The 57,311-nt window shown below is 60.0% G+C and carries 50 protein-coding genes (2 of these 50 running past the window's edge); 27 read left to right on the top strand and 23 right to left on the bottom strand.

Going from position 1 to position 57,311, the window contains the following annotated elements:
• From arfA to GDN47_RS11580, 6 genes are all read left to right on the top strand, one after another.
• Window positions 1-1,122, top strand: partial view of an arabinosylfuranosidase ArfA gene (gene arfA, locus GDN47_RS11555; protein WP_113333285.1) — the 3' portion only. 387 nt of this gene lie to the left of the window's left edge; 1,122 of the gene's 1,509 nt are visible here — the last part of the coding sequence; the start codon falls outside the window, past its left edge; the stop codon is at window positions 1,120-1,122.
• A 194-nt stretch (window positions 1,123-1,316) separates the two neighbouring features.
• On the top strand, window positions 1,317-3,218 hold the full coding sequence (locus GDN47_RS11560) for an ABC transporter substrate-binding protein (RefSeq protein WP_113333286.1): 1,902 nt from the start codon (window positions 1,317-1,319) through the stop codon (window positions 3,216-3,218).
• Window positions 3,219-3,335: 117 nt separating this feature from the next.
• Window positions 3,336-4,340, top strand: a complete 1,005-nt coding sequence (locus GDN47_RS11565; protein ID WP_113390417.1) for an ABC transporter permease — start codon at window positions 3,336-3,338, stop codon at window positions 4,338-4,340.
• Between the two features lie 3 nt (window positions 4,341-4,343).
• The gene (locus GDN47_RS11570) at window positions 4,344-5,201 is read left to right on the top strand and encodes an ABC transporter permease (RefSeq protein WP_113353691.1); all 858 of its coding nucleotides are present in this window, start codon (window positions 4,344-4,346) and stop codon (window positions 5,199-5,201) included.
• Between the two features lie 3 nt (window positions 5,202-5,204).
• Window positions 5,205-6,194: an ABC transporter ATP-binding protein gene (locus GDN47_RS11575; RefSeq protein ID WP_152093384.1), complete on the top strand. Its 990-nt coding sequence runs from the start codon at window positions 5,205-5,207 to the stop codon at window positions 6,192-6,194.
• Complete coding sequence (locus tag GDN47_RS11580; RefSeq protein ID WP_152093385.1) at window positions 6,191-7,012, top strand: ABC transporter ATP-binding protein; 822 nt, start codon at window positions 6,191-6,193, stop codon at window positions 7,010-7,012. Before GDN47_RS11575 ends, GDN47_RS11580 begins: the two co-directional genes overlap by 4 nt.
• A 9-nt stretch (window positions 7,013-7,021) precedes the next feature.
• Here GDN47_RS11580 and GDN47_RS11585 read toward each other — a convergent pair whose 3' ends face one another.
• Window positions 7,022-7,453 carry an Lrp/AsnC family transcriptional regulator gene (locus GDN47_RS11585; protein ID WP_112337254.1) on the bottom strand — a complete coding sequence of 144 codons (432 nt, stop codon included), beginning with the start codon at window positions 7,451-7,453 and terminating at the stop codon, window positions 7,022-7,024.
• Window positions 7,454-7,591: 138 nt separating this feature from the next.
• Between GDN47_RS11585 and GDN47_RS11590 the strand changes: the two genes are divergently transcribed.
• On the top strand, window positions 7,592-8,695 hold the full coding sequence (locus GDN47_RS11590; protein WP_152093386.1) for a saccharopine dehydrogenase family protein: 1,104 nt from the start codon (window positions 7,592-7,594) through the stop codon (window positions 8,693-8,695).
• A gap of 77 nt (window positions 8,696-8,772) precedes the next feature.
• Here GDN47_RS11590 and ydiJ read toward each other — a convergent pair whose 3' ends face one another.
• The 4 genes from ydiJ to hglS form a co-directional block, all read right to left on the bottom strand.
• Window positions 8,773-11,808 carry a D-2-hydroxyglutarate dehydrogenase YdiJ gene (gene ydiJ / locus GDN47_RS11595; RefSeq protein WP_152093387.1) on the bottom strand — a complete coding sequence of 1,012 codons (3,036 nt, stop codon included), beginning with the start codon at window positions 11,806-11,808 and terminating at the stop codon, window positions 8,773-8,775.
• Window positions 11,809-11,943: 135 nt separating this feature from the next.
• Entirely contained in the window at window positions 11,944-13,179 is a 1,236-nt protein-coding gene (locus GDN47_RS11600; RefSeq protein WP_152093388.1) for a pyridoxal phosphate-dependent aminotransferase, read from the bottom strand.
• A 5-nt stretch (window positions 13,180-13,184) separates the two neighbouring features.
• Window positions 13,185-14,717: an L-piperidine-6-carboxylate dehydrogenase gene (gene amaB, locus GDN47_RS11605; protein WP_152093389.1), complete on the bottom strand. Its 1,533-nt coding sequence runs from the start codon at window positions 14,715-14,717 to the stop codon at window positions 13,185-13,187.
• A gap of 58 nt (window positions 14,718-14,775) precedes the next feature.
• Window positions 14,776-16,170 (bottom strand): 2-oxoadipate dioxygenase/decarboxylase HglS, encoded by a 1,395-nt coding sequence (gene hglS / locus GDN47_RS11610; protein WP_152093390.1) that lies wholly within the window; start codon window positions 16,168-16,170, stop codon window positions 14,776-14,778.
• A gap of 104 nt (window positions 16,171-16,274) precedes the next feature.
• Here hglS and GDN47_RS11615 point away from each other — a divergent pair, with 104 nt between their 5' ends.
• Both GDN47_RS11615 and GDN47_RS11620 read left to right on the top strand, forming a co-directional pair.
• Window positions 16,275-17,174 carry a LysR family transcriptional regulator gene (locus GDN47_RS11615; RefSeq protein WP_113353699.1) on the top strand — a complete coding sequence of 300 codons (900 nt, stop codon included), beginning with the start codon at window positions 16,275-16,277 and terminating at the stop codon, window positions 17,172-17,174.
• A gap of 279 nt (window positions 17,175-17,453) precedes the next feature.
• Complete coding sequence (locus GDN47_RS11620) at window positions 17,454-17,984, top strand: nucleotidyltransferase family protein (protein ID WP_308936546.1); 531 nt, start codon at window positions 17,454-17,456, stop codon at window positions 17,982-17,984.
• Between the two features lie 39 nt (window positions 17,985-18,023).
• On the opposite strand, the gene GDN47_RS11625 is transcribed toward GDN47_RS11620, so the two are convergent.
• Window positions 18,024-18,941, bottom strand: a complete 918-nt coding sequence (locus GDN47_RS11625; protein WP_152093392.1) for an ornithine cyclodeaminase family protein — start codon at window positions 18,939-18,941, stop codon at window positions 18,024-18,026.
• A gap of 37 nt (window positions 18,942-18,978) precedes the next feature.
• The gene (locus tag GDN47_RS11630) at window positions 18,979-20,226 is read right to left on the bottom strand and encodes an argininosuccinate synthase (RefSeq protein ID WP_152093393.1); all 1,248 of its coding nucleotides are present in this window, start codon (window positions 20,224-20,226) and stop codon (window positions 18,979-18,981) included.
• A gap of 127 nt (window positions 20,227-20,353) precedes the next feature.
• On the opposite strand from GDN47_RS11630, the gene GDN47_RS11635 reads away from it, so the two are divergent.
• The 4 genes from GDN47_RS11635 to GDN47_RS11650 all read left to right on the top strand — a co-directional run bounded on the left by GDN47_RS11635 (window position 20,354) and on the right by GDN47_RS11650 (window position 23,998).
• Window positions 20,354-20,824: an Lrp/AsnC family transcriptional regulator gene (locus GDN47_RS11635; protein ID WP_152093394.1), complete on the top strand. Its 471-nt coding sequence runs from the start codon at window positions 20,354-20,356 to the stop codon at window positions 20,822-20,824.
• A 129-nt stretch (window positions 20,825-20,953) separates the two neighbouring features.
• The gene (locus GDN47_RS11640) at window positions 20,954-21,703 is read left to right on the top strand and encodes a nucleotidyltransferase domain-containing protein (protein WP_152093395.1); all 750 of its coding nucleotides are present in this window, start codon (window positions 20,954-20,956) and stop codon (window positions 21,701-21,703) included.
• A 122-nt stretch (window positions 21,704-21,825) separates the two neighbouring features.
• On the top strand, window positions 21,826-22,917 hold the full coding sequence (locus GDN47_RS11645) for an LLM class flavin-dependent oxidoreductase (RefSeq protein WP_152093396.1): 1,092 nt from the start codon (window positions 21,826-21,828) through the stop codon (window positions 22,915-22,917).
• Window positions 22,918-23,335: 418 nt separating this feature from the next.
• Window positions 23,336-23,998: a hypothetical protein gene (locus tag GDN47_RS11650; RefSeq protein ID WP_152093397.1), complete on the top strand. Its 663-nt coding sequence runs from the start codon at window positions 23,336-23,338 to the stop codon at window positions 23,996-23,998.
• 170 nt (window positions 23,999-24,168) lie between these two features.
• On the opposite strand, the gene GDN47_RS11655 is transcribed toward GDN47_RS11650, so the two are convergent.
• From GDN47_RS11655 to GDN47_RS11690, 8 genes are all read right to left on the bottom strand, one after another.
• Complete coding sequence (locus GDN47_RS11655; RefSeq protein WP_113333303.1) at window positions 24,169-25,008, bottom strand: mechanosensitive ion channel family protein; 840 nt, start codon at window positions 25,006-25,008, stop codon at window positions 24,169-24,171.
• A 120-nt stretch (window positions 25,009-25,128) separates the two neighbouring features.
• Window positions 25,129-26,598: a sensor domain-containing diguanylate cyclase gene (locus GDN47_RS11660; RefSeq protein ID WP_233789859.1), complete on the bottom strand. Its 1,470-nt coding sequence runs from the start codon at window positions 26,596-26,598 to the stop codon at window positions 25,129-25,131.
• 221 nt (window positions 26,599-26,819) lie between these two features.
• Window positions 26,820-27,269 carry a manganese-binding transcriptional regulator MntR gene (gene mntR, locus GDN47_RS11665; RefSeq protein ID WP_069614474.1) on the bottom strand — a complete coding sequence of 150 codons (450 nt, stop codon included), beginning with the start codon at window positions 27,267-27,269 and terminating at the stop codon, window positions 26,820-26,822.
• Window positions 27,270-27,421: 152 nt separating this feature from the next.
• Window positions 27,422-28,492: an LLM class flavin-dependent oxidoreductase gene (locus tag GDN47_RS11670; RefSeq protein WP_152093399.1), complete on the bottom strand. Its 1,071-nt coding sequence runs from the start codon at window positions 28,490-28,492 to the stop codon at window positions 27,422-27,424.
• An 88-nt stretch (window positions 28,493-28,580) separates the two neighbouring features.
• Window positions 28,581-29,435, bottom strand: coding sequence for an ABC transporter permease subunit (locus GDN47_RS11675; protein WP_152093400.1), 855 nt, complete (start codon window positions 29,433-29,435; stop codon window positions 28,581-28,583).
• A complete protein-coding gene (locus GDN47_RS11680) occupies window positions 29,432-30,220 on the bottom strand; it encodes a taurine ABC transporter ATP-binding protein (RefSeq protein WP_152093401.1) in 789 nt (262 codons plus the stop codon). The genes GDN47_RS11675 and GDN47_RS11680 overlap by 4 nt, the downstream gene beginning before the upstream one ends.
• Before the next feature lie 55 nt (window positions 30,221-30,275).
• Window positions 30,276-31,289, bottom strand: a complete 1,014-nt coding sequence (gene tauA / locus GDN47_RS11685) for a taurine ABC transporter substrate-binding protein (protein ID WP_152093402.1) — start codon at window positions 31,287-31,289, stop codon at window positions 30,276-30,278.
• A gap of 270 nt (window positions 31,290-31,559) precedes the next feature.
• Window positions 31,560-31,913: a hypothetical protein gene (locus GDN47_RS11690; protein ID WP_113332394.1), complete on the bottom strand. Its 354-nt coding sequence runs from the start codon at window positions 31,911-31,913 to the stop codon at window positions 31,560-31,562.
• Between the two features lie 141 nt (window positions 31,914-32,054).
• On the opposite strand from GDN47_RS11690, the gene GDN47_RS11695 reads away from it, so the two are divergent.
• From GDN47_RS11695 to GDN47_RS11705, 3 genes are read left to right on the top strand one after another with little or no spacing between them, the layout of a single operon-like run.
• Complete coding sequence (locus GDN47_RS11695; protein WP_113332393.1) at window positions 32,055-32,705, top strand: UdgX family uracil-DNA binding protein; 651 nt, start codon at window positions 32,055-32,057, stop codon at window positions 32,703-32,705.
• A 48-nt stretch (window positions 32,706-32,753) separates the two neighbouring features.
• Window positions 32,754-33,896, top strand: a complete 1,143-nt coding sequence (locus GDN47_RS11700; RefSeq protein WP_152093403.1) for an HlyD family secretion protein — start codon at window positions 32,754-32,756, stop codon at window positions 33,894-33,896.
• A 5-nt stretch (window positions 33,897-33,901) separates the two neighbouring features.
• A complete protein-coding gene (locus tag GDN47_RS11705; protein WP_152093404.1) occupies window positions 33,902-35,512 on the top strand; it encodes a DHA2 family efflux MFS transporter permease subunit in 1,611 nt (536 codons plus the stop codon).
• Between the two features lie 43 nt (window positions 35,513-35,555).
• On the opposite strand, the gene GDN47_RS11710 is transcribed toward GDN47_RS11705, so the two are convergent.
• Window positions 35,556-35,765 carry a hypothetical protein gene (locus tag GDN47_RS11710; protein ID WP_233789861.1) on the bottom strand — a complete coding sequence of 70 codons (210 nt, stop codon included), beginning with the start codon at window positions 35,763-35,765 and terminating at the stop codon, window positions 35,556-35,558.
• Between the two features lie 376 nt (window positions 35,766-36,141).
• Between GDN47_RS11710 and GDN47_RS11715 the strand changes: the two genes are divergently transcribed.
• The 8 genes from GDN47_RS11715 to GDN47_RS11750 all read left to right on the top strand — a co-directional run bounded on the left by GDN47_RS11715 (window position 36,142) and on the right by GDN47_RS11750 (window position 45,208).
• Window positions 36,142-37,134, top strand: a complete 993-nt coding sequence (locus tag GDN47_RS11715; RefSeq protein ID WP_152093405.1) for an LLM class flavin-dependent oxidoreductase — start codon at window positions 36,142-36,144, stop codon at window positions 37,132-37,134.
• A gap of 24 nt (window positions 37,135-37,158) precedes the next feature.
• Complete coding sequence (locus tag GDN47_RS11720) at window positions 37,159-38,508, top strand: LLM class flavin-dependent oxidoreductase (protein WP_152093406.1); 1,350 nt, start codon at window positions 37,159-37,161, stop codon at window positions 38,506-38,508.
• Between the two features lie 15 nt (window positions 38,509-38,523).
• A complete protein-coding gene (locus tag GDN47_RS11725) occupies window positions 38,524-39,723 on the top strand; it encodes a M20 aminoacylase family protein (protein WP_152093407.1) in 1,200 nt (399 codons plus the stop codon).
• 8 nt (window positions 39,724-39,731) lie between these two features.
• Complete coding sequence (locus GDN47_RS11730; RefSeq protein WP_152093408.1) at window positions 39,732-40,280, top strand: GNAT family N-acetyltransferase; 549 nt, start codon at window positions 39,732-39,734, stop codon at window positions 40,278-40,280.
• 39 nt (window positions 40,281-40,319) lie between these two features.
• Window positions 40,320-42,104: an amino acid ABC transporter permease/ATP-binding protein gene (locus GDN47_RS32675; RefSeq protein ID WP_152093409.1), complete on the top strand. Its 1,785-nt coding sequence runs from the start codon at window positions 40,320-40,322 to the stop codon at window positions 42,102-42,104.
• 93 nt (window positions 42,105-42,197) lie between these two features.
• Entirely contained in the window at window positions 42,198-43,142 is a 945-nt protein-coding gene (locus tag GDN47_RS11740; protein WP_113353722.1) for an ABC transporter substrate-binding protein, read from the top strand.
• Between the two features lie 104 nt (window positions 43,143-43,246).
• A complete protein-coding gene (locus GDN47_RS11745) occupies window positions 43,247-44,158 on the top strand; it encodes an ABC transporter substrate-binding protein (protein WP_113332385.1) in 912 nt (303 codons plus the stop codon).
• Window positions 44,159-44,167: 9 nt separating this feature from the next.
• Window positions 44,168-45,208, top strand: a complete 1,041-nt coding sequence (locus tag GDN47_RS11750; protein ID WP_113332384.1) for an LLM class flavin-dependent oxidoreductase — start codon at window positions 44,168-44,170, stop codon at window positions 45,206-45,208.
• A 101-nt stretch (window positions 45,209-45,309) separates the two neighbouring features.
• Here the strand turns inward: GDN47_RS11750 and GDN47_RS11755 are convergent, their stop codons facing one another.
• Complete coding sequence (locus tag GDN47_RS11755) at window positions 45,310-45,735, bottom strand: hypothetical protein (RefSeq protein ID WP_152093410.1); 426 nt, start codon at window positions 45,733-45,735, stop codon at window positions 45,310-45,312.
• Window positions 45,736-45,745: 10 nt separating this feature from the next.
• Window positions 45,746-46,936: an FAD-dependent oxidoreductase gene (locus tag GDN47_RS11760; RefSeq protein WP_152093411.1), complete on the bottom strand. Its 1,191-nt coding sequence runs from the start codon at window positions 46,934-46,936 to the stop codon at window positions 45,746-45,748.
• A 118-nt stretch (window positions 46,937-47,054) separates the two neighbouring features.
• Here GDN47_RS11760 and GDN47_RS11765 point away from each other — a divergent pair, with 118 nt between their 5' ends.
• Complete coding sequence (locus tag GDN47_RS11765) at window positions 47,055-47,849, top strand: AraC family transcriptional regulator (protein WP_152093412.1); 795 nt, start codon at window positions 47,055-47,057, stop codon at window positions 47,847-47,849.
• Window positions 47,850-47,909: 60 nt separating this feature from the next.
• Here the strand turns inward: GDN47_RS11765 and GDN47_RS11770 are convergent, their stop codons facing one another.
• From GDN47_RS11770 to GDN47_RS11790, 5 genes are all read right to left on the bottom strand, one after another.
• Window positions 47,910-50,252: a heavy metal translocating P-type ATPase gene (locus GDN47_RS11770; RefSeq protein ID WP_152093413.1), complete on the bottom strand. Its 2,343-nt coding sequence runs from the start codon at window positions 50,250-50,252 to the stop codon at window positions 47,910-47,912.
• Between the two features lie 177 nt (window positions 50,253-50,429).
• Window positions 50,430-51,410: a zinc-binding dehydrogenase gene (locus GDN47_RS11775; RefSeq protein WP_113332379.1), complete on the bottom strand. Its 981-nt coding sequence runs from the start codon at window positions 51,408-51,410 to the stop codon at window positions 50,430-50,432.
• Window positions 51,411-51,451: 41 nt separating this feature from the next.
• A complete protein-coding gene (locus tag GDN47_RS11780) occupies window positions 51,452-52,051 on the bottom strand; it encodes a TetR/AcrR family transcriptional regulator (protein ID WP_113332378.1) in 600 nt (199 codons plus the stop codon).
• 59 nt (window positions 52,052-52,110) lie between these two features.
• Window positions 52,111-53,367: an arsenic transporter gene (locus tag GDN47_RS11785; RefSeq protein ID WP_113332377.1), complete on the bottom strand. Its 1,257-nt coding sequence runs from the start codon at window positions 53,365-53,367 to the stop codon at window positions 52,111-52,113.
• 118 nt (window positions 53,368-53,485) lie between these two features.
• Window positions 53,486-53,944 carry a universal stress protein gene (locus tag GDN47_RS11790; RefSeq protein ID WP_113332398.1) on the bottom strand — a complete coding sequence of 153 codons (459 nt, stop codon included), beginning with the start codon at window positions 53,942-53,944 and terminating at the stop codon, window positions 53,486-53,488.
• Between the two features lie 825 nt (window positions 53,945-54,769).
• On the opposite strand from GDN47_RS11790, the gene cydD reads away from it, so the two are divergent.
• Together cydD and cydC are read left to right on the top strand one after the other, a co-directional pair.
• A complete protein-coding gene (gene cydD / locus GDN47_RS11795) occupies window positions 54,770-56,419 on the top strand; it encodes a thiol reductant ABC exporter subunit CydD (protein ID WP_371865497.1) in 1,650 nt (549 codons plus the stop codon).
• Window positions 56,416-57,311, top strand: the 5' portion of a protein-coding gene (gene cydC / locus GDN47_RS11800) for a thiol reductant ABC exporter subunit CydC (protein WP_152093414.1). Its footprint extends 796 nt past the window's final position; 896 of the gene's 1,692 nt are visible here — the first part of the coding sequence; it begins with the start codon at window positions 56,416-56,418; its stop codon lies off the right edge, out of view. The genes cydD and cydC overlap by 4 nt, the downstream gene beginning before the upstream one ends.

Consider the following 57,311-nt stretch of genomic DNA (forward strand, 5'->3'; position numbering starts at 1 on the left):
GGGCTGGATGCGGCACGAAACTTCCTTGAATATTGCAATCATCCGAGCGGCACATACTGGTCGGACTTGCGGCGCAAGCACGGCTGGGCTGATCCGCATGGAGTGAAGCTCTGGTGCCTGGGCAATGAGATGGATGGTCCCTGGCAGGTCGGTCACAAGTCTGCCTACGAATATGGCCGCCTGGCCGACGAGACCGCCAAGGCCATGCGCGGCTTCGATAAATCGCTTGAACTGGTGGTCTGCGGCTCGTCCAACTCGGACATGAAGACTTACCCCGATTGGGAAGCCCAGGTTCTGGAGCAGTGCTACGACAGCGCTGATCATATCTCGCTGCACATGTATTTCGCCAATCGCGAGAAGAATACGCTGAACTATCTCGCCAAGGCCGAGAAACTCGATCGCTATATCGTCACCATCGGCGGCGTCATCGACTATATCAAGGCTAAGAAGCGCTCGAAGAAGACGATCGGCATTTCCTTCGACGAATGGAACGTCTGGTATCACTCCAACCAGCAGGACAAGGAGATCCTTGCGCGCGACGAATGGCCGGATGCGCCGCATCTGCTTGAGGATGTCTATAATTTCGAGGACGTGCTGCAGGTCGGCGGCATTCTCAACACCTTCATTCGCCGTTCCGACCGCGTGCGCATTGCCTGTATTGCCCAGCTCGTCAACGTCATCGCGCCAATTATGACGGAGGACGGAGGCCCGGCATGGCGGCAGACGATTTACTATCCGCTCTATTTCGCCTCGAAATATGGCCGCGGCTACGCGCTGCGCCTGGTCACCGACGGCCCGACCTATGACAGCGACGAGGCCGACGACGTGCCCTATCTCGATGTGTCGGCCGTTCACGACGAGATCGGAAAGATGGTTACGCTCTTTGCCGTCAACCGCCATCCCGACATCGCGCTCGATCTAGATACGCGCCTCGAAGGCTTTGCCGGAGCCCGTGTCGTCGAACAGCATGAAATGGTTCACAGCGATTTGCAGGCGACCAACACGGCAGCGCATCCGAACGCAGTCGTCCCAACCAATACGGGCGACGCCAAGATCGAGGATGGACGGCTTCGCGCGACACTGAAGCCGCTATCCTACACGGTGATCCGACTGGCAGTCTGACACCTTGTGGCCGGGGCGAATGCACCCGGCACTGAAAACGGTCTGATGGTCGCGAGGAGGCGGCTGAGGACCCATTGCAGGCCCGGACGGCCCGTACGTTGGTTTGAGCGGCCGGCCGGGAAAAAGGGGTGAAATCGCGGTCTGCTCACTATCGCTTGAGTGTGCCGCGCAGTCGATAAAAATGGGAGGAGATCATGAAGCAGTGGAAGAAGCTTGCCTTCGGCGTCGCGCTGGCCACGTTCGGCCTCATCGCGGCAGCCAAGGCTCAAGATTATACCGCCTTGCCTCGCAAGGAGACCTTGATCGTCGAAAACCCTGAGGGAACGATCAAGAATCCGGGCTGGTTCAACATCTGGGTCAATGGCGGCGGGGGCGTTTCGACCGGCCTCCAGCAGCTGACGATGGACACGCTCTGGTACATCGATCCGGAGAAAGGTCTCGGCGGCTCGGCTTGGGACAACTCACTTGCATCCGACAAGCCGCAATATAATGACGATTTCACCCAGATGACGGTGAAACTGCGCAAGGGCCTCTATTGGAGTGACGGCGTCGAATTCACCGCCGATGACGTTGTCTACACCGTCAAGACCCAGATGGACCATCCGGGCATGAACTGGAGCGCGGCCTTCTCGGTTCAGGTTGCAAGTGTCGAAGCACCGGATCCCTATACGGTCGTCTTCAAGCTGAAGAAGCCGAATTCGCGTTTCCACGCCATCTTCACTGTTCGCTGGAACGGCGCATGGATCATGCCCAAGCATATCTTCGAGAAGGTCGCCGATCCCGTTCGTTATGATAATGCCAATCCCGTCTCGCTCGGCGCCTATAGGCTAAAGGCATACGATCCGCAGGGCAAATGGTACACCTGGGAGAAGCGCGACGACTGGCAGCGCACATCGCTAGGCCGTTTTGGCGAGCCGGCCCCGAAATATGTCACCTATGTCGATCCAGGCCCGCCGGATAAGCGCACGATCGCGCAGCTCGAGCACAATCTCGATATCATTCACGACAACACGCCCGAAGGCATGTTCACGCTGAAGGAGAAATCGAAGACGGTCGAAAGCTGGTTCCCCGGCTTCCCCTTCGCGCATCCGGATCCGACGCTGCCCGCCGTGATCTTCAACAATCAGGACCCGCTGTTCCAGAATCCTGATGTGCGCTGGGCCCTGGCATTGCTCATCGATATCAAGGCCGTCGATATGGCCAGTTATCGCGGCGCCGCCACGCTCTCCGCACTCGGCGTTCCGCCGACGGCGGTAGCCATGACGGATTATCAGGCGCCGATGCAGGATTGGCTGAAGAATTTTGAGATCGATACCGGCAAGCGCAAGATCAAGCCATACGATCCGACGATCGGTCAGCAGATTGCCGATATCCTGCGCAAGCAGCCGAAATACAAGGATCAGATTCCGACCGATCCAGCCGCGATCAGCAATGCCTTCGGCTATGGCTGGTGGAAGCCCGATCCGCAGGCCGCCGGCGAGCTATTGGAAAAAGCCGGCTTCAAGAAGGTCGGCGGCAAATGGATGACGCCTGACGGGCAGCCGTTCAAGATCCGTCTGACGGTCGAAGGCGACACTCGCTCCGTCTTTACCCGTGCGGGCACTCTCATCGCTCAGCAATGGGCAGCCTTCGGGATCGATTCCAAAGCTGCTCCATCCACCAGCGTCTGGCAGGCGGGATTGCAGCCCGGCAACTATCAGGTCGCGATTGCGTGGAGCGTCGAGACCTGGGGCGGCGATCCTGATCTGTCTTTCTTCCTCGACAGCTGGCATTCGCAGTTCGTCGCCAAGAAGGGTGAGAACCAGGCGCCGCGCAACTGGCAGCGCTGGTCCAATCCGGATCTCGACAAGATCATCGAAAACATCCGCCGCATCAGCGCCGATGATCCGAAGGGCATCGAACTTGGCAAGGACTATCTGAAGTTGGTTGCGCAGCAGATGCCGACCATTCCGCTGATGTCCTATAACGTCTTCACTTCGATGGATACGACCTATTGGAAAGGCTATCCGACCATTGCCGACCCCTATACGGACCCCGTTCCCAATTGGGCGAACTCCCGGTTGATGATGGTCAAGCTGAAGCCGGCACAGCCCTGATTTCTCCCGACCCTGATGCGGCAATCGCCGCATCAGGCACCTTTCGCCGGACACTAGGCACGTCCGGCGAATCTTTTGAATTGATGATGAAGCGCAAGCAGCAAGGAAGACGGCGGCATGACGTCCTATCCAGTTTTCGTATTGAGACGATTTGGCCAATTCCTGCTCGTTGTCTTCCTCGGCATTTCCGCGACGTTCTTCATCACTCACATGACGCCGATCGATCCTGTCGAGGAAAGCATCGGGACCATCCAGCAGATGGGCCAATCCGATCCCCGCGCTGTCGAGTTGATGCGTCAGTCGTTACGTGAGCTCTATGGCCTCGAGGGCTCTATCTGGCAGCAATATCTACATTTCTGGGGGCGTCTTGCGACCGGTGATCTCGGGCCGTCGCTGTCGGCATTCCCTACGCCGGTTTCCGCCATCATCGCGAGGGCGCTGCCCTGGACGATTGGTCTGATGACGGTTTCCGTCATCCTCACCTTCATTCTCGGCAACATGATCGGCGCGCTCGCAGGATATTATCGCAAGAGCTCGGTGCTGAAGGCCGTCAGCCTGGTTTTCATCGCCATGCAGCCGATCCCTTATTACATCCTCGCTTTCGTTCTCATCATTCTCTTCGGCTATGTCTGGCCGATTCTGCCCATCAATGGCGGCTATGAGATGAACACCAACCTGCAACTGTCCTTCACGCTGGTGCTCGATATTCTCCGCCACTCCATCCTGCCGGCGTTGTCGCTGATCCTCGTTGGGACGGGTGGCTGGCTGATCGGCATGCGGGCGCTGGTCTCCAATATCATCACCGAGGATTATGTTGTTTTCGCCGAGCTCGGCGGCGTGCCGAAGCGCAAGATCCTGCGCTCCTACATCGCCCGCAATGCCATGGTGCCGCAATTTACCGGCCTTGCCATGTCCCTTGGCGCCGTCTTCAACGGCACGGTCATCACCGAAATCGTCTTCGGCTATCCCGGTATCGGCAATCTCCTGATTTCGGCCGTGCACGCAGGCGATTACAGTCTCGTCCTCGGGCTTAGCGCACTGTCGATCGTCGGTGTCGCCGCGGCCGTCTTCATCATCGACATATTGGGTCCGCTGATCGACCCGCGCATCAAGGTGGAGTAGGCCATGCTGACGATCGTTCGCGACCTCGCACGCCAGAATATGGAATTCCTTTGCGGCCTTCTGCTGCTTGCCGTCATCGTCGGGCTGGTGATCCTGTCCTATTTCTCGCCCTATGGCCCAGCCGATCTTTATCTGCTGCCGCCTGACATGCCGCCGGATGGGCAATACTGGCTGGGCACGACATCGCGTGGTCAGGATGTTTTCTGGCAGCTGACGACAGCGCTCCGCAACACACTCTATTTCGGCATCGGCGTCGCCATTCTCTCGCGCATCATCTCGCTTGTCGTGGGGCTGGTGGCCGGCTATGCCGGAGGTGCCGTCGATCGCGTGCTGATGGCGATCAATGACAGCATCATGGTCATTCCGCAGTTTCCGCTGCTGATCCTGTTCTACTTCGTCCTCAAGGATGAAATGACCTGGACGGTGCTGATCATCGTCATGGCCTCACTCGGCTGGTCCTACGACGCGCGCCTGATCCGCTCGGTGGCGATCAGCCTGAAGACGCGGCCTTTCACCACGCAGAGCGTCTATTCCGGCATGAGCATGCGCAAGATCCTCGTTGAGGAACATCTGCCTTATGTTCTGCCGATCGTTTTTGCCACGACGATGAACAATATGATCTGGTCGATCGGCATGGAGATCACGCTTGCGGTGCTCGGCTTTACCGATATCGAGACGCCGACCATGGGCATGATGATCTACTGGGCCAATGCGCATTCGGCGCTGATCGCCGGAACATGGTGGTGGGTTGCAGCACCCGTCGCCGCCATCGTGGTGCTGTTCATGGCGCTCTTCCTGCTGTCGATGTCGATGAATGAATATAACGACCCCCGCAGTCGTTTGAACCGGATGGGAGGCTGAGGCATGGAGGCTGTCGTTGAGGTCAACAACCTCAAGGCCTATTACCGGGCCTTCCTTTATGGCGTCGATCGCGAGGTGCGGGCGGTTGACGATGTCAGCCTGTCGATCGGACGCGGCGAGATCTATGGCGTTGCCGGTGAATCGAGCAGCGGCAAGACGACGCTGATCAAGACGATTGCCGGCGCTATCCGGCCGCCGCTTCGGGTTGTCTCCGGTGCCGTCAAGTTTCATTTCAACAATGGGACGCAGGATATCTACGCCATGACGGCAGAGCAGCGGGCATCGCTTCGCTGGCGGCATCTCTCCTACATCATGCAGGGATCGATGAATGTACTCAATCCCGTGCGCCGGATCCGACATTCGTTCACCGATTTCGCTTTCCGGCATATGAAAGCCGATCGAGGCACCTTCTTCGATCGGGTTGGTGCTCACCTTCAGCGGCTGAAGCTCGATGCGAATCTTCTCGATGCTTATCCGCACGAATTGTCGGGCGGCATGCGTCAGCGCATGACGATCGCGCTGGCGACCATCCTGACGCCGGAGTTCATTATCGCCGATGAGCCGACGACCGCGCTCGATGTCATCGTCCAGCGCGACGTGCTGCAGATGATCCGGGAGATACAGCGCGAGATGGGCTCGTCCTTCCTGTTTGTAACCCACGATATGGGCGTTCACGCCGCAGTTTCCGATCGCATCGGCATCGTCTATGCCGGACGGTTGGTGGAGGAGGCGCCGACGCGCAAGCTTTTTCACCTGCCGCTCCATCCCTATACGCAGCATCTGGTCGCAAGCCTGCCGCGAATCGGCGATGCCTCGACGCGGCCGTCGCTGGAAGGACGGCCGCCCAATCTCGCCATGCCGCCGGAAGGATGTCGTTTTCATCCGCGTTGCCCGAAGCGCATGGATATCTGCAGCCGCGAAGTGCCGCCTATGGTGAACGTCGAGCCGGACCGGCGTGTCGCCTGCTTCGCAGTGACGGGAGGGGCGCGATGAGCGATCTTCTTTCTCTCTCGCATGTCAGCAAGGTCTATCGTCAGGGCGGCATGCTCAGCCGTCGTCATATCACGGCGGTTCGCGATGTCAGTCTGAGTCTCGGAGAGGAGCCGGAAATCCTCTCCATCGTCGGCGAGTCGGGCTCCGGTAAATCCACGATCGCGTCGATGATCCTCGGCCAGACGGCGCCGACATCCGGCAGCCTGAATTTTCGCGGCAGAGCCGTCGCCATTCATGGCCGGTCCGAGCGGCGCGCCTTCATGCGGGAGGTGCAGCCGGTCCTTCAGAATCCGTTCGAAGCGTTCAACCCACTCAAGAGGGTTGATCGATATCTTTTTGAAACGGCAAGGAATTTCGCGCCGATGGGTCCAAGGCCAAGCCGAGCCGATGTCGAGCGTATTGCCGATGAGGCGCTTGCCCATATCGGCCTGACACTTGCCGAGGTGAAGGGACGGTTTCCGCATGAGCTTTCGGGCGGTCAGCTGCAGCGCACCGCCATTGCCCGCGCGCTCATACCGCAACCGCGTCTGCTGGTGGCCGATGAGCCGGTTTCAATGGTCGATGCTTCGCTGAGAATGGCGATCGTCAATCTTTTCGGTCAGCTGAAGAAGGAGCTGGGGCTGTCGATCATCTACATCACCCATGATCTGGCGACCGCCTACTATATCAGCGATCGCATCATCATCATGAAGAAGGGCGAGATCGTCGAGCAGGGCGGCGCGCGTGCCGTTCTCGACAATCCGCAGCATCCCTATTCGCAGGCTTTGAAGGAAGCGGTCTTGTCCACCACGCCCGAGATGGAGCCGGCGCTTGGCTGAACTTTGTTTTTAGCGCGAGATTCGCGTCGAAAGGATGATGGACGACAATGTGCGTTCGACGCCATCGATTGTGCCGATGCCGTCGATCAGCTGATCCAGTTCGGAGATCGAGGGGGCTGCAATGATGGCGATCAGATCGAACGTGCCGCTGACCGAATGAAGCGTCGTTACCTCCGGAATGGCATTCAGTGATGCCGTCACCGCTGACAGCGCTTTCGGCGCGATCGTGATTAGTACATGGGCCCGAATAAGGCCCGATAGATAGGTTTCTGACAACCGCACGCCATAGCCTGAAATGACGCCCTCCCGCTCCAGCCGTTCGAGCCTTGCCTGAACGGTGGTGCGCGACAGCGACAGCTTCTTGGCGAGAGTCGCAACAGGCATTCGGGCATTCTGGCCGAGCAAGGCGATCAGTTCGCGGTCCTTATCGGTGACCTGCATGGTGTTTCCTGCATTTTGCAAATTCTATTCGTCAATTTGTATAGTTTTGTACAACGAAATGCATTTTTCGTCGCTATGAATCGTTCAACTCCTACCTACACTTATAAAAATCTTATCAATGAAATGCAGGGGAGTCATATGAAAGACATAGTGGTCATCGGCGCAGGCAAGATCGGTGGGGCGATCGCTCTGATGCTGGCCCAGACGGGCGACTACACGGTCGTCGTCGCCGACCGCAGCCAGGAACAGCTCGACAAGATCGATCGTCACCCTGCGATTTCCACCGCCGCCGTCGATATTGCCGACCGCGCCGGGCTCGTCGGCATTCTGAAGGGCAAGTTCGCCGTCCTGTCGGCAGCACCGTTCCATCTCACCGGCTTCGTCGCGGAAGCGGCACTTGAAGCCGGCGTCCATTATCTCGACCTCACCGAAGACGTCGCGACGACCAAGAAGGTCGAGGAACTGGCTCAGGGAGCAAACACCGCCTTCATCCCGCAATGCGGACTTGCGCCGGGCTTCATCTCGATCGTCGCCAACGATCTCGCCAAGCGGTTCGACAGCCTCGACAGCGTGCGCATGCGCGTCGGCGCGCTGCCGCAATATCCCTCCAATGCTCTGAACTACAATCTAACCTGGAGCACGGACGGCCTCATCAACGAATATATCGAGCCCTGCGAAGCGATCGTCGAAGGCAAGCTCGTCACCGTTCCGGCCATGGAAGAGCGCGAGGAATTCTCGCTCGACGGTGTCACCTATGAAGCCTTCAACACGTCAGGTGGCCTCGGCACGCTCGCCAAGACCCTGGCTGGCCGCGTGCGGACGATGAACTACCGCACCATCCGCTATCCCGGCCATCAGGCCATCATCAAGGCGCTGCTCAACGACCTCAACCTCAAGAACCGTCGCGATGTGCTGAAGGATCTCTTCGAAAATGCGCTGCCCGCCACCATGCAGGACGTGGTCGTCGTTTTCGTCACCGTCTGCGGCTGGCGCGAGGGCCGCTACATGCAGGAAACCTATGCCAACAAGGTCTATGCAGGCATCGTTGCCAGCAAGAAGATGAGCGCCATTCAGATCACCACCGCAGCCGGCATTACCACCGTGCTCGATCTCCTCGCTCAGGGCAAACTTCCCTCCAAGGGTTTCGTTTGCCAGGAAGAAATCGATCTCGGCGATTTCCTCGCCAATCGCTTCGGACAGGTTTACAGCCTTGAGAAAATCAGGATGAAAGAAGCCGTCTAAGCGGCTATTCCTGTTTTGAAATGTGGCGCCCTCGGGCGCCACATGTGTTTTAGCCCTTGGAAACGGCGCTGCAGAGACTAACCGATCAGTCGTTCGAGGATCTCGACGGGATGCGGGATGGCTTGATGATCGATCTTGGCGACCTGCGAGCGACAGGAAAAACCGGTGGCCATAACAACCGTCTGATTGCCGTTCTCGGCGATCCTGTCCTGCCAGCTCATCGCATAGAGCTTTTCCGAGATGGCGCGATTGCGCACTTCGTGCCCGAAGGTGCCGGCCATGCCGCAGCAGCCGACATCGGCCATATCGAGCTCAATGCCAAGTTTCCCGAAGAGCAGGGACCATTGCTTGAGGGCAGCCGGAGCGTTTGTTTTCTCCGTGCAATGGGCAAGCAGCGTGAAGCGCTCTTGCGACAGGGCCTGTGGTGGCGGCAATCGGTCGAGATTTGCGGCGAGCCACTCCTGAAGCAGCAGCACCGACGCCTGCAGCTTAGCCGAGGGCAGGGCGGCATATTCGCTGCGATAGGTCAGCGTCATCGATGGATCGATGCCAACAAGCGATATGCCCATTTGCGAGATGCGATCGAGATAATCTCGCGATTTCGCCGCCGCCTTCTCGAAGCGACCGAGATAGCCATGCACATGCAGGGCTTTGCCGTTGTTCTGTGATACGGCGAGCCACGGTTTGAAACCCATTTTCAGGGCGAGCTTGAGCGCTGCGATGACGACGGCTGGATCGAAATAGGTGGAGAAGACATCGGCAACGATGACGACCGCCTGGGCTCGCTCCTCTGCGGAGAGATTTCCCAACGTTTCGGGAGTAGCAACCTGCACGCGGAGACGAGCGGCTTCCCGTTCGAGCGATACTGCAGGCATGGCGGGAAGCGCGGTGAGACCAGCGAACCGCATCAAGGCTTGGCCGGCGGCCGATCCGGTGAGTAGATTGTAACCAGACTTGAAGCGCGCCATCAGCGGCAGGGTCGTCTCAATAGCAGCAACGATTGGGTCCTTTAGTGGCCTAAGGTATCGACCGTAATAGAGCTCCAGGAATTTCGAACGGAAGGCCGGGACGCTGACCTTGACGGGACATTGGCCGGCGCAAGCCTTGCAGGCGAGGCAGGTGTCCATTGCCGCCCGCACCTCATGGGAAAAGTCGTCGCGATTGGCCGGATTGAGCGAATTGACCGCTCGCCGCAAGAGATTGCCGAAAGGATTGGCGCGGCACAGCTCTTGCGCCTCCCGCCGCGGATCGACCTGCCGCTCCGCCAGCAGGCGCAGCCATTCGCGCATCAGCGCCGCGCGGCCCTTCGGCGAATAGCGCCGGTCACCCGTCGCCTTGAAGGAGGGGCACATCGGGCTTGTCGCGTCGAAATCGAAACAGGCGCCGTTACCGTTGCAATAGGCTGCATTGTCGAAGGCGGCGCGGATATCATTGCCGATGATACGATCAAAGTCGCCACGCAGTGACATTTCGTCGATCTTCAGCAACGGGCGGGATGAGCCGGATGCGATCTTGCCGGGATTGAGGCGATCGCCGGGGTCGAATGCGCGCTTAATGTCCTGCAGGCTCGGATAAAGCTCGCCGAAATATTCGGGGACATATTCCGAGCGAACGCCCTTGCCATGTTCGCCCCAGAGCACCCCGCCATATTTGCGGGTGAGAGCAACGACGCCGTCGCTGATCTTGCGGACGAGCGGCTGATGGTCGGTGCGGGTAAGATCGAGCGCCGGGCGGACATGCAGCACGCCGGCATCGACATGGCCGAACATGCCGTAATCCAGCTCCTCGGCATCGAGAAGGGCACGGAATTCCCTTATATAGGCGGCCAGATGCTCGGGCGGAACGGCAGTGTCTTCAACGAAGGGCACCGGCCGCACCGGCCCCTCGACATTGCCAAGCAGGCCGACGGCGCGCTTGCGCATCGACCAGATTGCCTCGACCTCGGCCTTTTCTCGAGCGATCGTATAGCCCTTGTGGCGAGCTGAGGAGCCGTCATCAAGGGCGGCGGTCACGTCCGCCAGCTTGCGTTCCAACTCGTCGCTATCGTCGGCCAGCACTTCGACGATATTGATGCCGTTGGCGGCGCCAGATGCATCTTCGGGGAAGAAGCGGGCGATGCCGCTCCAGACGATGTCGCCCTTGGCGAGACCCAGCACCTTCTCATCGACCGTCTCGACCGAGGCCACCTTCAATGCCACCAGCCGCCTGGCATCCTCCAGCGCGGTGTTGAAATCGCCATAGCGGATGTTGATGAGGGCCGATCGCGCCGGGATCGGCAGCACGTTGAGTTCGGCCTCGGCGATCATGACAAGCGTGCCTTCGGAGCCGCACAGCACCGCATTGAGATCGAAGCGGCCGTCCTCGCGCCAGATATGGGCGAGATCGTAGCCGGTCATGTAGCGGTTGAGCTTGGGGAAGGTCGCCGCGATCAGCTCGCTTTTGTCCCGGGCGATCGCATCAACGACACGATGAATTTCGCCGATACGATCGTCACGCGCCTTGATCTCGTCCAGCTCGCTATTGCCAAGCGGACGCGACCACCAGTCACTGCCATCGGAAAGCACCACGCGAAGGCCGAGAACGTGGTTGCTGGTCTTGCCGTAAAGACACGAGCCCTGGCCGCAGGCATCGGTGGAGATCATGCCGCCGATGGTGGCGCGGTTGGAGGTGGAAAGCTCAGGCGCGAAGAACAACCCGTATGGTTTCAACGCCTTGTTCAGTTGATCCTTGACGACGCCGGCCTCGACACGGGCGATCTTTCGAACCGGATCGATCTCCAGGATGCGGTTCATATGTCGGGAGCAGTCGACGACGATCCCAGAGGTCAGGGATTGTCCGTTCGTTCCGGTGCCACCGCCGCGCGGGGCGATGACAAGATCGGAAAAGACAGGTTCGGATATGGCTTTGGCGATGATTTTCAGATCATCCGCACCGCGCGGATAGAGAATTGCCGCCGGCTTGACCTGATAGATGGAATTGTCGGTCGAGGCGACCGTCCTGGCACCGTGATCCGTTTCGAGGTCGCCGCTAAAGCCGAGTGCAGACAGCCGACGGGCAAAGGCGCCGGTCTGATGTAGCGAACTGTCTTTCGCCGAAACGAGGCGTGGTATCATGATGCGAAGACTTCCGGCGTTTTACGCGGTGATTGGAGCACTCCCGCTTTTAAACAGAATTACGGGAATGCTCTATCTCTTTGTTTTCACGCAGTTCCGGATGGATAGCCGTTTTGTGCGTCGGCCGCAGTTGCTCTAGCGCCGGAGCGCCGCGCAGGCCCTTTCGATGCGATCAAGGGCTTCGATGAGATCGGCTTCCGATGTCGCATAGGAAATGCGGAAATAGGGCGACAATCCGAAGGCTGAGCCGGGCACGACGGCGACATGCGCTTCGTCGAGGAGATAGGCGCAAAAATCCGCATCCGTCTCGATCTTCTTTCCGGACGGTGTCGTCGTTCCAAGCACGCCGGCGCAGCCGGAGAATGTGTAGAAGGCACCTTCCGGCATCAGGCAATCCAGGCCATCGATGGCGTTCAGCCTGTTCACGACGAGATCGCGTCGGCGCTGGAAGCTTGCCTTGCGACCCTCGAGAAAATCCTGCGGGCCATTCAGCGCTGCAACGGCCGCCGCCTGGCTGACGGAGGAAGGGCAGGAGGTCGCCTGGCTCTGGATAACGGCCATGGCCTTGATGAGGTCCCTCGGACCACCGGCATAGCCGATGCGCCAGCCGGTCATGGCATAGGCTTTGGAAACGCCGTTGACCGTCAAGGTCCGGCTTTTGAGGCTCGGCTCGAGGGCGACAGGCGTGGTGAAATGAAAGCCCTCATAGACGATATGCTCATACATATCGTCGACCATCAGCCAGACATGCGGATGGCGCTGCAGCACCTCGATCAGCGGCCGATAATCGGCCTCGGAATAAGCCGCACCTGATGGATTGGACGGCGAGTTGAGCAGCAGCCAGCGCGTCTTGGGCGTGATCGCCTTTTCAAGCTGATCGGCCCTCAGGCGAAAACCGGCCTTGGCATCGCAGGGGATCAGAACCGGCACGCCGCCGCAGATCTCGACGATATCGGAATAGGAGGTCCAATAGGGCGTCGGGATGATGACTTCATCGCCCGGATTGATCGACGCCATGAAGGCGTTGAACAGGATCTGCTTGGCACCCGTCGCCACGGTAATTTCATCGAGTGCGTAGTCGATGCCGTTCTCACGCTGAAACTTCCCGGCAATCGCCTTCTTCAGCTCCGGCGTGCCGTCGAGCGCAGTATATTTCGTTTCGCCACGATCGATGGCGGCCTTGGCGGCTTCCTTGACATTGTCGGGCGTGTCGAAATCCGGTTCGCCGGCACCGAGAATGATGACAGGCAAGCCTTCCCGCTTCATCGCATTGGCACGCGCGCCGATCTGAAGAATGGTGGAAACGCCGATGGAGGCGATCCGCGAAGCGGGCTTGAAGCCCGCCTCTTCGATTTTCGCGGCGATCGTCATGGAGCTTACTCGATGTCGAAGGAGACACCCTGCGCCAGCGGCAGGGCCTTGGAGTAGTTCACCGTGTTGGTGGCCCGGCGCATATAGGCCTTCCAGGCGTCCGAGCCGGATTCGCGGCCGCCGCCGGTTTCCTTCTCGCCGCCGAATGCGCCGCCGATTTCAGCGCCAGAGGTGCCGATATTGACGTTGGCGATGCCGCAATCGGAGCCGTCAGCTGCGAGGAAGCGCTCGGATTCCTGCATGTCACGCGTGAAGATCGACGACGACAGACCGGCAACAACGGCATTGTGCTCATCGATGACAGCGTCGAAATCGTCATAGGGCATGACATAGAGGATGGGTGCGAAGGTTTCTTCCATCACCGGGCCTGCCTGCTTCGGCATTTCCACCAGCGCCGGCTTTGCGTAGTAGCCATCGGCATGGCCGACATCGACGCGCTCGCCACCAGTGACGGAGCCGCCATGAGCCTTCGCCTCGGCAATCGCCTTCTGCATGTTGTCGAATGCGGCCTTGTCGATCAGCGGGCCGACGAGAGCGGAGGAGTGTAGGGGATCGCCGACCGAGACACTCTGATAGGCCTTCTTCAACCGCGGAACGAGCTGATCGTAGACGCTTTTGTGGACGAAGAGACGGCGCAGGGTCGTGCAGCGCTGGCCGGCCGTGCCCATGGCGCCGAAAGCGATGGCGCGCAGTGCCATGTCGAGATCGGCCGACGGGCAGACGATGCCGGCATTGTTGCCGCCGAGTTCGAGAATGGCGCGGGCAAAGCGCTTGGCAAGCCGCGGTCCGACTTCACGGCCCATGCGGGTCGAGCCGGTTGCCGAAACGAGCGGCACCTTCGGATGATCGACGAGGACTTCGCCGATCGCACGATCGCCGATCAGTACCTGCGACAAGCCTTCCGGCGCGTCGCCGAAGCGGGCAAGTGCGCGATCAAGGATCGCCTGCGAGGCAAGAGCGGTCAGCGGCGTCTTTTCCGAGGGTTTCCAGACGACGGCGTCGCCGCAGATCAGTGCCAGCGCCGCGTTCCACGACCAGACGGCGACCGGGAAATTGAAGGCGGAGATGATGCCGACGACGCCGAGCGGATGCCAGGTTTCCATCATGCGATGGCCCGGACGTTCGGTGGCAATCGTCAGGCCGTACAGCTGGCGGGAAAGGCCGACGGCGAAATCGCAGATGTCGATCATTTCCTGCACTTCGCCGAGGCCTTCGGAGCGGATCTTGCCGGCTTCGATGGAAACCAGACGGCCGAGATCGTCCTTGGCGGCGCGCAACTCTTCACCGAGCAGACGCACCAGTTCGCCGCGCTTCGGTGCCGGAACAAGGCGCCAGGCGCGGAATGCGGCATGCGCCTTCTCGATTTTCTTCGCCGCTTCCTCGGCCGAAACGGTCTTGAGGCTGCCGATCTTCTCGCCGGTGACCGGGGAGTAGGAGGGCATGTCGCCCTCAGTATAAAGCGCCTTGTCGACGCCGAGCTTTTCGAGAATGGCGGCAGCTTCGGCTGCAACGGAAGGGGTCTTGGCTGCGATATTCATCTTGTGAAACTCCACTTGTCTTGATCCGGGTGGCGCGCGGCGATATCGCCGCATCACTTCACTCGGCGGCGTCTTGTTTGGAAAGGGCTCGTAGGCAAGCATCGATCGATGCCTGTTCGATGCCGGCGTAATGGTCGAATTCGTTCAGCACCTTCATGCCGAGATCGGCTTCGAAGCGCTGCTGGTTCGGGCTGGCGACGAAGTCCTGCTGCGCGCCATCGCCGAGATTGGACTGGAAGATGCCGGCGGCGCTGACGGGAAGAAAATCCTCGTAGACGATCGGATCAAACTGCACGAAGCCCTGGTCGATCAGTGCTTCGATATCCCCGTGGCTCCTTGCAGCGGTCTTGCCCTTGGCCGTCAGCGAATAGGTGAAATAGCCGAGGCCTTCGGCGCGGATTGCCGCCCAGTCATCCGGGAATTCGGCAAAGCTCTCGGCAAGTGCGGCTTCATAATCGCGGGCGTTCGATCCATCGGCTGCCGGACGTACGATCTTGCGGGAGTCGTCTAACAGCTTATCGTAAAGCGCACGGCCCTTCGGCGTCAGCGCAATGCCGCGTTGCTCGATCTCTCCGAAGCGGGCGGTGTGCGAGCCTGCTTCCCAGATGCCGTCGGCATTGCGGAATGAGACAGGTTCCTCGAGCGCCTTGAACGAGGTCTGGCGCAGCAGGATCGGGCAGATACGCGTCGGCGGTCCCTCGACAACGGCTTTCGGTGCAATGTCATAGTCGGGCATCAGCGCCTGCACCCGGTCGATATCCAGCGTGCGGGGGGTCAGATGATTGATGTGCGGGCCTTTGAACGACACGACATCGGCAATCAGACGATGGGCGTCATGAAGCCGATGATACATGCCGGCATCGACATTGGCCTCGTCATGCCAGCGGAAGGTCTCCAAAACCTCGTCGACGAAGCGCTGGGCGTCGTCCTTGTTCAGGCCGCCTTCGCGCTCGGCCTTCTCGGTGAGCGTAATGGCACCTTCCGTGAAGATACGGCGCTTCGAAAGAATGTCTGCAGCCGCCTTGCGAAGATTCTCATCGGCGATGAGATCGAGCCGCAGCAGGGAGGTGAAGACGCGGAAGGGATTGCGCTTCAATTCGGCGTCGCCGATCGGCCGGAAGGCGGTCGAATGAACTGGTACGCCGGCGGTCGACAGATCGTAATAGCCGACCGGATACATGCCCATGACGGCAAAGACGCGCGCCATCATCGCAAGCTCGGCTGCGGTGCCGAGCCGGATGGCGCCATGACGTTCCTCGGAGATGCGATCGAGATAATCCGTCGCCTCCAGCCGCTCCTTCAGCTTGGGCTGTGTCGCCAACGTTTCGTCGTTGACGCGAGCGACCAGCTCCATGAGCGTGCCGTAGGCGGGAACCTCTTCGCGATACATTGCCGACATGGCGGCTGAAAAAGCGCTGCGAATATCGCTGGTCGAGACGTGATCAGGCTTCATGTGCGATCTCTTCCTGAAAGGCTATGTCATTCCTATCCAGCAGAATATCTCTTGTTCAGCGGCCGATGTTGTGAGAGTGAATTCTAACTTGATGCGAAAATGGAATGACTATGCGCCGACGCCTCATCCCTGACATCGTCAATCTTCAAGCATTCGAATGCGCGGCGCGCCATCAGAATTTCTCGCGTGCCGCCGAAGAACTCAATCTGACGCAAAGCGCCGTCAGTCGCCAGATCAGCGATCTCGAGCAGCAGACGGGCCTGAAGCTGTTCGAGCGTGTCCGCCAACGCGTCGTGCTGTCCGAGGCCGGACTTCGGCTGTTGCCGGAGGTGAAGGATCTGCTCCTGCGTTCGGAGCGGCTGATGATCGGCGCCGTCGCCGCCGGCCAGATGAAATTATCTCTGAAGGTCGCGACCTTGCCGACCTTCGGCACACGCTGGCTGGTGCCGCGCCTCGGCCGATTTCTTGATAAACATCGCGATGTCGCCGTCACAGTGGAATCGCGCTCCAAGCCCTTCAATTTTGAGGAGGATAATTTCGATCTTGCCATTCACTACGGCCTGCCGGCATGGGCGGGAGCCGTCGCGACTTTTCTTTGCAACGAAACCGTGCTGCCCGTTGCCAGCCGCGAGCTTGCTGGGCGGCTGGGTCTGATCTCGCCGGACGAGTTGGCAGGAGCGCCACTGCTGCACCTGACGACGCGTCCGAAGCTCTGGGCGCAGTGGTTCGACCTGCAGGAGCTGCCGACGGAGAATGCCTATCCCGGCGCGCGCTTCGACCAGTTTTCCATGATCATCGCAGCCGCCATTGCGGGGCTCGGTGTGGCGCTCCTGCCGACCTATCTGATCGAGGACGAGCTCAAGGCCGGCACGCTTCTGCCGCTGTTTAATCTGCCGATGCCGACCGAGAACAGCTATTATGTGGTCATGCCGGAAAAGAAGCAGACGAACGAGACGGCGACATTGTTCCAGGACTGGCTGTTGAGCGAGGTGACGCCGCAATGATGCCGGAATGATCCTCCGAAATTAATCTGCATGGACCACAAGTGCCTATCGCTCTTTTGAGTTCGCATGGCGAACCGGGCCACCTGCTACGGCTTGCAAATGACAGCGCATGCAGACAGCGCTGATACGCTAGCCTTGTCTACATTCGAGGCCGAGAATCGTGCTTAAATACAGGGAGGCAAGGCCATACACCATGGCCGCAAGGTCGTTTCCGGTCGGGTGGGGGCAATGACGACAAGCGAACAGACGGAACTAGAGGATATAGTCTTCAGAAGTCCATTGCTCATCTCGCTTCTCCGGCGCTGGGATGAGATTGCGCTGCCAGATTGCTGGCTGGTGGCGGGAGCCATTGCCCAGACCGTTTGGAATCATGCCTTCGGGCTGCCCCTGTCTCATGGGATCAATGACCTCGACATCGTTTATTTCGATGCCGATGATCTCTCTGAACAAGCGGAGGCCAGTCATGCCGCACGGGTCCGCGCGATGTTTCCCGATTTGCCGGTCTGGATCGATGTGAAGAACGAAGCCCGGGTTCATTGCTGGTACGAAGCGAAGTTCGGATACCCGATCCCGCCTTACAAATCGACCCTAGACGCCATCACCACTTTTCCGACCACGGCAACCGCCGTGGGATTGCGCTCCAATAGTCACCGTTGTCTGGATTATTGTGCTCCGTTCGGTCTTTCCGATCTGCTGAATGGCGTCGTCCGCCCCAATAAGAAGCAGATCACGCAGGCCATCTACGAGCAGAAAGTCAATCGCTGGATTGCAGTCTGGCCGAGGCTGACGGTCGTGGGCTGGGACGGCTGAGGCGTATCGAGGCTCAGCCACGCGAGTTCCGAGCGAATGTCAGATCATGTCGAATATGGCCGATGCTACGACGACTTCCGTGCCCGCGAGGCCGACCGAACAGAAGAGCGTGGTGTCGAGAGGAGATGTTCTGCCGGCCACATGACCGGCGACTATGGCTGCAAGGTCGAGCATTCGCTCGTCGTGTATGGTTCCGGAAAGGAAAAATGGGGACGCATAGGCGCGCGTTTGCTCCGGAGAATCCGTGGCGATGATGCTGGCCATGTTCGCGACGTCCAGGCCGAGTTCATGTCCCTTGAGCGTCTTTGGGCCGATCGTATTGATGTGGACGCCGGCTTTTAAATCCGAAGCATCGATCACCGGCATGTCGCTGCTCGTTGCGCATAACACGATATCGGCATCGGCCACCGCTTCTGCGGCACTTGAAACCGGTTTAACGGCAATGCCGAGTTGCAATTGCATCTCCTCAGCGAAGGCGGCGCAGTTTCTTGGGTTTCGGCTAAAGACGCGGGCAGAGCCTATGTCGCGAACGGCGGCAGCGGCAATGAGCTGCGTTCGCGCCTGCGCACCGCTACCAATGATGCCGACCGTGCGGGCGGTCGCAGCGCTGAGGTGACGGATGGCTATGCCTCCTATTGCCCCTGTCCTGATCTGGCCGAGCCGTTCGCCCAGGATGATCCCTTGAAGTTCTGCGGTGTCAGCACGCCAAACAGCGACCACTTGTGAATGCTGCCCGCCGGTAAAAGTCTCGTAGGCGCGAAAGCCGGCAAGCGGCCGTTCGCCATCGATGCCGCCGACGGTAAACACGATGTCTCCACGATCGGGAAAGGAGACGTGATGGCGGGGTGGGGACACCAGCTTGCCGGCGGCCTTGGCCCGGAAGGCTGCTTCCAAGGCATCGATTGCCCGACGCATGACTGCGGCAGGACATAAATCCTCGTCTTTCAATATCTTCATTGCGGATGGACCTCGTTAAGACAGCCATTCTGCAACCTCAAGCGCAGTCGAGGTCAATAGCAGGCGCAGCCATCCTGGCGTTTCGCATTGCCCAGCTCTTCAGGCGCAAGCCATTGAGTTTGATGAAGCCCTCGGCGTCATGGTGGTCGTACGCTCCGGAGCTTTCCTCGAAGGTGACGAGGTCGGTCGAGTAGAGCGAGGCTGGCGAGGCGCGCGCGATCACGCTGGCTGAGCCCTTGTAGAGCCTGAGCGTCACTTCGCCGCTGACATGGATTTGGCTCCGATCGATCAATGCCTGCAGCATTTCCCGCTCGGGCGAATACCAAAAGCCATTATAGATCAGCGCGGCGTAGCGGGGCATGATCTCGTCCTTCAAATGTGCAGCGGCGCGGTCGAGCGTGATGGATTCGATCCCGCGATGGGCGGCGAACAGGATCGTGCCACCCGGAGTTTCGTAAACGCCGCGCGACTTCATCCCGACGAAGCGGTTCTCGACGAGATCGATCCCGCCGATCCCATGCCTGCCGCCCAATTCGTTGAGCTTTGTCAGCAGTGCCGCTGGTGCCATTGCTTCGCCGTTCACGGAGACCGCATCGCCCTTTTCAAAGCCGATGACGACGATTTCCGGCTCGTTTGGTGCCTCCAGAGGATCGACGGTGCGCTGATAGATATAGGATGGCGCGATTTCAGCCGGGTCTTCCAGGACCTTGCCTTCGGTGGAGGTGTGCAGGAGATTCGCGTCGGTCGAAAAGGGAGCCTCGCCGCGCTTATCCTTCGGCACAGGAATTTGATGCGCTTCGGCATATTCGATCAGCTGAGTGCGCGATTGGAAGGCCCACTCGCGCCATGGCGCGATGATCTTGATCGATGGATCGAGCGCATTGGCCGCCAGTTCGAAACGCACCTGATCATTGCCCTTGCCTGTGGAGCCGTGGGCAATGGCATCGGCACCCACCTCGCGTGCGATATTGATGAGATGCTTGGCGATCAGGGGGCGGGCGATGGAGGAGCCGAGGAGATATTGCCCCTCATAAAGCGCGTTTGCCCGGAACATCGGGAAAACGAAATCCCGAACGAATTCCTCGCGGACATCCTCGATCCTGATATCTGTCGCGCCCAATTGCTCGGCCTTTCGGCGGGCGGGCTCAAGCTCCTCGCCCTGGCCAAGGTTGGCGGTAAAGGTCACGACTTCGCAGCCGTAGGTTTGCTGCAGCCATTTCAGGATGATGGATGTGTCCAGTCCTCCCGAATAGGCGAGCACGACTTTCTTGAGCTTTTTCGACATCGGCTTCCGTCTCCATGTTGACGGCTGGAACGATAGGCCAATCCTCGCGCAATGAGCTTGCGAAGAGTTCAATAATACGAGAGAATTTGGCATATTATGCCACTCAATCGGCAGTAGGAGCTATGTTGTGTCAACGACTTTGGACGAGATCGACCGGCGTATCCTCAGGGTGCTGCAGCGCGACGGACGCATTTCCAATGTGGACCTCGCGAGGGAAGTGGGGCTCTCGCCGTCACCCTGTCTTCGCCGCGTGCGATTGCTGGAGGATGCAGGCATCATCGATCGCTATGTGGCCGTTCTCGACCCGGCAAAGGTGGGTGCGGGCCTCACCGTGTTCGCCCGCGTCTGGTTCAAGACGCAGGATGCGCAAGTCACCCTCCAATTTGCGGAGGCGGTCAGGCGGTTTCCTGAAGTCATGGAATGTTATCTGACGACGGGCGAATGCGATGCCGTCCTGCGCATCGTCACGACTGATCTGCACAGCTATTGGCGGTTTCAGGCTGACCACTTGACGCGCATCCCGAGCGTATTGAACGTCAAGACCGATGTGCCAATGGAAACGCTGAAGCGAAGCTTTGAGCTGCCCTTGGTCTCGTAGCATTGCAGCTAGCTGTCGGCCCATTATGGCGGCGGCGAAGTGCCGTTCAGCGTGCGTAGCCGGTTCCTGTCTGCTCGCACCCTGGCGGGCATATCGAACCCGCAAGACAATTGATGTTTGGAGAGCGAAATGAGCATATTCGAAACGGCGATGCAGGCGACACGCCCGGTTCTCGCCAGCCGTTTTCGGGGCTATTCCTTTGCCTTTGTCTCAGGGTCGATCATACGAGGCGAAGGAAGAAAGGGCTCGGACATTGATCTGGTCGTGGTCTTTGATCAGCTCGAAACCGCTTGGCGCGAGACCTTTATCGAGGGCGACTTTCCGTTCGAAGCGTTTGTTCACGACCCGGAGACGCTCAGCTGGTTTTTCGAGAGCGATATTGTGCGTGGCTATCCCGTTATTATTCATATGGTTGCGACAGGCCAGATCCTCGGGCCAAATCCTGACAAGGGGCAGGTCTGGAAGGACTATGCTATCGGCATCCTCCATAACGGCCCACCGAAGCTGGAAGGTGAGAAGCTGAATGCTTTGAAATATCAGATCACCGACCTTCTCGATGATCTGCGTGGGGAGCGGGCGGCCCCGGAGGTAGGCGCGATTGCCGCGCAACTCTATCAGCCTTTGGCCGACCTTATGCTGCTGGGACGAGGAAGATGGTCGGGTAGGGGCAAATGGATTCCCCGCCTGCTTCGAGAGATGGATCGGGACCTGGCCGATAGGTTCGACGATGTCTTCGGGCGTGCTTCAGCCGGAGAGGTGGAGGCATTGTGCGGTCTCACACATAGCGAACTGGATCGGCATGGCGGCCCGTTTTTCGCAGGTGACAAGCGAATCGCGTCGCAACAGGCGAGACGCAAGAGCCTTGTGCCGCGCGGTTGATCGTTATGCTCTGATCGAAAAATTTCAAGCTTGAAATTCTTCATGGCAACGCTAACACATTCCTATCGGGTCGCTGCGGATTTTGCAGGATAGACGCGAGGTGAACTCGGGAGGAAGCCACCATGAAGACCCATCCGCTGAAGGGGCCGAACAGGCTGAAGCTCGGTGTTTTCTCGACCAACGCGGATGGTGGGCTTGCCATCACCGACGTGCCGGAGCGCTGGACGGCAGGATGGCAGGATAATCTGACCGCAGCACAGATCGCCGACCGGGCGGGGCTCGAATTCTTTCTGCCGATTGCCCGCTGGCGCGGTTTCGGCGGCAAGAACCGCGTTCGCGAATGGTCGTTCGAGACCTTCACCTGGGCTGCTGCGCTCTCGGCCGCGACCGAGCAGATCGGCCTTTTCATGACGGTGCACGTGCCGCTCGTCCATCCCCTTTATGCTGCCAAGTCGCTTGCGACCGTCGATCATATCAGCCAAGGGCGCGCGGGGCTGAACATTGTCTGCGGCTGGAACCCGAAGGAATTCGGCATGTTCGGCGTGCCGCTGGTCGAAAAGGGCTACGACCAGGCCGCTGAATGGCTCGAAATTGTCGAAAGGCTCTATGCCACTGATGAGCCCATCGATTATGCCGGCACCTACTACAATCTGAAAGAGGCTGTCAGCCGCCCTGCTAGCCTGCAGGCGCCACGGCCGGTGACGATGAATGCGGCCTTCGGCGGCCCCGGCCGAGACTTTGCCGCGGCGCATTGCGACTATCTCTTCACCACCTTCACCGATATCGGTGACGCCGGAAAGCATGTTATTGATATCGCTGCACGGGCGGAAGGTAAAGGCAGGCAGGTCGGCGTTTATACGGTTTGTCACGTCGTCTGCCGCGAGACACAGACGGAGGCAGACGACTATTACACCCGTTATGCCGTGACTATGGCCGATCAGGCTGCCGTCGATCAACACATGGCCGGCAAGAAGGAGTTCTCGCAGTCCCATGATCGCGAGTCCTATGACCGTTACCGTCAGCGCTTTGCCGGTGGAGCAGGCAGCTATCCGCTGATCGGCACGCCGCAGCGCATTGCCGAAGAGATGATCGCCATTGCCGAGCAAGGCTATGCCGGCATAGCCTTGTCCTTCGTCAACTATACGCAGGAACTGCCCTATTTCTGCGATCGAGTGCTTCCGATTCTGACGAAGGCTGGGCTCCGGGCGGGGTGAACCATCGGTTCGGTGCTTCGCGCCGCGGCCGCTCGCGAGAATGTGATCATCCTTCAATGATGACTTGGCTATCCGGCAAGGGCTGATTTTCCAGGTCATTCGCGGTGATGTCGCTTTCATGCTGCGGCGTCGCAGGTGCGACATGTGTGCAACGCAGCAAAAAACGTGACGTCAAGGGGTTTACAAGCGTGGCCCTGGATGGGATTCTTTTAGACGAAGGGTGCTGCTTGATTGGAAGTGGCGTCATTCCCTTCAACCGGATGCCGCTAGTCTTGGCTCCGATGTGCCGCAATTTTGCCGGCGCTTAACCGAACAAAATCAATCTGAAGCCGGAATGCGGGTGTTTCCGTGCCCGGCTGTTGCCTTGGTGCGCCCTGAAAATTACGAGGTCGGGGGCATAGAGAATGCGGGCTTTAACATGGGCTTCAAGTCAAAACGCGTCCTTCGCGGCGTTCTTGGTCTTCTTGCGAGTGTCAGCTTGCCGCAGGTGACCAAAGCCAGCGATCTGATGATCTGGTCGCCGGTCAAGGTCGCACCGAGAACATACAAGACCACTCTCGGTTTCCGGCTGCCGATGGCCTGGGATGTCAGCGCTGGCATGGATCTCGGACTTGGCAGCGCGGCCACCGGCGCCATCCTGCGCAGCAGCAGCCTGGCAACCCTATGGGGTACGGCAATCGACGATCACAAGCGCTTTTCGACCGCATGGCGCCGAGAGGTGTCATTGAGGGTCGACGCGCTCAACAGCACCGGAACGCTTTGCCTCGAACGCTCGCGGAGCTGGACGGTGTCGGAAAACCTGGACATGAGCACTTCGAGGTCGCTGAACGTAAATTATGCGGGCACGCGGAATGCGGCAAACTCCATTACCGCGACACAAGCCGTGACCGTTGCGGTTCCGTGGACGGGGACGTCTCTATCTGCGATCGGCAATCTGAAGGACGTCGGCAGCGTCTTTTCCAGCACGGTCTCGTTTCGGCAGCCTTTGGCGCCGAACCTCAATTTCTCGGCCTCCTTCGCCGATCCGCAGACTTTGACGCCGGCTGGCAATGTGCGGCTGGACTACCGTATCAAATGGTAGATTCACGGGTTTCTAATTCGGCCCTTTCCTATCGCGGCAGGGAACAAATGCCTCTCGCGGAAGTTTAGAACGGGCAGGACATCGATCTTGCTCGAGGTGTCATGACCTCGCGAAGCCTGCCGCTGGTTCGACTCCCTGCCGGCGGCAGGCTTAGCGTTCGAGCAGTAACCTCAGTCGGCAGGCCCTGTCGCCTCCGTTGGTGATTTGATCGTTATGTCGGGCTCGGCAAGCCTGGCCTTGAGCTTCGAGACCACATCGTGCCGGACATCGGACCACGACGTGGTGATTGCCCAATATTCGATGTTGAGCACGGCTTGATCGACGGCCAATTCGTCGAGAAAAACCTTCGGTGCCGGTGTGGTCTTGATGCGTTGATCCGCTTTCAGGATGTCGAGGATCGTTTTGCGGGCAAGATCGATGTCAATTTTCTCACCCATGGCAACGGACAATTGCTGGCGGCGGTCCGGCTCGCGGCTGTGGTTGATAATGGGCGTGTTCCAGAGCGTCGAGTTCGGTGCCATCAGATAGAGGCCGTCCGCCGTCCTCATCTCCGTGGCGAAGAGCCCGATTTCCTTGATGTAGCCTTTGACGTTCGTCGCCTCGATATATTCGCCGACCCGGAATGGCCGCAGGATCAGCAGCATGATGCCGGCGGCGATATTTTGAAGCGTGCCTTGCAATGCCAGGCCGATCGCCAGGCCGGCAGCACCGAGAGCGGCGATGATGGAGGCGGTCTGAACGCCGAACTGGCCAAGGACGGTGATGAAGACAAGGATGAGCAAGCTGTAGTGCAGGACATTCTGGAAGAAGCTCGCGAGCGTTTCATCTATGCCGCGAATGCGCGAGATGACGCGGTAGGCCGAGCGGCTGATAATGCCCGCAAGAAGCCAGCCACCGATCAGAAGAATGATCGCGCCGAGAAGCGAAAATCCATATTGAACCGCGAGCGCCGAGGCCTGGTCGAGTGCCGTGCGAGTGGCGACGACGATATTGGTCGTTTGATCGTCCATGTCAAAACTCCATCTTTCCCAGAGAGCCAAATGAGAAGTCGCGTTTTTGTTCCTGGCAACCGGGCGTATGAAACCCAACGGTTTCAATGGATTATGCGGGTCGGTCTCTATGCGGGAGCGTCAGGCGCCGTGCTTTGCCTGATGCGGACCAATGGTGGCAGCTGCGGTGTAGTGAGCCTTCTTCTGCTCGTACATGCCGAGATCCGCGCGCTTGATCATGGCTTCCATGGTTTCGCCGGGCAGGCTCGTGGCAATGCCGATGGAGACGCTGAGCGGCGCGCTGGAATAGAACTGGTTGTTGATCTTCAGCAGTTCGTTGATCGTCTCGACCATCGCGGCAGCCGCGATTTCATCAGCGCCCGGCATGAGAACTGCAAATTCGTCGCCGCCGATGCGGGCGGCGTGGTTCGGCAGGGAGACGACGCTGTTCAGCACCTCGCCCATACGGCGCAGCAGAGCATCGCCAGCATCGTGGCCGCTCTCGTCATTGGACTCCTTGAGTCCGTTCAGATCGAGAATGATGGCCGATACTGGCCGAAGCGATTTGCGCTCCAGCCTGTTGAGCTCCTCCATATAGAAGGCGCGGTTGAAAAGCCGGGTGAGCACATCGTGCTTGCCGAGATATTCGAGATAGGCTTCCGCCTTCTTGCGCGCGGTAATGTCGGTGAGTGCCACCTGCACCAGCGACCAGTCTTCCTCGTAACCGGGAAAAACCGAAAACTGCAGGAGGACGTGACGCTCCGATCCGTCGAGCGCATAGTTCAGCACTTCACGCTGATGGAAGAGGCGACCGTTCCACAACTCCACCAATTGCCCGCGAAAATGCTTCTCCATATCATCGCGGAACACTTCGCCGATCCGCTGATGCAGGGTCTGGCGGTCCGGTGCGCAGAATAGATCGAGCGTTGCCTGATTGACGTCGAGCACGCTGATCTCACTCATGCATTGCTGGACGAACTCCGGATGCACGTCGAGAAATACCTGAAAGTCGACGATGCCTCGGTGGCGGATATCATCGAGCAGGATCTTGATGCGGCTAAAATCCTCGACCCACAGGGAAACCGGCGAATGCTCGAACATGCCCTCGGCATAGCGGCGCTGCCGCTCTTCCTGCCGTCTCGCCTCCTCGCGGGCCGTCACGTCTTCCGTCGTCAGCAGCAGCCGGCTCCACGAGGTCTCGTGGCCCGGCAGGATGACGCCGCGTAGCTGGATGTCGAGCCTTTTGCCGCCGAGGGAATAGTTGATTGCGGTGCCGGAAAACTCGGTCTTGCCTTCCCAGAGCGCCACCAGCTCATTCACATGGCTTTGCAGCATCTCGTCGCGAAAGACCCGCGGAAGGCTTTCGACGAGCGTCTCGAAGGATGGCGCCTCGAAGAGCTCCAGCGTCCTGGTATTGACGGCAAGAAGCTTGATCCTTTGCGAGCAGGATGCGACGCGCTGCACGTCGGCCAACAGATAGGAACGCAGGTCCGTCACGCCCTCCGCACGCCAGACCTCGAACTGCTCCTTGACGCCGCTGAAATCCTCCAGCCACATGGCGACGGGGGCAAGGTCGAAAACGGTGCTGCTGAAGTCCTGGGCGTTCATCATGATTCCCTGCGCCGGCAGTAAAAGTCGGTATGCGAAATAAAAGGCCGGCAGTTCGCCAAGTTCTGCTTAGCGAGCATTGGTAAACCTTGTGTTGATATCAGGTAGCGGGTCAAGCCGGACAATCACTGTCCGCTTCTTTTCAACTCATTCTTGTCAAAACTGTGCCCTAAATGGCTCTCTGGCGCGATTGCTATCGGATTGATCCGATGTATTGGGGGCAGTCATGTCTTCAAAAAACGCTCGAAGGCTTCGAGGGTCTTTTCGCTGACATGGTGTTCGATGCCCTCGGCATCATTCCTTGCCGTATCAGGATCGACGCCGAGGCGGCAAAGAACGGCCTCGACGATCTCATGGCGCCGGCGGGTTGCCACCGCCAGGCGGTGCCCTTCTTCAGTCAGGAACACGCCACGATAGGGGCGCTGCGTGATCAAGTTTTCCTCGGCGAGCCGCTTGAGCATTTTTGCAACCGTCGGCTGCGTTACTCCCAGTCTTTGCGCAATATCGGTCTGGCGCGCTTCGCCAGCATGCTCTATCAGATCGGCGATGAGCTCGACGTAATCCTCCATCAATTCAGTACGTCGATCGTCGCGGCTTTTCTGAAAGGCCTCGGCATGCGTCTCGATCTCGGTCGAAGAAAGACGGCTTTCCGGGGCGGCAGGCAATTTCGTCAAGGCGGCTCATCTCCCTCTTGATTAAGAGTCGTGTAATGATGTTTAGCCTCGACTATAAATAATTCAAAGACGTTATGAAACCCCGGCGACCGATCCCGGCCAGCCGTGAAATCGAAATTCCCGTGTCTCAATTGGCTCGTCGCGCCACGCCTTCAGGCGCGCAACAGCGGCAGCAGTTGCTCACCTTGCCGCTTTATTTCCGAGAGGTATGGTGTGTCCGAAAGAACGAAATGCGTAATGCCGAGGTCGCGATACTTGCGCAGGGAGCGGGCGACATCCTCTGGCGAGCCGACCAGCCAGGTTGTGCCGGCGCCACCGCCGCCGAACCTGCCCGGCGCGGTATAGAGATTGTCGTCAAGCACGTCGCCGCGCGCGGCGAGATCGAACAGCCGTTTCTGGCCCACTGCGATCGATTGCCGGTGATCATTCCAGCCGACACCCTTATTCTCAGCCATCTCCGCGACTTTCGCCTCGGCGTCGGTCCAGGCCTGCTCCGTCGTGTCGCGCACCAGCGTCGTAATGCGCAGCCCGAATTCCAGTGGCGGCAGATCGCGATCAAGGTCTCTGCTTAATGCCTTAAGCCGGCTTATTCGCTCAGCAATGTCGGCGAGTGGCTCGCCCCAGAAAAGCTGAACATCTGCCTCCGTGGCGGAAACGCGTTCTGCAGCATCCGAAGCGCCGCCGAAATAGAGCCTGGGATGCAGACGTTCACCGCGCGGCTTGATGCGCGGCGCAGCCGTGGATTCGCTGACGCGAAAGTGTTCTCCCTCATAGGTGACATTCTCTTCGGTCCAGAGCCTGCGGCTGAGCCGCATGAATTCCTTGGTGCGGCCATAGCGGTGCGCTTGATCGCCCTCGCTGTCGCCATAGGCGGCAAGATTGTCCTTGCCGGAAACGATGTTGATGCGCACCCGGCCGCCGCTCAGCTGATCCAGCGTGGCAGCAGCGGAAGCGAAGTGCGCTGGGCGCCAGTAGCCGGGGCGGATTGCAATGAGCGGCTCGAAGCTGGTGGTGCGCGCCGCAAGTGCGGCCGCGACGGTGAAAGTGTCGGGTCGGCCCCAGCCGGTGCCGATCAATGCGCCCTTCCAGCCGTGATCCTCCAATGCCTTGGCATGGCTCGTGAGCGTTTCCAGGCTGTTGTGGTTCTCGACGGCGGAATCGCCGCGGTGACCCGGCTTGACGTCGTTCGGGATGTACCAGAGAAATTCGCTGTTATCGCTCATGCCTGCGCCTGTCGGTCTCTCTGAATTGATTGATACGGGATTTGTGGCGAGGAGAGCCGTGGTGATCCTCGGCTCATCTCCCTTGAGTCTAAAGCTTGCCCTTCCACGGGACGAGCACGGCTTCAAGAATGCGGACGGCGGTCGAGAAGGCAAAGGCGCAGACCGCAATGATGCCGATGCCGACGAAGACGACGTCGGTGGCAAGGAACTGCGACGCCGACATGATCATGAAGCCGATGCCGCGGGTCGAAGCGATGAGTTCGGCCGCCACCAGCGTTCCCCAGCCAATGCCGAGGGCGATCCGGATGCCCGTCAGGATTTCCGGCAGCGCCGAAGGCAGGACGACGTTGAAGAAAAGCTGCAGCCGGTTCGCGCCGAGGGACCGTGCGGCATTGACCCGCTCCAGCGGCAGCGAACGCACGCCGGCTTGGGCGGACAGGCAGATCGGCGCGAACATGGCGAGCACGAGAAGGGTGATCTTCGAGGTCTCGCCGATCCCAAGCCATATGATCATCAGCGGCAGATAGGAAAGGGGCGGCAGCGGCCAATAGAATTCGATCGACGTATCGAGAATTCCCTTTGCCCAGCGGTTGAGCCCCATCAGCAGACCGACAGGAATGCCGACCCCGATCGCGATGGCTGCGGCGACGACGATGCGGAACAGGCTTGCCAATACATGTTCGGAAAGTGAAGCGCCGGCATAACCATCGCGGTAGACGACGCCGATCTGCGTCAGCACTTCATCGGGGCGAGGCAGGAAGAGGTGTGACACCAGACCGAGCTTTGCGACGAGCCACCACAATGCGAGGCAGACGATCGCAGTCGCGATGCTGATGGCGATGGTGGGTTTCTCGCCAACGCCGAAACTCGGGACGCGAACCAGCTTCGGTTGCGCTTCCCTTTGAGGAACGGTAATCGGGCGCGTTTCGATGATGTCACTCATGCCACGCTCCTGATGTTCTCGGCGCTGTGGAGAATAGCGCGAATTTCTTCCCGAAGGCTGCTGAATTCAGGCGACGAGATGATCGCCTTCGTATCGCCGCTGGCGGCAAAGCGATGTACGAAATCGAGTTCGAAACGCGCAACGACACGCCCGGGCCTCGGAGACATGACGAGAACCTCGGTTCCGAGAAAAAGCGCCTCCTCGATCGAATGGGTGATGAAGAAGATGCGCTTGTCGGTTCTAGCCCAGACGGAAACCAGCAGCTCCTGCATCTGCTCGCGCGTCAGGCTGTCGAGAGCGCCGAATGGTTCGTCCATCAGCAGGATATCGGGATCGGTGGCAAGTGCCCGGGCAATGCCGACGCGCTGGCGCATGCCGCCCGACAACTCATAGGGCAGAGCATTGGCAAAGTCGGTCAAACCGACAAGCCGTAGCAGTTCCGATGCGCGATCCCGGCGTTCCCGTTTACCCAGTCCGGCAAATTGCAGGCCGAGAGCCACATTGTCGATCACGGATTTCCATGGCAGCAGCGAATCCTTCTGGAAGACGACGCCGCGATCGGCGCCGGGACCGGAAACAGGCCTGCCGTCGAGCGTGATCTTTCCCTCTGAAAGCGGCAGGAAACCGGCGATCGCATTGAGCAGGGTGGATTTGCCGCAACCGGATGCGCCGAGTGCGACCACGATGCCGCGTTCGGGAATGTCGAAGGAAACGCGGTCAAGCGCGTGAACGGTTCTGCCGTCACGCGCTGCAAAGAAGACGCTTGCATGGTCGACTTGAAGCATGGGCTCTCTCGATATTGCGACGCCGGCGCGACAAGCGCGCCGACGCCAGGGAGGATCAGTTGCTTGCGCTGACGAGCGCGTCGGCGGTGACGAATGCGCCGTAATTCGGCAGGACTTCGGAGACTTTCCCCTGGCTCTTCAGGAAGGCTGCCGTGTCCTTGAGGATTTTTGCCGCGCCGGACTGATCGCCGCCACCGAGCCAGGCGGCCGATGCCTGCACGTCGGGTGTCAGCAGAGTAAGGTTCTTGAGCGCTGCCGCCTGCTGCTCTGCCGTGCCGCCCAGAAGCTTGGCGAGCGCCTTGGCGTTGTCGCTGTTCGGTCCCCAGGCGGCCTTGTCGGCGGCGAACGAGGCGTAGTATTTGTTGATCACCGAGGCATAGGCTTTCAGGAATTGCGGATTGTCTGCTGCGAATTTCGAGGTTGCGACCCAGGCGGAAAATGTTGGAGCGCCCTTGTCGGCGACGTCCTTGGATGTCACCAGCACCTTGCCGTTCTTCTTCAGTTCGGTGAGTGCCGGGTCCCAGACGAAGCCGCCGTCGATATCACCGCGATTGTAGCTTGCGACGATTTCAGGCTGCGGGACAGCAAAGACCTGTACGTCCTTTTCGCTCAGGCCAAGGGACTTGATCAGGGCGAGCAGCTGATAATGGTCAGTGGAAACGGGTGCCGCCGCGAGCTTCTTGCCCTTCAGATCGGCGAGTGTGTTGATGCCGGAGCCATTGCGCACCACCAGAGCTTCATCGACGCCCGAGATGGACGAGAGGTAAAAGGCCTTCACCTCGAGGCCGCGTGAAGCAGCAGCGGCAAACGGGCTCGAGCCGACATAACCGATTTGGACATCGCCGGATGCGATGGCGGCGAAGATCTCTGCTCCCGAATTGAACTTGCGGAAGTCGATCTCATAGCCCGTCTCCTTTGCGAAATCGCCATTGGCGATCGCGACAGAGGAGGGAAGGGCATCCGTCTGATAGGCGACGACGACCTTCTTGTCGGCAGCGGCTGCGCCGGCCGCCATGGAAATGCTGGCGAGACCCAAGACGGCCGCAGCGATCAGTGTGTTGAATTTCATGACTAGTCCCCTTGGCCGGATCAGATTTTCCGGCGGTTCCCTGAATGGAATGCACAGAGCCTAGCGAAATCGGGGGCAGGATCGATAGAAATAGCAAACTATTTTTATAGACTATAATAGGAATTGTTTGTCTAAATGGACGAAGACGACAAGGCTAGTATCTTTCCGCCGGAGCGAAGCCGACATGGATATCGACGCTCAGGAACGCGCCAAAATCCTGAACTCTGCTCGAGAGCGGTCATTCCCATAGCAAAGCGAAAGCCTGCCGGCCTAACTGGTGCTTTCGCGCTCGTTGAGATCGATCTGGCCTTTTTCCGCCAGGATCGGCAGGGCGATATTATGCTGCGCCTCATTCATTTCCTGCACCGTGACGAGCGTTCCTCCTCGTTCGAGGGCGGCTGCATAGGCGGCACGTTGCTCCTCGTGAAAGAAGATGCCCGTCAACGCATCCAGAAAGCCCATGTGATCGGTCGGTGAGGTATCTGGCCGGTTGCCCGGTGTCATGGTGATCGCGTCCTTCGGGATACCGGCTTCCATCAACGCCTGGGCTGCAGCTTCCGCGTCATATTCGTCGTCGAAGAATGCGGTTAATGCAAAGGAGCCGGTTTTACGTTCGCTATTCATGGCGGGTTCTCCGTTCTCGTGGTCTCATTGTCTTAACGAGCACCATGGGAGGGGGTTCCCACGTGATGAGCATCCCGCATGGAACAAACAGAAGGACGATTAGTTGATCGTCATAGAATCTGGAACCATAGCGAGCCCCCAATGCTCGATAGATTTCCTTCGGCCGGCGCAGGCCCGTCGCTCAGCTATGAGCATGCCGATGCAGAGACACTTGATGAGCTGCATGAGGATGCTCGATCCTGCACACGCTGCGATCTCTATCGCAACGCCACTCATCTCGTGTTCGGCGAAGGGCCGGCCCAGGCCGACATCGTGCTGGTCGGTGAACAGCCGGGCGACAAGGAGGATGTGGCCGGCCGGCCTTTTGTCGGACCGGCCGGCCGGCTTCTTGATGAATGCCTTGAGGAAGCGGGCGTGGATCGGGACCGTTGTTATGTCACCAACGCCGTGAAGCATTTCAAATATCAGATGCGCGGCAAGAAACGACTGCATGCCAGGCCCAATGCCGGCGAGGTGCAGCGCTGTGCCTGGTGGCTGGGAGCAGAACTCGAATTGCTAAAGCCGAAGCTGGTCGTCGCACTTGGGGCGACGGCTGTATCCTCGCTACTCGGCTCGAAAGTCAGGGTCATGCGCGACCGCGGCCAGATCCTGCATCCGTCGGGAAAACTCGATGTCCTGGTGACCATTCATCCCTCGGCGCTTCTGCGGATCAGGGAGGCGGATGAGAGGGAAAAGAACAAGCTCACCTTCATTCGGGATCTCAAAAAGATCCGGAGTTTTGTGCGGCACTGACCATTTTCTCCAGACACAACCCGCAGAACAGCAAGCAAAGGTCATGTTATGGCTGACAATCAACCTAATATTGCGGAAACCAAGCCGGATCGCCTGAAACAGCAACCTGTTGATGACGCCGGCCGCGAAAATGATGCACCGGCTGAAAAGCGCGCATCCTTCATTCGCCGTCATCCCCTCTCCATTCTGCTCGGCATCGTCGTGTTGCTCGCACTGATCGTAGCCGCATGGTTCGTCTGGAAGATCTATTTCTATCCCTATGAGTCGACGGATGATGCCTTTGTCGATGCGCGCAGCTTTTCGGTTGCTGCCAAAGTATCCGGCTATGTTGCCGAGGTTCCAGTGACCGATAACCAGTCCGTCAAAGCCGGCGATGTCATCTTGATGATCGATCCGCGTGACTATCAGATCGCGCTCGATCAGGCGAACGGGCAGGTAGAGGTGGCAAAGGCCTCGGTCGACAGCGCCGGCGCGCAGATCGAGGCGGCGAGCGCCGCCGTCGACGTCGCCAGGGCGCAACAGAATTCCGCCACCGCCGCTCTGCAATTTGCACAGCAGGAATCCAATCGCCAGCAGCAACTGGTCAAGACCGGCTCCGGCAGCGTGCAGGCCGTGCAACAGGCTACGGCAACCCTGCAGCAGGATCAGGCAAGTCTTGCCCAGATGCAGGCGAATATTACCTCGGCGCTGAAGAACAAAGCCGTTGCCGAAGCGCAGAAATCCAGTGCGCTCGCAAGCCTCAAGCAGGCGCAGGCACAGGCCGAAGAAGCGCAGCAGAACCTTAGTTACACGACGATCACGGCGGCTCAGCCGGGGCGCATCGTACGTCTTGCCGGCGCCAAGGGGCAGTATGTGGAGGCAGGGCAGGCAATCTCGACATTCGTTCCCGATGAGGTCTGGATCACGGCGAACTTCAAGGAGACGCAGCTCACCGACATGCGGCCGGGCCAGCCGGTGGACATCACGATCGATGCCTATCCCAATCACACGCTCCACGGAAAGGTGGCCTCGGTTCAGCCGGGCTCTGGCACTGCCTTTTCGCTGTTGCCAGCAGAAAACGCGACCGGCAATTACGTCAAGGTCACGCAGCGCGTGCCGGTCAAGATTATCGTCGACAGATGGCCCGATAATGTTGCAATCGGCCCCGGCATGTCCGTGGTGCCGACAGTGACGGTACACCCGAGGAGCTGAGCGAGATGAGCGGTGCAGGCGCAGCGGCGGGCGGAAGAGAAGCATCATCCGCGCAAGTCACGAATCCCTGGCTGATAGCCATGGTGGTGTCGCTGGCAACCTTCATGGAAGTGCTCGACACCACGATTGCCAACGTGGCGCTGCGCTACATTTCAGGCGGCCTTGCCGTCAGCTCCGACGAAGCCTCCTGGGTGGTCACGACCTATCTCGTTTCCAACGCCATCGTGCTGGTTGCCAGCAGCTATTTCGCCGAACGGTTCGGACGCCGTCGGTTCTATCTCCTATGCCTGGTGACATTCACGATCGCTTCCGTTCTGTGCGGTCTATCGTGGAATCTCCAGGCGCTGTTGATTTTCCGCGTTATACAGGGTTTTGCCGGCGGCGGCATGGTGCCGACCTCACAGGCGATCCTTGCCGATGCCTTCCCGCCGGCAAAACGTGGTCAGGCTTTTGCGCTCTTCGGTGTCGCCGTGGTCGTCGCGCCGGTCATCGGACCGACCTTAGGCGGTTATCTCTCCGACAACCTCTCCTGGCACTGGTGCTTCCTCATCAATGGTCCCGTCGGCATATTCGCCTTCGTGCTCGTCTATGTGCTGTTGACGGAGACTCCGAAAACGAGGAATATGCGCGAGGAATTCCGCCGGAAGGGCGTGCGTTTCGATCTCATCGGCTTTCTGCTGGTGGCAACCTTTCTCGGCTCTCTGGAACTCATCCTGGATCGGGGGCAGACCGATGACTGGTTCGGCTCCGACTTCATCATCGTCATGGTAGTCATATGCATTCTCGCCTTCCTGGCGGCCATACCGTGGGTTCTGACCAAGGCTAACCCGATCATCGACGGGTGGCTGCTCGGCACCCGGCAATTCGGTTCCTGTTTCATCGTGATGATGGCAACCGGCGCAATCCTGATTGCGACGACGCAGTTCATCCCTGAGGTCGTGCAGCAGAACTACGGATATACGGCGACCTGGGCTGGGCTCGCACTTTCGCCAGGCGGGCTTGTGACCATGGTCATGATGTTCGTTGCCGGCCGGGTGAATTCCCTGGTTCAGCCGAAGTATCTGATCGCCATAGGTGCGGCGATCATTGCGATGTCCATGTGGCAGCTGACGCGGCTCTATCCCGGCCTGAACTTCGGCTTCTTCGTCTGGTCTCGTCTCTATATCGGGCTCGGCCTGCCGCTGATCTTCATCCCCATCACCTCTGCCTCCTACTACGGTTTGAGGCCTGAACAGACCAATCAGGCGTCGGCCATGATCAATGCTGCGCGCAACATCGGCGGCTCCATCGGCGTTTGTATCGCGTCAAATGTCCTGGCGCATCGGGAGCAGTGGCACCAGAGCCGCCTGGTGGAGCATGTCACGCCTCCCTCACCGGCCTATCAGGAGACACTGCGAACCATGACGCGTTATTTTGCCGAGAAAGGTGCAACCATGGCGGATGCCCAGGCGCAGGCGACGGCCTGGATAGGGCAGCAGGTGCAGACCCAGGCGAGCTTCCTCGCCTATATCGATGTATTCCATGTGCTGATGCTGGTCGTGCTCTGCGCCATTCCGCTTGCGCTGATCCTGAGCAATGTCGATCTCAAGGAGGGTGGCGGCGGCGGCATACATTGAGTACTGTAACGATCGATCCTCCCGCAGGTGGACGGTTGGCTCATTAGGTCATTCGCCGCAACAATGCGATGAGGGCGTCAGTGTTGTCATGGGTCTCAAGCGAGAGCAAATGCTTGTCCGCGAGCTCAGCAATCGCCAAGGCGACTTCACGCTCCGACCATCCCGCCAGGATCGCGGCACTCAGCAACTCTCGAAAAGCGGCTTGCAGCGCGTCCTGGCAGCGGATGTCCCGGTCGGGATCATCATCGGTCACGAATGGTCGTGCGATATCGGGCATAGGTAAAAGGTGAACTGATTTGCGGGTTTTGGCAATCTATTGCGTTCAATCGCTCTCGATTGCGCCCTCTTTGCGTCGTGAGAGGCGTAACAGCCGGTCAAAATGAACGGTGATCCGCGGGGTTTAACGGCTCGACGCTGTGCTCTCCTCTGAGCAGGCGTAGTCTCAACAGGCGTTCGATCTCGTCATTGGAACCTGCATCTGCACCCATCCACCGATTTTGGTCGCTGCTGATTTTTTCCGCATCCGGGGAAAGAAAAAGAAAGCTGTTTCTTAAATAACTTAAAATCTATGTTTTTTATAGACTATAGCGCTCCATGATTGGCATTGGGCGCAAACATGGATGAACGGCATGACTTATCTTCTCAGTCTTCTTGACAAGAGCCCGATCGAACAGGGGCTTAGCGCCACCGATGCGCTCGGTGCCACGGCTCGCTTGGCCATCCGGGCCGAGGAACTCGGCTATCATCGCTTCTGGGTTGCCGAGCATCACAATATGGCGAACCTCGCAAGTTCGGCTCCGGAAGTCCTGATCGCTCATCTTCTTGCCCGGACTTCGAGGATCCGTGTCGGTTCCGGCGGCGTCATGCTGCAGCATTACAGCGCCTATAAGGTCGCAGAAACTTTCAATCTCCTGGCGTCGCTGGCGCCGGGACGCGTCGATCTGGGTGTAGGCAAGGCGCCGGGCGGTTTCCCGCTCTCCACCCGCGCATTGCAGCGTGCCTTCGATCCTGAGAAGAAGCCGGACTTCGCCGAGCAGCTTTCCGACATCAACACCTATCTCGCGGCCGACCCTCATTCCGTTGGCGCGCTGGCGACGCCTTTTCCGCCGCGTGCGCCGGAGCGCTTCCTCCTTGGCGCCAGCGTGGAGAGCGCGAAGCTCGCCGCGGAGAAGGGCTGGCGGCTGGTGTTTGCCGGCCATCTGAACGGCGATCCGGAAAATCTGCGCAATACCTTCGAGGCCTACGGGAATGCGACGGGCGGCAAGGTGCCGATCCTGGCGCTCGCAGCCTTTGCTGCCGAAAGCGAAGCCCATGCCCGTGAGCGCGTTGGGCAACTGCGCATCGTCAAGCTCTTCCTGCCCAACGGCCAGAGCGTCAATGTCGGCACGCAGGAGCAGGCGGCGGAATTTGCGCGGCAGGCCGGCTTCTCGGAGTTCCGGACCGAAGAGAAGGTGCCGAGCGTGTTGCATGGCACTGCGACGCAGATCCGCGACGAGCTTGACGCACTCCATCGCCGCTACGGCGTCGAGGAGTTCGTGCTCGACACGCCGGCGCTGACGGCGGCCGAACGCCTCAACTCCATAGAATTGCTCGCCAAAGAGCGCCTTTCCCTCGTTGCCTGAACGGCCTGTCCCAGGAGGATCATCATGGCTCAAAAACACGTTACCTTCGGTATCATGCTGCAGGGCCCCGGCGGCCACATGAATGCCTGGAAGCATCCGAGCGTTCCGGCCGATGCAAGCACCAATCTGAACTTCTTCGTCAAGACGGCCCGCAAGGCCGAAGAGGCCGGTATCGCCTTCGCTTTCGTCGCGGACGGACTCTATATCAACGAGCAATCGATCCCGCATTTCCTCAACCGCTTCGAGCCGCTGACGATCCTCTCGGCGCTTGCCGCCTTTACCACGAAGCTCGGCCTGGTGGGTACGGTTTCGACATCCTATAGCGATCCCTTCACCATCGCCCGGCAATTTGCCTCGCTCGATCTCATCAGCGGGGGCCGCGCCGGCTGGAATGCCGTGACGTCTCCGCTCGAAGGCTCTGGCCGCAACTATAGCCGCGAACATCCCGAGCACGAGCTGCGATACGAGATTGCCGACGAGTATCTCGATGCGATCAAGGGGTTATGGGATTCCTGGGATGACGATGCCTTCGTGCGCGACCGTGAGACCGGCGTCTATGCCGACAAATCCAAGCTACACCGCCTGAACCACAAAGGCCGGTTCTTCCGCATCGAAGGCCCCCTCAATATCGGCCGCTCCAAGCAGGGGCAGCCGGTGGTGTTCCAGGCCGGTGCTTCCGATTCCGGTATCCGGCTAGCGGGCAAGCACGCCGATGCCGTCTTCACCAATGGCGGACCGCTGGAAGACGCGAAGACCTTCTATAAGCAGGTAAAGCAGAGCGCGATCGCACATGGCCGCAGTGCCGCGGATGTCGGCATCTTCCCGGGCATCGGGCCGATCGTCGGCGCGACGCAGGAGGAGGCGGAGGCCAAGTACCAGGCGATCCGCAATCTCGTCACCATCGAGGAGGCGCTGGCCTATCTCGGCCGCTTCTTCGATCACCACGATTTCAGCGCCTATCCCCTGGATGAGCCGTTCCCCGATCTCGGCGATATCGGCCGCAACAACTTCCGTGCCACGACCGACCGCATCAAGAAAACCGCGCGAGAGAAGGGGCTCACCTTGCGTGAGGTGGCGCTCGATGCTGCCACGCCGCGAACCTCCTTCATCGGCACGGCCGAGCACATCGCCAATGAGATCATCCGCTGGGTGGATGAAGAAGGCGCGGATGGCTTCATCCTCGGTTTCCCGGTGATCGGTGAAGGCTTCGACGATTTCTCCAGGCATGTCCTGCCGATCCTGACCGAGCACGGCTATTTCGACCCGGCGTTGAAGGGGGAGACGCTGCGAGATCATCTGGGCTTGCCGTATCGCGAGAGCCGTTACGCGACAGAGGCTTCGAACATTACACCCGCAAAGGCCGTCGGCGCCTGAGCCAGGACGATCATCATGAACGCTATCATCAAGCCCGCTTCGGTCACCGATCAAATCGAAACAGGGATTGTCGCCTACCTCGACGAGATCATCGCGCTGAGACATGACCTGCATCAATATCCCGAACTCGCCTTTCAGGAGCACCGCACATCCAAGAAGGTCGCTTCGTTGCTTGCCGACTGGGGTTACGAGGTAGCAACGGGCATAGCCGGGACCGGCGTGGTCGCAACCCTTAAGCGGGGCGATGGGCAGCGCAGCCTGGGCATCCGTGCCGATATGGATGCGCTGCCCATTGAAGAAGCAACCGGGCTTGACTATGCCAGCAGCAATCCCGGCGTCATGCACGCCTGCGGCCACGACGGACATACATCGATCCTGCTCGCTGCTGCTCGTTACCTTGCAGAAAGCGCCAATTTCAGCGGCACGCTGCGGTTGATCTTCCAGCCGGCCGAGGAAATTGGCGCCGGCGCGCGCAAGATGCTCTCGGAAGGACTTTTCGATCGGTTTCCGGTCGATGCGGTCTTCGGACTGCACAATTGGCCCGGCGTGCCGACGGGGCAGTTCGGTTTTGTTGCCGGCCCGGCGATGGCTTCCGTCGACAAGGCGGTCATCAACATCGTCGGAAAGGGCGGACATGGTGCCGAGCCGCATCGTGCCGTTGATCCGGTGTTGGCTTCGGCTTCATTCATTACTGCTCTGCAAAGCGTCGTCTCGCGCAATATCGATCCTCAGGAAATGGCGGTCGCAACGGTCGGCTCCATTCATGCCGGTTCGGCTTCGAACGTCATCCCGGAAAGCGTGGAGATGAAGCTGACCATGCGCGCCTACAATGAGACCGTCCGAGCCAGATTGCAGGAGCGAATTCCCGCACTGGCGCGCGCGCAGGCGGAGAGCTTCGGCGCTGTGGCTGAAGTCGATTACCGTCTCGGTTTTCCTGCACTCGTCAATCATGCCGAAGAGACAGAATTCGCCCGCAATGTTGCCATGCAGGCGCTTGGAAGTGCTGCCGTCGAGGCGGATTTCCGGCCGCGGACGGCGAGCGAAGACTTTGCTTTCCTGCTGCAGGCCAAGCCCGGGAGCTACCTCTTTGTCGGCAATGGCGACAGCGCACCGCTGCATAGCGCCCGCTACGATTTCAACGACGCCATCATCGCGCCGGCAGCCCGCTACTGGGTGCGGCTCGCCGAAGCTTTCCTCGCGAATGACAACGGGTGACGAACGACATGAGCGACACGTTTCTTTATACGACCACATTGGACCCGCGCGCCAAGCCGCTGATCGACGAGCTGATCCATGAGTATGACAGCCGGTACGGCAACTATTTCAATGCTGAAGGGGCGATTGCCGAACTCAACCGCTATCCGCCGGAGGCCTTTGCGCCGCCGCATGGCAATTTTCTGCTCCTGCTCCGAAACGGGGAGACGATCGGCGGTGGCGCTTTCAAGCACTATGACGACCAAACCGCCGAATTCAAACGGATTTGGACGCGGCACGATCTTCGTCGTCAGGGATTGGCGCGTAGGCTTCTGGTCGAACTGGAGGCCCAGGCGGCGCGACAGGGCTATCGTCGCATCTACCTGACTACTGGCTTTCGCCAACCCGAGGCGGTCGGTCTTTATCTCAACAACGGCTACACAGCCCTGTTCGATACCTCCGTCGATCCGGAAGTCTACAAGAGCCTGCCTTTCGAGAAGGATATCAGCCATTTGGCTCTGGCCTATATCGCCGAAACCTCGGGCTCGCAGCAGCGCTTGGCGGCCGCCGGCCGGTAACGCATGGCGGATCAACGACAATCATAAGGGGTAAGCATCATGGCGCTGACGACGGATTTTGCAGGTGTCGATCGAGATACTGGAGCCGCCGAGACGAAGACTGACTATTCGCGTTACCGCATCGTGCCCGCGAGGCACCCTGGACGTGCGGCGGGCACGATCTTTGCCGCGCTTGTCATTGCGATCGTCCTCTATTCCACCTTTACCAATCCGCGCTGGGGCTGGGGTGTCTTCGCCGAGTGGTTCTTCGCGGAGCCGGTGCTGGTTGGCCTTGGCAGGACGTTGCTGCTGACAGCGCTTGCGGCGGTGTCGGGTTCTATCCTCGGAACGGCCTTGGCGCTGGCGCGCGTATCAAAGTCGCCGCTGCTTGCGAGCCTTTCCTGGGGCTATATCTGGCTGTTGCGTTCGATCCCGATGATCGTGCTGTTGCTGGTTCTCAACAATCTCGGCTATCTATATGAAACCATTACCATAGGCATTCCGTTCACCGACAAGGTTCTGTTCGATTATCCGACCACACAGCTGCTGACGCCGTTTGCCGCGGCCTTTCTCGGACTGACGCTAAACCAATCTGCTTTCTTTGCTGAAATCGTGCGTGGCGGCATTCTGTCGGTCGATCAAGGTCAGTTGGAAGCGGCTGCATCCCTCGGCCTGTCTCGCCGCCGCCAGGCGTTCCGCATCGTCCTGCCGCAGGCGATGCGCTCCATCCTGCCCACTGGCTTCAACGAGATCATCGGCCTCGCGAAGAGCACCTCCATGGTCTATGTGCTCGCCCTGCCGGAGCTCTTCTACACGGTACAGGTCATCTATCGCCGCAATCTGGAAGTCATTCCGCTCCTGATGGTGGCGACCGTCTGGTATCTCGTCATCATGACGGTGCTGTCGATCGCGCAGCACTATATTGAGCGCTATTTCTCCAAGGGTGCGGTGCGCAATCCGACGCCTTTGCCATTCCAGGCATTCTTCCGCCGCTTCCAGCGGCCGCTGCCTGCTGCGGCGGCAGACACCAGATCGGACACCGCGACACTCGCCACTTTTCGCAGCGTAACGGATCTTCGTGCCAAGGGTGGTGCTGTGCGCATCCACGGCATTTCGAAGAGCTTCGGCACGCTGAAGGTCCTGGACGATATCGAGCTCAACCTGCCGGCCGGCAGCGTCACAGCCATTATCGGCCCGTCGGGCTCGGGAAAATCGACGCTGCTGCGCGCCATCAATCATCTGGAGCGCGTCGACAGTGGCTTCATTTCCGTCGACGGCGAGCTTGTCGGTTACACACAGAAGGGCGAGGTGCTCTACGAGCTCAAGGAAAAGGACATTCTGAAGCGCCGGACCGACATCGGTATGGTCTTTCAGAACTTTAACTTGTTCCCGCATCTCACTGTTTTGGAAAATATTATCGAGGCACCGATCCAGGTGCGCGGGGTGAGCCGCGACGAAGCGACCGCCTTTGCGCAGGAGCTTCTCGCCCGGGTGGGTCTCAGCGACAAGATCGACGCCTATCCCCGCCAGCTCTCCGGTGGCCAGCAGCAGCGTGTCGCCATCGCTCGCGCGCTGGCACTGCGGCCGAAGGTTCTTCTCTTCGACGAGCCGACCTCCGCACTCGATCCTGAGCTCGTCGGCGAAGTGCTCGATGTGATCAAGGAGCTTGCCCGCACCGGCACGACGCTCGTCATCGTCACCCACGAGATTGGCTTTGCCCGCGAGGTCGCCGATAGCATCGTCTTTATGGAGGGCGGCCACGTTATCGAAGCCGGCTCGCCAACGCAGATCCTCAACGATGCGAGACATCCGCGCACGCGCGCTTTTCTCGCCAAGGTTCTCTAGCAGTCGCAGGTAGGCATTCGACGCTCTGACGCAACGGGTGTCCTGATCATTGTAACAACAATAACAACTTAGAATTGAAAAAGGAGAAGGGAAATGGCATTCATTGAGAGAGCAAAATATATCGTTGCCGGCGTGCTGACGGTGGCAGCGATGAGTGGGACGCCGACGATTGCGGCCGAAAAGTTCAACCTGAGCCCGGATACTTCCAATCGCGTTCGCGCCCAGAAGGACGAGGCAGCAATCAAGGCGATTGCGCCGGGCTTCAAGTTCGTCAATCCCGGCAAGTTCACGGTCGCAATCAACCCATGGGATCCGCCGATCGCCACCTATGCGACCGACGCCAAGACTGTCGTAGGCGCTGATCCGGATATCGCGCAACTGCTTGCAGACTCCCTCGGCCTGCAGCTCGAGCTGGTGCCGGTCGCCTGGGAGGATTGGCCGCTCGGCGTCTCCTCCGGGAAATATGATGCCGTCATTTCCAACGTGACGGTCACGGAAGAGCGCAAGCTGAAGTTCGATTTCTCGACCTATCGCAGGGACGTGCTCGGCTTCTACGTGAAGGCCGACAGCAAGATCACCTCGATCAAGGAGCCGAAGGATGTCGCAGGTCTCAAGGTGATCACCGGCGCTGGCACCAATCAGGAGAAGATTATTCTCGAATGGGACCGGCAGAATGTGGCAGCCGGCCTGAAGCCTATCGAGGTGCAATATTACGACGACCGCGCCGCCGCCGATCTTGCTTTGCAGTCCGGCCGTGCCGATGTCGAGTTCAATCCGAATGCGACACAGGCCTATAAGGCCGCCATCAACGGCACTAGGAAGCTTGTGGGAACCGTCTCGGGCGGTTGGCCGCTGACGGCCGAAATCGCCGTGACGACGAAAAAAGGCGCTGGCCTTGCCGATGCCGTCACGCTCGCGCTCAACGATCTGATCAAGAACGGCAAGTATGGCGAAGTGCTGAAGCGCTGGAGCCTCACTGCCGAAGCGGTCGATCAATCCAAGACCAACCCTGCGGGCCTGCCGAAGAGCGGTTCGTAATGTTGGTCGGGCGGACCGGCGTCAGTGGGGCTCACGCCGGTCCGCTCCCATCCATCTCAAATGGAGAGACAGGTTCCGTGACTATCCGCACTACGTTCAAAACTATGATGGCAGCCGCCATGGCGCTTACCTTGACCGGTCTTACTCCGGCAATGGCAGCCGAAGATTTCGATCTGAGCCCGGAACAGCCGGGACGTCTTCACGCGGCGAAAAACGAAGCGGCGATTGCCGCTATCCCAAAGGATTTCAAGTTCGTCACACCAGGCACATTCACCGTGGCGGTCGCGCCAGGCGGCCCGCCGCTGGCGACCTACGCGACGGATGCCAAGACTGTCGTCGGTGCCGATCCCGATTATGCCTATGCCGTCGCCGATGCGCTCGGACTGAAGCTCGAGCTTGTCCCGGTCGCCTGGATTGACTGGCCGCTTGGGCTGACCTCAGGCAAATATGATGCCGTCATCTCCAACGTCGGTGTCACCGAGCAGCGCAAGGAGAAGTTTGATTTCTCCACCTATCGACAGGGCCTGCACGGTTTCTTCGTCAAGAGTGACAGCAAGATCGGGTCGATCAAGGAGCCGAAGGACGCAGCCGGCCTGCGCATCATCGTCGGTGCAGGCACCAATCAGGAGCGCATCCTGCTGAAATGGAGCGATGAGGATGTCAAAGCCGGCCTGAAGCCGATCGAGCTGCAATATTACGACGATGAGGCGGCGAGCCTTCTGGCCCTCCGCTCGGGGCGCGCCGATGTCATCGTGCAGCCGCACGCCCAGCTGGTCTACATCGCCGCTCGCGACAAGAACATCAAGCGCGTGGGCACACTGAGCGCCGGCTGGCCGGATCGCTCGGATGTCGCGATCACCACGCGCAAGGGCAGCGGTCTCGCGGCGGCGCTCACCATCGCAACGAATGGACTGATCAAGGATGGCACCTACGCCAAAATCCTCGACCATTGGCATCTTGCCGAAGAAGCCTTGCCGAAATCGGAAACCAATCCGCCGGGCCTGCCGAAATTTTGAGGAGACAGCATGAGCCGCCAAGCCCCATCGATCAGCCATATCGGCTTTCTCACGCCTGGCAATTATCCGGATGAGGACCCGCTCGCCGGCCTGGAACAGACCCTGCAATTGCTCGAATTCGGAGAGCAGAGGGGTTTCAACAGCGCCTGGGTTCGCCAGCGCCATTTGGAACCCGGCATTTCCTCGGCGAGCGCCTTCCTCGCTGCGGCGACGCAGCGCACGCGACATATCGAGCTAGGCACTGCGGTCATTCCCATCGGCTACGAAAGTCCGTATCGCCTTGCCGAGGATCTGGCGACTGTGGATGTGCTGTCGCGCGGACGGTTGAATATCGGCTTGAGCGCTGGGCGGCCGCTGCATGCGGATCTGATTGGGCCGCTTGCCTTCGACGGCGATTGGGAGAGCCACGATTTCTCCCATCAGAGGGTGCTGCGCTTTGCCGACAATCTGAGGGGCGCCTATCTCGGCAATCAGGATACGGTCATCAAGACGCCGTTCGGCCCGCAGCGTCCGCGGCTTCAGCCCTATGCGAAGGGTCTGATCGATCGCATCTGGTATGGGGGCGGCTCATTGCGGTCTGCCGAATGGGCTGGCCGCAACGGCTTCAATCTGCTGATCGGTAATGTCACCACGGGCGAGCAGACAGACGATTTCTTCGTCGCGCAATCGCGCCAGCTGGAAACCTATCGCGCTTCCGGCGGTGATGCGAGGCGGGTGGCGCTCGGCCGGGTCATCGTGCCTTTCGACAGCGCGGATGCGATTACCCGCAAACGCTACACCGACTATGCGGCTGGCCGCTATGAGCGCACGCTTTCGCCTCAGGGCGAACGACGCACGCTTTTCGCCCGCGATGTCGTCGGCTCATCGGATGAGATACTGGAGCGCCTGCGCAAGGACCCGATCCTGCCCCATGTGAGCGAGTTCCGGCTGGAGCTGCCCTATGAGTTCCACGATGAGGAATATAGGCAGATCATCCATGACTTCGTGACGCTGGTCGCTCCGGAGCTTGGCTGGAAGGAGACCGCGCTTCTGCGTCGATCCGCATCCTGAGGGCTACGGCCGCCCCACATCCGCAATGCCCGGATCGACGGGTTCTACGCCCGTCCGATCCGGTTCGCTTCTGTCCTGAAGAGCTTGGGCTACAGCCTCGGTCAGCAGGCGAGAGAGGTCGCGGCGTCCGTTCCTTCGAGAATTCGCTCAGCAAGAAGCAGCGCTTCCTTCTGAGACGCAACGACTTCCATTCTTATGCCGAATGCCTTCGTTGCAAGGCTCGTCTGCAGCTGCATGGCGGCACGCTTGATTGCGCTTGCCTCAATGCCGATGACTGCCTTGCAAACGGCAGCAAGCGCCGTCTTGTTCTTCTTCAGCCAAATGCCGCGGGCCTTGCGATCCTCGTGCTCTTCGGTGTGTTCGTCGCCTTCCATGATCACGACGAAAGGCATCGAGAGAGCGAGCAGGGCGTCCATCTCCCGCTCCCATTGTTTCGAATAACCTGGCTGGATAGCCACAGCGGATTGGCGCACGATCGGCCAAAGGGAAACGTCGTGAAAGGTGAAGTTGGTTGTATCGATTGTCATATCGGTCTCCTCAGGCGATCTTATCGGTCACGGCGGCAAACAGCATCTCGGCGCCGTGTTGCGACGAGGCGATGGCGTAAGCCGCTCGCTCGCGCATATCGGTCTCGTAGTCCAGCAGGGCTGTGCAGGTGGTCTTAGTCTCCTTTCCGGCTTCGGCCAGGATCTGCGCCAGCATGCGGGCATCTTCGAGAGCCGTATTGGCGCCGAGGCCACCGGCAGGGCTCATCGCGTGGATTGCATCGCCCAGAAGCGTGATGGCACCGAACGGCCAAAGGGCGTCGGGGCGCCCGCTTCTGACGGGAAGCGCTGCTACCGCTTCGGCCTTGCTCCGGCTGATGATCCGCTTCAATTCAGGATGCCAGCCGCGCATGGCGGTTCTGAGCAAGACAGGCAGATCCTGGGTATGGTTGTATGTTTCCAGTCCCAGCCTTTGGCGGGGGCCGATCAGTGCCCAATAGAGGTAATCGGTGACCGGCGTCAGCTTGCAATCGGGCGCGAGACTGGCGGCAAGCTTCGGGAAGTGATCGCCGAACCGCATGAGATCGAAGATTGCCGTGCACCCATCGGCAAAGATCACGGTCGTTCCGTCTCCAAGCAGATCGGCGGCATCGCTCAGCGGTATTTCGCTCTTGCCGTAGACACAAATGGAGCCCGTGTCCACCGGCTCGGCATAGGGTGCCAACTGGCGTCGCACCTGCGAGTTCACACCATCTGAACCGACGAGTAGGCTGCAGGAAACCGAGGCGGCACCTTCGAAATGCACTTCGACACGCCCATCATCCATGCGGCGATACCGCGTAAGGGCATGGCCGAAATGAACGTGATCCTCGATCCCCGACAACAGGATTTCGCGAAGGGTGAGGCGATTGACACTCAGATCGCCGTCGTCATCATTTTCGCCGGTATCCCAGCTCGTCGGCGTGCGGCCGGTAACGGGCAGAAGCTGAGGCGTCAGGAAGCACGCGGATCGAGGGCTCGTCGAGGCGGTCGCTCGAAAGAGGTCGAATTGAGTCTTTGGAAGGCAGGCTTCCAGCGCCTGTTGTCCATTCTGATCGATTCGGATGCGATAGCCCTGCAAGCGGCTATCAGCTGCCGGATCGCGCTCGTAGACATCAAAACGGATGCCGGCGCGCTTCAATCCCTGGGCAAGGCACAGGCCTCCAAGGCCTGCGCCGATGATGACGACATGAAAGTCCTGCATAGGCCTTCTATTCCGTTCACTATTCGACTTCGATTTTGTCAGGGAAGAATAGCGTGCCACGACCGGGACGTGGTAACGACATTCGGACTATAAATGTTGCGAAACGGTCAAACGGAACATGGGCATCGAAGATATTGGCGAGCGTCTCGACGGGCCACCGCTCATCGCCTTCTGGGGATCGGATGAACCGGGTAGCGCTTTCCGCCTCGGCACCCAGGAGTACGATTGGCACGCGCATGGCCGCGGGCAGCTCTTCTGCATCGAAAGCGGGCTTGTCCGTGTCGATACACCTGATGGTTCCTGGCTATTGCCGCCGCAGCGTGCGGGCTGGATTCCGCCAGGTGTCATGCACAAAGCGGGGATCAACGGCGTGCTGAGCGGCTGGGGCATCCTGTTGACACCGGACGCCAGCGCCGGATTGCCAGCGACACCCTGCGTTCTGAGCGTGAGCGAGGTTTTGCGGGCATTGGTGCGTCGCGCGGCGACATGGCACTGGGAGGAAAAGCTCTCACCGCAGCAGCGTCGTCTGGCAGCCGTTTTGCTGGACGAGGTTCGGGCCGCACCGCGCGAAAGCCTGCATTTGCCTATGCCGGCGGACCGGCGCGCTTTGCGCATCGCGGAAGCCGTACTGCAGGAACCGGCTAGCGAGGAGACCCTTCATGCGCTGGCGCTGCGGGTGGGAGTATCCGAGCGATCGGCAAGGCGTCTTTTCAACGCCGAAACGGGCATGTCCTTCGCCCATTGGCGGCAGCAGGCGCGCTTGCTGCTTGCGCTTGAATATCTGAGTGCGGGCAAGCCGATCGCTGAAGTGGCGGACAGCCTGGGATATGCCAGTGCCAGCAGCTTCATCGCCATGTTCAGAAAGGCTTTCGGCCTATCGCCGCGTCGTTACCTCTCCGTCCGGAAAACTTGATTCGCGCTTGAACGACAACAGGAAAAGGCGCCGACCTGTCGATCGGCGCCCATAGATGGCCTACGCGGCTATCCGGCGAGGCCGGGGGGCGAGCAGGCGCAGCGCGTTCATGGTCACCAGTACGGTTGCACCGGTATCGGCGAGGATTGCCGGCCAAAGTCCGGTGATGCCGACGATCGTGGTGACCAGGAACACGCCCTTGAGGCCGAGCGCGATGGTGATGTTCTGGCCGATATTACTCATCGTCCGCTTGGAAAGATCGATCATCTCGATGACATCTCCGACGCGGCCATGCAGCACGGCGGCATCCGCCGTCTCCAGCGCAACGTCGGTGCCGCCACCCATGGCAATCCCGACATCGGCTGCTGCGAGTGCAGGCGCGTCGTTGATGCCGTCGCCAACCTTGGCGACGTGAAAGCCTTGCCGCTTCAGATCGCCGACGATCCGCTGCTTGTCTTCGGGCAGCAATTGCGCGCGAACCTCTATGCCGAGCGTCTTGCCGATCGCCTCAGCCGTGCGCTGATTGTCGCCCGTCAGCATGATCGTCTTGATGCCCGCATCGGCGAGAGCCTTGAGGCCTGCTGCCGTATCGGCGCGCGGTTCGTCGCGCATGGCGAGCAGGCCGGCTGCCGCACCCTTGGCAACGATGATGGAAACCGTCTTTCCTTCATCGTTGAGTGCGGCAATCCGGGCAGAGTGCTCCGAGGTCAATGAAGCGCGGTCGGCGGCGGCCTGTGGCGATCCGAGGAACACGTCCAAACCATCGACCGTACCGCTGACACCCTTGCCGCCGATGGCCTTGGCGTCGATGACCTGGGGGATATCCGTTCCGGCTTCAGCCGCGCGGTCGAGGATGGCGCGGGCGAGCGGGTGGCTGGAGCCGATTTCGAGCGCGGCTGCCAGCCGCAGCACGTCCGTATCGCTCATGCCGAGGCCGACGATATCGGTGACCTTGGGTTTGCCTTCAGTCAGCGTGCCGGTCTTGTCGAAGGCAATAGCGGTGACCTTGCCGATGTTCTCAAGCACGGCGCCACCCTTCAGCAACAGGCCGCGGCGAGCGCCTGAAGACAGTGAGGCCGCGATTGCCGCCGGCGTCGAAATGACGAGGGCGCAGGGGCAGCCGATCAGCAGGATCGCCAGACCCTTATAGACCCACTCGCTCCAGCTGCCGCCCAGGAACAAAGGCGGGATGATGGCGACGAGCGCGCCGACAACGACGACCCCAGGCGTGTAGTAGCGAGAGAAGCGATCGATGAAACGCTCCGTCGGAGCCTTCGATTCCTGTGCTTCCTCAACGAGTTTGACGACGCGGGCGATGGTATTGTCGGATGCTGCCGCGGTCACGCGGACGCGCAGGGCGGCATCACCATTGACGGTACCCGCAAAGACGGTTGCATCCACGCCCTTGCGCACAGGCGTGCTTTCGCCTGTGACCGGCGCCTCGTCGATAGCGCTTTCACCGGAAAGAATTACGCCGTCGGCCGGAATACGGTCGCCCGGGCGAACCAGGATGATGGCACCGACGGCAAGGCTTTCGGCTTGCACTTCGCGGGCCTTGCCATTCTCTTCAAGGAGTGCGGTCTTAGGCACCAGATCGGTCAGAGACTGAATGCTGGCGCGCGCCTTGCTGGCAGCGACACCTTCCAGCAATTCACCGATCAGGAAGAGGAAGACGACGGCAGCGGCTTCTTCGCTGGCACCGATGATGACGGCGCCGATGGCCGCGATCGTCATCAGCATCTCGATCGAGAACGGTGTTCCCATCCTTGCGGCCATGAAGGCGCGCCGAGCGATCGGCACTAAGCCGACAAGCATGGCGGCAGTGAAGATCCACATATCCCAGGCCGGTATCAGCTTGCCGGCACCCCAGGCGGCGGCGAGCGCCACGCCGCTTGCGATCGTCAGGCGACCCTTGACGGATTTCCACCATGGCCCCGTGGTCGATCCATGATCGTGACCGTGAAGACCGGCGACCGAGGCATCGTGCTCATCCGAAGCGCGGCTGTGATCGGCGTGATCAAGTCGATTCCCGGCGGCGCCATGATCATGTTTGCCGTGATCGTGGTCATGATCATGCCCCGCATGGTCGTGGCGATCGGACGTGTGCGTATGATGATCGTGCCCGCAGCCGCAGGCATGGTCGCTCTCTTCTGCCTTTGGTGCGGCGACATTGCTTTGCGGCAGCGGGAAAACTTTGTAGCCCAGTCCCGTGACCCGCTTTGCGATGTTGGGCAGCAAGTCCGGATCGCTCTGATGCTTGACAGTCATGGTGCCTGCAGTGACCGAGACGGAGACATCTTCGACACCCTGCAGCCGGCGAACGGCCGTGTCGATTTTAGCAGCGCAGGAAGCGCAATCCATGCCCTCTACGCGATAGCGGGTCTGTTGTGTTGTCGACGTCATGTTTCGGTTCCAGATTTTCTACTGGAACCATCGGTACATCCTCTAGCAACTAGAGGGACAAGAGCAATTCTGCGAATTTTTGCGCAATCATTCGCAGACGCTGCAATCGGTCTAGTCATATACCGTGAAGCCGCCCAGCTCCCTGCGGCGGCTGCTTACGGCATGGCGCAGGGAGACCTATAGTAGTTTCAGCAGGACCTTGCCGGTCTTGCCGGGCGCGAGCGAGGATTTTACAGCTTCCGAGATCTCCGCGATGTCATAGGCCGCTTCTACCGGCAGCTTGACCTCGCCTGAGGCGACGCGCGTGATCAATTCGCTGATCAGCCTCCGCCGCTCTTCCGCCGGCATAGCGGCGCTGACTTTGATGCCCCAGAAGCCCTTGATCGTGAGCTGCTTGAAGATGACGGCTCTCGAGGCGATCTGCATCGGCTTGCCGGCCGCAGTGCCAAAAGAAACCAACAGGCCGTTTTCGCCCAGCAGGTCTGCCAGGTCGTTGCTTGCAACACCACCGACGGAATCGACTGCGGCGCGGATCGGTGCATCGCCGACGATGGTGCGCACCTTCGCCTTCCAATCGGGCGCGGCGGTCGAGACGGCATTGCCGATGCCGAATGCAGATAGCTCGTCGATGCCGCCATCTCGCCGAACGAGATTGATCATGTGTATGCCGCGGCTGTGTGCCAGCATGGCCAGGGTCTTGCCGACAGCACCATTCGCTGCATTCTGGATGATCCAGTCGCCGCGCTCGACATTGAGGGATTCCAGAAGCGAAATGGCGCTGAACGGCATGGCGATCAGCTGTGCTGCGGCTTCGTCGGAGATCACGTCCGGTACCGGAACGAGGCTTGCTGCAGGTGCCGTGAATTGCTCTGCCCAGGTGCCATGGACGCCGGCTGCAACGACGCGTTTGCCGATCAGTGTCTTGTCGACACCTGCTCCCACGGCATCGACGAAGCCGACCGCTTCGCTGCCGCCGATGGCAGGCAAAACCGGCTTGTAGCCATAGGCGCCGCGCACGGTCCAGAGGTCGTGATTGTGGATGGGGGAGAGAATGGTGCGAATGCGCACGTCTCCTGCGGCGGGCTCCGGCATGGGCATGTCGGCCAGATAAAGGACCGCAGCCGGATCGCCGAAGACATCGTGGATGGCACTGCGCATTGTATTTTCCTTGCGTGTTGACATGCTGGTCCTGCTTTGGATCAAAGGCTGCCGGGGGCCGAAAGGGCTTGTTCGGTGGCAAGCATGGCCTGGTCGAGCGGTGTCCTGTCTTTTCCGAGCTTGGCGAGGATCGCTGCCCCGAGCCAAAGGCTATAGAGCGAACGAGCCGTCTTTTCCGGGATGCAGGATGGTGAAATCGAACCGTCCTCGCGCCCCTCGGTGATTGTTTTGGTGAGGCGGCGAATGAGATCCTCGACACCGCCGAGCAGGATCACGCGCATGTTGTCTGAGAGATCGGAGATCTCGGCAGCAAGCTTTACCACCAGGCACCGATCGGCGAGGCTGGTATTGCCATCGGAAAGCCAGGCATCCCAATAGTGCATCAGGCGTTGGCGGCCATTGCCCTTCCAGCCGAAGAGCGCGTCGAGCCGCTCGGCATAATCGGAGCAATATTGCTTTAGCAGGGCGCAGCCGAAGGCCTCCTTGGATGCGAAATAATAATAGAATGAGCCTTTCGGCACGGCGCTCTGTTCGAGCAGCTCCTTCAGGCCCACGCCTCCGAAACCCTTGCGCAGCACCAGTTCCCGCCCGATTGCGAGAATATGGCTCCGAGTCAGCTCTGATTTCTTCTTCGTCATCATGAGCGGTCCGTAACAAATAATCGACCGGTCGTCTATAAACCCGATGTTGTTCGCGGTCATCAGATCAGTGCGAGGGCCGCAAGCGAGAGGATCAAAGCCGGAAACATCACGAGAGCGCCGATCCTCAGGAAAGCCAGTGCTCCCATGTGGAGCCCTTCGCGGCGAAGAGCGGCAAGCCAGAGGATGGTGGCGAGCGACCCGGTGACGGAGAGGTTGGGTCCAAGATCGACGCCGATCAGCACCGCGCCGGCAATGGAATCAGGAACATGGGCGGCCTGCACGGCGCTGCCGGCGAAAAGACCGGCCGGCAGATTGTTGACGAGGTTGGAGACGATGGCAACGGAAAGCCCGGCAGCCCCGACCGCCTGTGTCTGCGACTGAGCCGCCAGAAGTGCCAGCTTTTCAGAGAGAAGAGCGGTGAGGCCGGTGTGATTGACTGCCTCGACGATCACGAAAAGGCCCGCAACCAGAGGTATCACGCTCCAACTTATGCCACGAACCGTTTCCAGCGGATTTTGCCGGGCGAGGGTGAGAACGATGACGGTCGTAAGCAGGCCCGCGACAAATGTCGGGATGCCGAGATCGAAATTCATCGCCGACGCCGCGATCAGAATGAGGGCGGTGACCACGAGACCCCATCCTGCCAGCTTGGCGCTGTGGGAAAGGGTTGGTTGTCCGACATCGCGGGCGATCGTGTCTTCCGCCAATGCATGCCGCTGCGTCCAATAGAGACAGGCGAAGGTGACGATGATCGAGACGATTGATGGCAGCAGGAAAGTCTGCATCCAGCGCGACAGGGGTGGCATCTCGCCGCCGGCGAAGATGACCAGATTGGCCGGATTGGAGATCGGCAGTACGAAGCTCGCGGCATTGGCGATGAAGGCGCAGACCAGCAGATATGGCATGGGGTCCTTCACACGCGCCGCACGGCAGGCTGCGTAAACGGCCGGCGTAAGCACAACGGCGGTTGCGTCGTTCGACAGGAATACCGTCACGACCACGCCGACGACATAGACGAGCACGAACAGCCGGCGGGGAGAGCCCCTGGCATGCGAAGTGGCGATCGCCGCCACCCAATCGAAGAGCCCTTCGCGCCGTGCGAGCTCCGACAACAGCATCATGCCGATTAGGAAGAGATAGACGTCGAACCCTTTGGAAATGCCTGTCCATATATCGCTTGGGCCGATGAGCCGCAGCGTAACGAGAAGTGCTGCGCCGAGCACAGCCCAGATCGCTTCCGGCCATCGGAATGGGCGTGTTACGACACCGAGGGCGGTCAGGCCGGCGATGCTCCAGGTTATGGCGGATTCGGTCATTCAGCTCGTCTTGGATTTGAGGTCGGAGCGGCTATGTAGCATCCCTGCCGAGCCGCGCAAACCGTAACCGCGCCATGTTTCGATAGAATCCGGCATGACGGACCGCTCTAAGAGAGCGCTACGCCTTCTTCGCCGTAACCGCCTTCCTTGCCGTATCGTCATGCGATTTATCGGCTCGCTCGACGAGGACGGAACATTCTGCATGGCGGATGACATATTCGACCGTCGAGCCGAATATGCGGTCGATAATGTCAGAGGTATGCGTCGCAAGAATGATGAGGTCGGCCTTCTTCTCCTTGGCGACGGTCAGCAGCGTCTTCGATGCCGTGCCCATGCGTACGTCGACGGAGGCGGTAATGCCGAGACGCCTGCACAGAGCATCGAGCTTTTCCTCAGCCTCCGTGATCACCGAAACAGCCCAATCGTCCGGGCTTTCGCGTCCGGAGGGAAAACGCTCGATAACATGCGCGACGGTCAATTCGCCGCCTGGAGATAAAAGTGCCTGAGACGTCCGCAACAGGCGTTCGGCGCGCTCGCGCGAGCCCAGCCCAATTGCGCAAATGATCTTGTCATACATTGCATTCTCCCAAAACGTCTCGGCCCGAAGCAGTTCTTCGGTCTCGCTTGCAATCTTTCCGGTTAAACTTGCCCGGACAAGCAAACGCGTACCCAGCACATCGATAATGAGAGCATCCGTCAAGTCTCGTTGCCGGCATGATGCAAACCATACATATCTGTAGGCCCTCGGCCGATGACTGCTCGTCTCGCAGTCGGCGCAGTCCTTTCGAGCAGGTGATTCGCCAGCCTGGCGTGAAGTTTAGCGCAATAGAGGTCAAATGGTCGCGGTTTTCATCTCCGATCGCATAGCGAGCGGCCGTGGATTCGCGCTTCCCGAAATAGACGTCAGAATCGGGAAAATTGCTGCATTGCAAACAGTTTAGCCGCCGGACGATGGAGTGCCGCTATCGCAACAATCTAGAAATATCATGGGCTTCTGCGTCAATCTGACATGGCTGTGGCGAAGCCCTGCGACATCCTGCACGCTTTTGCGCAGTGCACAAATTATCCTAGAACCATGTCGCGAACAGCTTGCCATGAGATCAACCCATCGGCGAGACGGGTGCTGCTATTCTTGTCGCTGACAAGAGGCAGAAAGCCAGTCATATTGGGGCTCCGATATCGTCGATTGCGGCAAGTGCGTTCTGGGTTCGACGGAAGATTGATGGTCTGCAATGCAGTTCATTCGATCTTTATTGGTCCGCGAACCCTCCTCGATGACACTGACTGGAAAGGACGGGCTCACGTGACAGCCTCCTCCGCCACCGATGGAATGTTGGAAAGACGCAAGGTTGCGAACCCTGCGTCGCAGAGTTCGATTAACGACAAGGCGGCGAAAGAGCCGATGGCCGCAAAGTGTCCTGGCCTCCGCCTTGCATCGGTGCTGCTCTGCCTGTCTTCTCTCGGATGGATCGGTCAGGCGGCGATGCTTGCTGTAGGTGTCGGTGCGATCAGCGATGGTGGCGGTGTCGGCGAGGTCGCGGTTCCGGCCGCCGTAGTTGCGGGTATCGGCGTCCTGCGGGCATTCCTGGATGCGGTGGGCGGGCGCCTCGCATTTGTCGCTGCGCGCCGGGAACTGAGCGCGCAGCGTGCGGCGGCAACTGCAGCTCTTGCGGCATGTTCCCCCCTCGACAGCGGCAGGCCGGCCTCCGGTTTGGCGGCAAGTGTGCTGGGCGAGCAGGCGGAAGCGGTCGTTCCTTATCTCGCGCGCTTCCGTCCGATCCGCATGAGAGCAAGCCTGGTGCCGCTGGTCATGCTCCTCTGTATCCTGCCGATTTCCTGGCTGGCGGCGCTGATCCTCACGCTTTGCGCGCCGCTCATTCCGATTTTCATGGCGTTGATCGGCTGGCGCGCCAAGGCCGCCAGCGAGAGGCAGCTCGCCGAAACCGGCGGCATCAATGCCTTCCTGCTCGATCGTCTTCGCGGCCTCGCGACCATTCGCGCGCTCGATGCCGTCGACCTCACGGCCGGGCGCCTGCGCGCCGATGCGGACTCATTGCGGCTGCGTACCATGGCTGTGTTGAGGATCGCATTTCTGTCTTCGGCGGTGCTCGAATTCTTCGCCGCGCTCGGCGTTGCTGCGACGGCCGTTTATGTCGGCTTCAGCCTTTTGGGCTCGATTGAAATCGGGACCTGGGATGGTCGTCTCACATTGACACAGGGCCTCTTCATTCTGCTGCTCGCGCCTGCGTTCTTCGAGCCGTTGCGGGAGCTGTCAGCCGTTTGGCACGATCGCGCCGATGGCGAGGCAGCACTTTCGGCATTGAAAGAGCTGGCACCATCGCGCCAAACCATTCTCGGCGGCGCCGAATTGCAATCGTCCACGCCAACAAGCCAAGCCTCCGTCGAGATCGAAGCGCTGGTCTTCCGCCATACGCCGGGACGAGACGCGGCAATCGATCATTTCGATCTCTCCATCGGGGCCGGGGAGCATGTGGCGCTCTGGGGTGCCAGCGGCTCGGGCAAGACCACACTTCTGTCGCTGATTGCTGGCCTTGCGCGACACGAGGGCGGCGTCATCAGGATCGGCGGCATCCCGCTGCGTGACGATACCGCAGATGCATTGCGGCATCGAATGGCGTGGATCGGGCAATCGCCTCATATCTTTGCGGGCAGCGTCATGCGCAATATTGCCTTGGGGCGCGGTGGTATCGATGCTCCCGCCGTTGCTTCGGCTCTGGAAAGCGCGGCTCTCGATCGGGTCTTTACCTCGGAGCGGATAGCTGCGGTCGGCGAGGGAGGGCTCGGTCTTTCCGGCGGCGAGGCGCTGAGGCTGATGCTTGCGCGGATGATGGTTGATGAGCGAGCCGATATCATCCTGGCGGACGAGCCAACAGCCCATCTTGACGCGCGGACTGCGGCCGCAGTCACGGATACCCTGCTCGCGCTCGCCAAGAGCCGCATCCTGATCGTCGCCACGCACGATCCCGTGCTTGCCGCGCGAATGGATCGCATCGTCCGGCTCGATGAGCGGGCGCGGAGGGTAACGGCATGAGGACGTCCCTCAAGATCCTCCTGCCGTTGGTCAAGCTGTTCTGGGTCGAGCGTGGCGCGCGCCTCGCTCTCGGCGCCGGCTTGTCCGCGCTGGCCATGCTTGCCGGCAGTGGGTTGCTGGGGTTGTCCGGCTGGTTCATCACCGCGTCGGCCTTTGCCGGCTTGACGGTCGCGAGTGCCGCGGTTTTCGACGTGTTTATGCCGTCAGCCGGCATACGCCTGCTCGCCATCAGCCGGACGGCTGCCCGATACGGCGAGCGGCTTGTCACGCATGATGCGACCCTCAGGGTTCTTGCCGCCTTGCGCGAGAGGTTGTTTCGCGGCTGGGCGGAGCCTTCCGCGGCCGCGATCATGATCCGCCGGCCGGCAAAGCTGCTGTTCCGCCTGACGAATGATGTCGATGCGCTCGATTCCCTCTATCTGCGCGTGCTTGTGCCGGCCGTTGTCGCCATTCTTGCCGCTATTGCGGTAACGATAGCGCTCTGTTTCATCGATCCATCGTTCGGCGCCATGGCGGGGCTTTGGCTTGTCGCGCTCTGTCTCGGTCTCTCCCTCGTCGCGGCGCGTCTGGCGCTGAAGCCAGGGCGTCGCCGCGCCCACGCGATGGAAGCGTTGCGTGCTCGGGTTGTCGATCTTGTTGCCGGTCAGACCGATCTGGCGATGGCTGGACAGCTGCAGGCACAACAGGCGGCGATCATCGAAGCGGATCAGCGATTGGCGAAGGCTGACAGCGCCTTGAATAGGATCGACAGTGGCGTCGCAGCCGGCTTTTCACTTGGCTCGACATTCCTGTTGACGATGACGCTGCTTGTGGTTGCCCTCTTTGCCAAGCAGGGCGCGATTGGTGCGCCTGCCGCAGCCTTCGCGCTGCTCATCGCCTTCGCTGCCACGGA

Origin of the sequence: Martinezella dioscoreae, from assembly GCF_009176305.1 — a bacterium.
GTDB lineage: Bacteria > Pseudomonadota > Alphaproteobacteria > Rhizobiales > Rhizobiaceae > Rhizobium > Rhizobium dioscoreae.

What these genes read in the sequence shown, in the direction of transcription:
- GDN47_RS11590 (WP_152093386.1), top strand. Translation starts at nt 7,592, where the DNA reads ATGAAAGACATAGTGGTCATCGGCGCAGGCAAGATCGGTGGGGCGATC.
- GDN47_RS32675 (WP_152093409.1), top strand. Translation starts at nt 40,320, where the DNA reads ATGGCGCTGACGACGGATTTTGCAGGTGTCGATCGAGATACTGGAGCC.
- GDN47_RS11770 (WP_152093413.1), bottom strand. Translation starts at nt 50,252, where the DNA reads ATGACGTCGACAACACAACAGACCCGCTATCGCGTAGAGGGCATGGAT.
- GDN47_RS11765 (WP_152093412.1), top strand. Translation starts at nt 47,055, where the DNA reads ATGGGCATCGAAGATATTGGCGAGCGTCTCGACGGGCCACCGCTCATC.
- GDN47_RS11645 (WP_152093396.1), top strand. Translation starts at nt 21,826, where the DNA reads ATGAAGACCCATCCGCTGAAGGGGCCGAACAGGCTGAAGCTCGGTGTT.
- GDN47_RS11725 (WP_152093407.1), top strand. Translation starts at nt 38,524, where the DNA reads ATGAACGCTATCATCAAGCCCGCTTCGGTCACCGATCAAATCGAAACA.
- GDN47_RS11750 (WP_113332384.1), top strand. Translation starts at nt 44,168, where the DNA reads ATGAGCCGCCAAGCCCCATCGATCAGCCATATCGGCTTTCTCACGCCT.
- GDN47_RS11570 (WP_113353691.1), top strand. Translation starts at nt 4,344, where the DNA reads ATGCTGACGATCGTTCGCGACCTCGCACGCCAGAATATGGAATTCCTT.
- GDN47_RS11790 (WP_113332398.1), bottom strand. Translation starts at nt 53,944, where the DNA reads ATGTATGACAAGATCATTTGCGCAATTGGGCTGGGCTCGCGCGAGCGC.
- GDN47_RS11625 (WP_152093392.1), bottom strand. Translation starts at nt 18,941, where the DNA reads ATGAAGATATTGAAAGACGAGGATTTATGTCCTGCCGCAGTCATGCGT.
- GDN47_RS11690 (WP_113332394.1), bottom strand. Translation starts at nt 31,913, where the DNA reads ATGAATAGCGAACGTAAAACCGGCTCCTTTGCATTAACCGCATTCTTC.
- GDN47_RS11660 (WP_233789859.1), bottom strand. Translation starts at nt 26,598, where the DNA reads ATGATGAACGCCCAGGACTTCAGCAGCACCGTTTTCGACCTTGCCCCC.
- GDN47_RS11585 (WP_112337254.1), bottom strand. Translation starts at nt 7,453, where the DNA reads ATGCAGGTCACCGATAAGGACCGCGAACTGATCGCCTTGCTCGGCCAG.
- GDN47_RS11780 (WP_113332378.1), bottom strand. Translation starts at nt 52,051, where the DNA reads ATGATGACGAAGAAGAAATCAGAGCTGACTCGGAGCCATATTCTCGCA.
- GDN47_RS11675 (WP_152093400.1), bottom strand. Translation starts at nt 29,435, where the DNA reads ATGAGTGACATCATCGAAACGCGCCCGATTACCGTTCCTCAAAGGGAA.
- GDN47_RS11760 (WP_152093411.1), bottom strand. Translation starts at nt 46,936, where the DNA reads ATGCAGGACTTTCATGTCGTCATCATCGGCGCAGGCCTTGGAGGCCTG.
- GDN47_RS11580 (WP_152093385.1), top strand. Translation starts at nt 6,191, where the DNA reads ATGAGCGATCTTCTTTCTCTCTCGCATGTCAGCAAGGTCTATCGTCAG.
- cydD (WP_371865497.1), top strand. Translation starts at nt 54,770, where the DNA reads ATGGCCGCAAAGTGTCCTGGCCTCCGCCTTGCATCGGTGCTGCTCTGC.
- GDN47_RS11700 (WP_152093403.1), top strand. Translation starts at nt 32,754, where the DNA reads ATGGCTGACAATCAACCTAATATTGCGGAAACCAAGCCGGATCGCCTG.
- GDN47_RS11785 (WP_113332377.1), bottom strand. Translation starts at nt 53,367, where the DNA reads ATGACCGAATCCGCCATAACCTGGAGCATCGCCGGCCTGACCGCCCTC.
- hglS (WP_152093390.1), bottom strand. Translation starts at nt 16,170, where the DNA reads ATGAAGCCTGATCACGTCTCGACCAGCGATATTCGCAGCGCTTTTTCA.
- GDN47_RS11755 (WP_152093410.1), bottom strand. Translation starts at nt 45,735, where the DNA reads ATGACAATCGATACAACCAACTTCACCTTTCACGACGTTTCCCTTTGG.
- GDN47_RS11715 (WP_152093405.1), top strand. Translation starts at nt 36,142, where the DNA reads ATGACTTATCTTCTCAGTCTTCTTGACAAGAGCCCGATCGAACAGGGG.
- GDN47_RS11560 (WP_113333286.1), top strand. Translation starts at nt 1,317, where the DNA reads ATGAAGCAGTGGAAGAAGCTTGCCTTCGGCGTCGCGCTGGCCACGTTC.
- GDN47_RS11575 (WP_152093384.1), top strand. Translation starts at nt 5,205, where the DNA reads ATGGAGGCTGTCGTTGAGGTCAACAACCTCAAGGCCTATTACCGGGCC.
- GDN47_RS11650 (WP_152093397.1), top strand. Translation starts at nt 23,336, where the DNA reads ATGGGCTTCAAGTCAAAACGCGTCCTTCGCGGCGTTCTTGGTCTTCTT.
- GDN47_RS11695 (WP_113332393.1), top strand. Translation starts at nt 32,055, where the DNA reads ATGCTCGATAGATTTCCTTCGGCCGGCGCAGGCCCGTCGCTCAGCTAT.
- GDN47_RS11740 (WP_113353722.1), top strand. Translation starts at nt 42,198, where the DNA reads ATGGCATTCATTGAGAGAGCAAAATATATCGTTGCCGGCGTGCTGACG.
- GDN47_RS11600 (WP_152093388.1), bottom strand. Translation starts at nt 13,179, where the DNA reads ATGACGATCGCCGCGAAAATCGAAGAGGCGGGCTTCAAGCCCGCTTCG.
- tauA (WP_152093402.1), bottom strand. Translation starts at nt 31,289, where the DNA reads ATGAAATTCAACACACTGATCGCTGCGGCCGTCTTGGGTCTCGCCAGC.
- GDN47_RS11630 (WP_152093393.1), bottom strand. Translation starts at nt 20,226, where the DNA reads ATGTCGAAAAAGCTCAAGAAAGTCGTGCTCGCCTATTCGGGAGGACTG.
- GDN47_RS11655 (WP_113333303.1), bottom strand. Translation starts at nt 25,008, where the DNA reads ATGGACGATCAAACGACCAATATCGTCGTCGCCACTCGCACGGCACTC.
- GDN47_RS11680 (WP_152093401.1), bottom strand. Translation starts at nt 30,220, where the DNA reads ATGCTTCAAGTCGACCATGCAAGCGTCTTCTTTGCAGCGCGTGACGGC.
- GDN47_RS11640 (WP_152093395.1), top strand. Translation starts at nt 20,954, where the DNA reads ATGAGCATATTCGAAACGGCGATGCAGGCGACACGCCCGGTTCTCGCC.
- GDN47_RS11775 (WP_113332379.1), bottom strand. Translation starts at nt 51,410, where the DNA reads ATGCGCAGTGCCATCCACGATGTCTTCGGCGATCCGGCTGCGGTCCTT.
- GDN47_RS11745 (WP_113332385.1), top strand. Translation starts at nt 43,247, where the DNA reads ATGATGGCAGCCGCCATGGCGCTTACCTTGACCGGTCTTACTCCGGCA.
- GDN47_RS11705 (WP_152093404.1), top strand. Translation starts at nt 33,902, where the DNA reads ATGAGCGGTGCAGGCGCAGCGGCGGGCGGAAGAGAAGCATCATCCGCG.
- GDN47_RS11730 (WP_152093408.1), top strand. Translation starts at nt 39,732, where the DNA reads ATGAGCGACACGTTTCTTTATACGACCACATTGGACCCGCGCGCCAAG.
- GDN47_RS11670 (WP_152093399.1), bottom strand. Translation starts at nt 28,492, where the DNA reads ATGAGCGATAACAGCGAATTTCTCTGGTACATCCCGAACGACGTCAAG.
- GDN47_RS11615 (WP_113353699.1), top strand. Translation starts at nt 16,275, where the DNA reads ATGACTATGCGCCGACGCCTCATCCCTGACATCGTCAATCTTCAAGCA.
- ydiJ (WP_152093387.1), bottom strand. Translation starts at nt 11,808, where the DNA reads ATGATACCACGCCTCGTTTCGGCGAAAGACAGTTCGCTACATCAGACC.
- GDN47_RS11720 (WP_152093406.1), top strand. Translation starts at nt 37,159, where the DNA reads ATGGCTCAAAAACACGTTACCTTCGGTATCATGCTGCAGGGCCCCGGC.
- GDN47_RS11565 (WP_113390417.1), top strand. Translation starts at nt 3,336, where the DNA reads ATGACGTCCTATCCAGTTTTCGTATTGAGACGATTTGGCCAATTCCTG.
- amaB (WP_152093389.1), bottom strand. Translation starts at nt 14,717, where the DNA reads ATGAATATCGCAGCCAAGACCCCTTCCGTTGCAGCCGAAGCTGCCGCC.